General features: G+C 32.7%; 41 protein-coding genes (1 of these 41 only partly in view). 29 read left to right on the top strand and 12 right to left on the bottom strand.

Features of this window, described 5'->3' with window-relative positions:
* Positions 1–7: 7 nt before the first annotated feature.
* Positions 8–985, bottom strand: a complete 978-nt coding sequence (locus tag ACHRVL_RS19760; protein ID WP_129056963.1) for a peptidoglycan DD-metalloendopeptidase family protein — start codon at positions 983–985, stop codon at positions 8–10.
* A 272-nt stretch (positions 986–1,257) separates the two neighbouring features.
* Between ACHRVL_RS19760 and alaS the strand changes: the two genes are divergently transcribed.
* Positions 1,258–3,888, top strand: coding sequence for an alanine--tRNA ligase (gene alaS / locus ACHRVL_RS19765; RefSeq protein WP_395415059.1), 2,631 nt, complete (start codon positions 1,258–1,260; stop codon positions 3,886–3,888).
* Positions 3,889–4,176: 288 nt separating this feature from the next.
* Here the strand turns inward: alaS and ACHRVL_RS19770 are convergent, their stop codons facing one another.
* Positions 4,177–5,922 carry an ABC transporter ATP-binding protein gene (locus ACHRVL_RS19770; RefSeq protein WP_395415060.1) on the bottom strand — a complete coding sequence of 582 codons (1,746 nt, stop codon included), beginning with the start codon at positions 5,920–5,922 and terminating at the stop codon, positions 4,177–4,179.
* 220 nt (positions 5,923–6,142) lie between these two features.
* Here ACHRVL_RS19770 and ACHRVL_RS19775 point away from each other — a divergent pair, with 220 nt between their 5' ends.
* The 6 genes from ACHRVL_RS19775 to ACHRVL_RS19800 all read left to right on the top strand — a co-directional run bounded on the left by ACHRVL_RS19775 (position 6,143) and on the right by ACHRVL_RS19800 (position 17,485).
* Positions 6,143–6,940, top strand: coding sequence for a hypothetical protein (locus ACHRVL_RS19775; RefSeq protein WP_395415061.1), 798 nt, complete (start codon positions 6,143–6,145; stop codon positions 6,938–6,940).
* A gap of 232 nt (positions 6,941–7,172) precedes the next feature.
* Positions 7,173–7,970: a hypothetical protein gene (locus ACHRVL_RS19780; protein WP_395415062.1), complete on the top strand. Its 798-nt coding sequence runs from the start codon at positions 7,173–7,175 to the stop codon at positions 7,968–7,970.
* A 96-nt stretch (positions 7,971–8,066) separates the two neighbouring features.
* Positions 8,067–9,026 carry a GSCFA domain-containing protein gene (locus ACHRVL_RS19785; RefSeq protein WP_395415063.1) on the top strand — a complete coding sequence of 320 codons (960 nt, stop codon included), beginning with the start codon at positions 8,067–8,069 and terminating at the stop codon, positions 9,024–9,026.
* A 250-nt stretch (positions 9,027–9,276) separates the two neighbouring features.
* On the top strand, positions 9,277–14,367 hold the full coding sequence (locus ACHRVL_RS19790; protein ID WP_395415064.1) for a translocation/assembly module TamB domain-containing protein: 5,091 nt from the start codon (positions 9,277–9,279) through the stop codon (positions 14,365–14,367).
* Positions 14,351–16,669, top strand: coding sequence for a BamA/TamA family outer membrane protein (locus ACHRVL_RS19795; protein WP_395415065.1), 2,319 nt, complete (start codon positions 14,351–14,353; stop codon positions 16,667–16,669). The genes ACHRVL_RS19790 and ACHRVL_RS19795 overlap by 17 nt, the downstream gene beginning before the upstream one ends.
* A gap of 186 nt (positions 16,670–16,855) precedes the next feature.
* The gene (locus ACHRVL_RS19800) at positions 16,856–17,485 is read left to right on the top strand and encodes a DUF4230 domain-containing protein (protein ID WP_395415066.1); all 630 of its coding nucleotides are present in this window, start codon (positions 16,856–16,858) and stop codon (positions 17,483–17,485) included.
* 327 nt (positions 17,486–17,812) lie between these two features.
* Here ACHRVL_RS19800 and ACHRVL_RS19805 read toward each other — a convergent pair whose 3' ends face one another.
* From ACHRVL_RS19805 to ACHRVL_RS19830, 6 genes are all read right to left on the bottom strand, one after another.
* Positions 17,813–19,570 (bottom strand): aromatic amino acid hydroxylase, encoded by a 1,758-nt coding sequence (locus tag ACHRVL_RS19805; RefSeq protein WP_395415067.1) that lies wholly within the window; start codon positions 19,568–19,570, stop codon positions 17,813–17,815.
* Between the two features lie 207 nt (positions 19,571–19,777).
* Entirely contained in the window at positions 19,778–20,194 is a 417-nt protein-coding gene (locus ACHRVL_RS19810) for a group III truncated hemoglobin (RefSeq protein ID WP_395415068.1), read from the bottom strand.
* Positions 20,195–20,273: 79 nt separating this feature from the next.
* Positions 20,274–21,518 carry a threonine ammonia-lyase IlvA gene (gene ilvA, locus ACHRVL_RS19815; RefSeq protein ID WP_395415069.1) on the bottom strand — a complete coding sequence of 415 codons (1,245 nt, stop codon included), beginning with the start codon at positions 21,516–21,518 and terminating at the stop codon, positions 20,274–20,276.
* 275 nt (positions 21,519–21,793) lie between these two features.
* Positions 21,794–22,333, bottom strand: coding sequence for a DUF4136 domain-containing protein (locus ACHRVL_RS19820; RefSeq protein WP_395415070.1), 540 nt, complete (start codon positions 22,331–22,333; stop codon positions 21,794–21,796).
* A gap of 125 nt (positions 22,334–22,458) precedes the next feature.
* On the bottom strand, positions 22,459–24,435 hold the full coding sequence (locus tag ACHRVL_RS19825; protein WP_395415071.1) for a urocanate hydratase: 1,977 nt from the start codon (positions 24,433–24,435) through the stop codon (positions 22,459–22,461).
* A gap of 426 nt (positions 24,436–24,861) precedes the next feature.
* A complete protein-coding gene (locus ACHRVL_RS19830) occupies positions 24,862–25,047 on the bottom strand; it encodes a DUF5522 domain-containing protein (RefSeq protein ID WP_071636586.1) in 186 nt (61 codons plus the stop codon).
* Positions 25,048–25,163: 116 nt separating this feature from the next.
* Between ACHRVL_RS19830 and ACHRVL_RS19835 the strand changes: the two genes are divergently transcribed.
* The 5 genes from ACHRVL_RS19835 to ACHRVL_RS19855 all read left to right on the top strand — a co-directional run bounded on the left by ACHRVL_RS19835 (position 25,164) and on the right by ACHRVL_RS19855 (position 31,299).
* The gene (locus ACHRVL_RS19835) at positions 25,164–25,499 is read left to right on the top strand and encodes a hypothetical protein (protein ID WP_395415072.1); all 336 of its coding nucleotides are present in this window, start codon (positions 25,164–25,166) and stop codon (positions 25,497–25,499) included.
* A complete protein-coding gene (locus ACHRVL_RS19840; RefSeq protein WP_395415073.1) occupies positions 25,496–26,404 on the top strand; it encodes a 1-aminocyclopropane-1-carboxylate deaminase/D-cysteine desulfhydrase in 909 nt (302 codons plus the stop codon). The genes ACHRVL_RS19835 and ACHRVL_RS19840 overlap by 4 nt, the downstream gene beginning before the upstream one ends.
* Positions 26,397–27,299, top strand: coding sequence for a glucosaminidase domain-containing protein (locus ACHRVL_RS19845; protein ID WP_395415074.1), 903 nt, complete (start codon positions 26,397–26,399; stop codon positions 27,297–27,299). The genes ACHRVL_RS19840 and ACHRVL_RS19845 overlap by 8 nt, the downstream gene beginning before the upstream one ends.
* A gap of 59 nt (positions 27,300–27,358) precedes the next feature.
* Entirely contained in the window at positions 27,359–28,645 is a 1,287-nt protein-coding gene (hemL, locus tag ACHRVL_RS19850; protein ID WP_395415075.1) for a glutamate-1-semialdehyde 2,1-aminomutase, read from the top strand.
* A gap of 176 nt (positions 28,646–28,821) precedes the next feature.
* Positions 28,822–31,299, top strand: a complete 2,478-nt coding sequence (locus tag ACHRVL_RS19855; RefSeq protein ID WP_395415076.1) for a zinc-dependent metalloprotease — start codon at positions 28,822–28,824, stop codon at positions 31,297–31,299.
* Positions 31,300–31,339: 40 nt separating this feature from the next.
* Here ACHRVL_RS19855 and ACHRVL_RS19860 read toward each other — a convergent pair whose 3' ends face one another.
* The gene (locus ACHRVL_RS19860) at positions 31,340–31,777 is read right to left on the bottom strand and encodes a hypothetical protein (protein ID WP_395415077.1); all 438 of its coding nucleotides are present in this window, start codon (positions 31,775–31,777) and stop codon (positions 31,340–31,342) included.
* 193 nt (positions 31,778–31,970) lie between these two features.
* On the opposite strand from ACHRVL_RS19860, the gene ACHRVL_RS19865 reads away from it, so the two are divergent.
* Both ACHRVL_RS19865 and ACHRVL_RS19870 read left to right on the top strand, forming a co-directional pair.
* Positions 31,971–32,990, top strand: a complete 1,020-nt coding sequence (locus tag ACHRVL_RS19865) for a 2-hydroxyacid dehydrogenase (protein ID WP_395415078.1) — start codon at positions 31,971–31,973, stop codon at positions 32,988–32,990.
* Between the two features lie 42 nt (positions 32,991–33,032).
* On the top strand, positions 33,033–33,629 hold the full coding sequence (locus ACHRVL_RS19870) for a hypothetical protein (RefSeq protein ID WP_395415079.1): 597 nt from the start codon (positions 33,033–33,035) through the stop codon (positions 33,627–33,629).
* Between the two features lie 97 nt (positions 33,630–33,726).
* Here the strand turns inward: ACHRVL_RS19870 and lysS are convergent, their stop codons facing one another.
* Positions 33,727–35,427, bottom strand: coding sequence for a lysine--tRNA ligase (gene lysS, locus ACHRVL_RS19875; protein ID WP_395415080.1), 1,701 nt, complete (start codon positions 35,425–35,427; stop codon positions 33,727–33,729).
* Positions 35,428–35,652: 225 nt separating this feature from the next.
* Between lysS and ACHRVL_RS19880 the strand changes: the two genes are divergently transcribed.
* From ACHRVL_RS19880 to ACHRVL_RS19915, 8 genes are all read left to right on the top strand, one after another.
* Positions 35,653–36,369: a hypothetical protein gene (locus tag ACHRVL_RS19880; RefSeq protein ID WP_395415081.1), complete on the top strand. Its 717-nt coding sequence runs from the start codon at positions 35,653–35,655 to the stop codon at positions 36,367–36,369.
* A gap of 60 nt (positions 36,370–36,429) precedes the next feature.
* Positions 36,430–37,209 carry a hypothetical protein gene (locus ACHRVL_RS19885; RefSeq protein ID WP_395415082.1) on the top strand — a complete coding sequence of 260 codons (780 nt, stop codon included), beginning with the start codon at positions 36,430–36,432 and terminating at the stop codon, positions 37,207–37,209.
* Positions 37,210–37,277: 68 nt separating this feature from the next.
* The gene (locus ACHRVL_RS19890) at positions 37,278–38,027 is read left to right on the top strand and encodes a hypothetical protein (RefSeq protein WP_395415083.1); all 750 of its coding nucleotides are present in this window, start codon (positions 37,278–37,280) and stop codon (positions 38,025–38,027) included.
* Between the two features lie 5 nt (positions 38,028–38,032).
* Positions 38,033–38,746, top strand: a complete 714-nt coding sequence (lipB, locus tag ACHRVL_RS19895) for a lipoyl(octanoyl) transferase LipB (RefSeq protein ID WP_395415084.1) — start codon at positions 38,033–38,035, stop codon at positions 38,744–38,746.
* A 98-nt stretch (positions 38,747–38,844) separates the two neighbouring features.
* Positions 38,845–39,414, top strand: coding sequence for a Crp/Fnr family transcriptional regulator (locus ACHRVL_RS19900; RefSeq protein WP_395415085.1), 570 nt, complete (start codon positions 38,845–38,847; stop codon positions 39,412–39,414).
* Between the two features lie 63 nt (positions 39,415–39,477).
* Positions 39,478–40,218 carry an SDR family oxidoreductase gene (locus ACHRVL_RS19905; RefSeq protein WP_395415086.1) on the top strand — a complete coding sequence of 247 codons (741 nt, stop codon included), beginning with the start codon at positions 39,478–39,480 and terminating at the stop codon, positions 40,216–40,218.
* Between the two features lie 194 nt (positions 40,219–40,412).
* Positions 40,413–43,700, top strand: coding sequence for a SusC/RagA family TonB-linked outer membrane protein (locus ACHRVL_RS19910; RefSeq protein ID WP_395415087.1), 3,288 nt, complete (start codon positions 40,413–40,415; stop codon positions 43,698–43,700).
* A 3-nt stretch (positions 43,701–43,703) separates the two neighbouring features.
* Positions 43,704–45,203: a SusD/RagB family nutrient-binding outer membrane lipoprotein gene (locus ACHRVL_RS19915; protein ID WP_395415088.1), complete on the top strand. Its 1,500-nt coding sequence runs from the start codon at positions 43,704–43,706 to the stop codon at positions 45,201–45,203.
* A gap of 51 nt (positions 45,204–45,254) precedes the next feature.
* Here ACHRVL_RS19915 and ACHRVL_RS19920 read toward each other — a convergent pair whose 3' ends face one another.
* Positions 45,255–45,920, bottom strand: a complete 666-nt coding sequence (locus ACHRVL_RS19920; RefSeq protein WP_395415089.1) for a ribonuclease HII — start codon at positions 45,918–45,920, stop codon at positions 45,255–45,257.
* 694 nt (positions 45,921–46,614) lie between these two features.
* Between ACHRVL_RS19920 and ACHRVL_RS19925 the strand changes: the two genes are divergently transcribed.
* The 7 genes from ACHRVL_RS19925 to ACHRVL_RS19955 all read left to right on the top strand — a co-directional run bounded on the left by ACHRVL_RS19925 (position 46,615) and on the right by ACHRVL_RS19955 (position 57,142).
* Positions 46,615–49,758, top strand: coding sequence for a SusC/RagA family TonB-linked outer membrane protein (locus ACHRVL_RS19925; RefSeq protein ID WP_395415090.1), 3,144 nt, complete (start codon positions 46,615–46,617; stop codon positions 49,756–49,758).
* Positions 49,759–49,769: 11 nt separating this feature from the next.
* Positions 49,770–51,245: a RagB/SusD family nutrient uptake outer membrane protein gene (locus ACHRVL_RS19930; protein ID WP_395415091.1), complete on the top strand. Its 1,476-nt coding sequence runs from the start codon at positions 49,770–49,772 to the stop codon at positions 51,243–51,245.
* A gap of 281 nt (positions 51,246–51,526) precedes the next feature.
* Positions 51,527–53,494 carry a putative porin gene (locus ACHRVL_RS19935; RefSeq protein ID WP_395415092.1) on the top strand — a complete coding sequence of 656 codons (1,968 nt, stop codon included), beginning with the start codon at positions 51,527–51,529 and terminating at the stop codon, positions 53,492–53,494.
* Positions 53,495–53,541: 47 nt separating this feature from the next.
* Positions 53,542–54,903 carry a pyridoxal-phosphate dependent enzyme gene (locus ACHRVL_RS19940; protein WP_089053860.1) on the top strand — a complete coding sequence of 454 codons (1,362 nt, stop codon included), beginning with the start codon at positions 53,542–53,544 and terminating at the stop codon, positions 54,901–54,903.
* A gap of 84 nt (positions 54,904–54,987) precedes the next feature.
* On the top strand, positions 54,988–55,470 hold the full coding sequence (locus ACHRVL_RS19945) for a 3'-5' exonuclease (protein WP_395415093.1): 483 nt from the start codon (positions 54,988–54,990) through the stop codon (positions 55,468–55,470).
* A gap of 76 nt (positions 55,471–55,546) precedes the next feature.
* Positions 55,547–56,815: a DUF2851 family protein gene (locus tag ACHRVL_RS19950; RefSeq protein ID WP_395415094.1), complete on the top strand. Its 1,269-nt coding sequence runs from the start codon at positions 55,547–55,549 to the stop codon at positions 56,813–56,815.
* 99 nt (positions 56,816–56,914) lie between these two features.
* On the top strand, positions 56,915–57,142 hold the full coding sequence (locus tag ACHRVL_RS19955; protein ID WP_007810860.1) for a PspC family transcriptional regulator: 228 nt from the start codon (positions 56,915–56,917) through the stop codon (positions 57,140–57,142).
* A 76-nt stretch (positions 57,143–57,218) separates the two neighbouring features.
* Here ACHRVL_RS19955 and ACHRVL_RS19960 read toward each other — a convergent pair whose 3' ends face one another.
* Positions 57,219–57,671: the 3' portion of an amino acid permease gene (locus ACHRVL_RS19960; protein ID WP_395415095.1), read on the bottom strand. 999 nt of this gene lie beyond the right edge of the window; only the last 453 of its 1,452 coding nucleotides appear in the window; the start codon falls outside the window, past its right edge; the stop codon is at positions 57,219–57,221.

The raw sequence follows: 57,671 nt of genomic DNA on the forward strand, positions 1-57,671 counted from the left end.
TATACTATTAATCTAATGACTGATTTTCTTGGTTTGCCATTTGAGAAATCGCAACATATTCGACTGCAGAAATGTTTCCATAATAAAAATTCAGCGGATTTACGACTTTACCATCTTTATGAACCTCATAATGACAATGCGGTCCTTCAGATCTTCCGGTGCTTCCTACATAACCAATTATATCTCCTCTTTTTACTTTTTGTCCCGGTCGACAATTGTACTTGCTTAAATGAGCGTATAAACTTTCATAACCAAAACCATGCCTGATTACAACATGATTTCCAAATCCAGATGCAGCGGCGTCAGCTCTTTCGACAACACCATCTCCAGTGGCAAAAACAGGAGAGCCCGTGCTGGCGGTGAAATCCATTCCGTTGTGCATTTTTCTCACTTTCGTAAAAGGATCAATTCGATATCCAAAACCAGATGCAACTCTTTTTAGACTTTCATTTTGAACGGGCTGAATTGCCGGAATGGCTAATAATAAGTTTCCTTTTGTACTTGCCAATTTTAATATTTCATCTAATGATTTAGATTGAATAGCCAGCTCCTTTGAAAGTTTATCGATTCGTTTTGTGGTGTTTAGAACCAATTGCGAATTATTGTATCCTTCTAATCTTTTATATCTTTCAGGATCTCTAAACCCCGCTTTTCTAATAGAATCTGGAATTTCAGCTTTATTAAAATAAACCCTGTAAATATTATTGTCTCGCTCTTCTAGTGCTTCAGCAACAGCGTCAATTTCATCCATTTTTTTATTCAAAATAGAATAATGGAGTTTTAGATTTTCGATTTCACGTGCTTGTAAACGATCTTTTGGAGTTTCAAAATAGGGAGTGTTTAGCAGAAGTACAAAAACTAAAAAACCAAACAACGCCGAAGCCAATAAAAACAGCATAACATAGCCGAATTTAATCCTTTTTCTGGTTTTTATTTTTGTATAAGCCAGATTTTCTGAGTCGTAATAATATTTTACTTTCGCCATATTTTAAAATACCCTATTTTTGCAGCTTGTAAAAGTAGTTAGTCGAACAAAATTAGTAAATGTTTCAGTTGTTCGAGGCTTTTTTTCAAGAATTAAAACAATTAGGTAATGTGTCAATTTGAGAATTAGATAATACTTTAAAACGAAATTTATTGGTTTAAATTTTAAGTTTTTAATTGAATTTTTCTAATAATCACATTTTCAGATTGATTAAATTATCTTGTTGTCATAAATTATCACATTTTCAAATTGACACATTTTCTAATTTAAATATGAAATCACAAGACGTACGTAAACAATTTTTAGATTTTTTTGAGAGTAAAGGACATACAATTGTTCCTTCGGCTCCTATTGTACTTAAAGACGATCCAACCTTAATGTTCAATAACTCGGGAATGGCCCAGTTTAAAGAATTTTTCTTAGGTAACGGAACGCCAAAAAGTCCAAGAATCGCCGATACGCAAAAATGTCTTCGTGTTTCAGGAAAACATAATGATCTTGAAGAGGTTGGTATCGATACCTATCACCACACTATGTTTGAGATGTTAGGGAACTGGTCTTTTGGAGATTACTTTAAAAAAGAAGCAATCAATTGGGCTTGGGAACTATTGACAGAAGTGTATAAAATTCCAAAAGAAAATCTTTATGTTTCTGTTTTTGAAGGAAGTAAAGAAGATAATGTTCCTTTTGATCAGGAAGCTTGGGATATCTGGAAAACATTAATCGACGAAGACCGAATTATTCTTGGAAATAAAAAAGATAATTTCTGGGAAATGGGAGATCAGGGACCATGCGGACCTTGTTCTGAAATTCACGTTGATTTGCGTACTCCAGAAGAAAAAGCTGCAGTTTCAGGAAAAAGTTTAGTAAACAACGATCATCCGCAAGTTGTTGAAATCTGGAATAATGTATTCATGGAATTCAACCGTAAAGCTGACGGTTCTCTAGAAAAACTTCCTGCGCAACACGTTGATACCGGAATGGGATTTGAGCGTTTGTGTATGGCATTGCAAGGAAAAACATCAAATTATGATACTGATGTTTTCATGCCTTTAATTAGAGAAATTGAAACTATTACAGGAGCAAATTATACTGTTAAAGCTTCAAATGAGGCAGAAGATAAAGTAAATATCGCAATTCGTGTTGTGGCAGATCACGTTCGTGCTGTAGCTTTTGCTATTGCTGATGGACAATTGCCATCTAATACCGGAGCTGGATACGTAATTCGTAGAATTTTACGTCGTGCAATTCGTTACGGATTTACTTTCTTAAATACTAAAGAACCTTTTATTTATAAATTGGTTGAGACTTTGAGCGAGCAAATGGGTGATTCTTTCCCAGAAATTAGAACGCAAAAAGCACTTTGTTCGAATGTTATCCGTGAAGAAGAAAATTCTTTCTTACGTACTTTAGATCAAGGTTTGATTCTTTTAGACGCTGTAATTTTAAATAATCAAGGAGATACAATCGATGGTAAAAAAGCATTCGAATTGTATGATACTTATGGTTTTCCAATCGATTTAACGGCTTTGATTCTTTCTGAAAAAGGATTGAAATTGGACGAAGCTGGATTTCAGGAACAATTGCAATTACAAAAAGAAAGATCTCGTGCTGCATCAAAGGTGACGGCTGGAGACTGGAATGTAATTGTTGAAGATGATATTCAGGAATTTATTGGATATGATAGATTATCGCATCAAGTAAAAATCACTAAATACCGTAGAGTAGACAGTGTAAAAGATGGTGAAATTTACCAATTAGTTTTCAATGCAACTCCATTTTATGGAGAAAGTGGAGGACAAACGGGGGATAAAGGATATTTAGAATCTCAAAACGGAGATATTATTTATATCATTGATACTAAAAAAGAGAATAACCAAACGATACACTTGGCAAAATCGCTGCCTGAAAATATTACAGGGACTTTTAATGCTGTTGTTGATGCTACACAAAGAGCTAAAACTTCATCAAATCACTCGGCTACACATTTATTGCACCAAGGTTTGAGAAAAATTTTAGGAACTCATATTGAGCAAAAAGGTTCGATGGTTCGTAATTCTTCATTACGTTTTGACTTTTCACATTTTTCTAAAGTTAGTGACGAGGAATTAGCAGAAGTAGAGAATTTTGTAAATGCTAGGATTCGTGAAAGTCTGCCATTAATCGAGAAAAGAGCTATCCCAAAAGATCAAGCTCTTGAAGAAGGCGCAATTGCTTTATTTGGAGAGAAATACGGCGATTTAGTTCGTATGATTAAATTTGGTGATTCGGTTGAATTATGCGGAGGAACACACGTTGCAAATACATCTGATATCTGGCATTTTAAAATTGTTTCTGAAGGAGCAGTTGCATCAGGAATTAGAAGAATTGAAGCAATTACAAGTGAAGCTGCAAAAGAGTATTTTGAGTCTCAAGCTGTTTCTTTTAGTGAAATTAAAGAAGCGCTTAAAAATGCTCAAGATCCTGTAAAAGCGATTCAGGCATTACAAGACGAAAACGCTCAATTGAAAAAACAATTGGAAGTTTTATTGAAAGATAAAGCTAAAAACATGAAGGCAGATTTAGCTAAAGAATTACAAGAAATCAACGGAGTTCAGTTCTTAGCTAAACAAGTAGATTTAAATCCAGAAGGAGCAAAAGATTTAGCTTATGAATTAGGTAATTCTTATAATAACCTATTTGTAGTTTTTGCTACAGCTCACGAAGGAAAACCAATGTTAACGTGTTATATTTCTAAAGAAGTTGTTGCTGCCAAAAACTTAAACGCAGGACAAGTTGTTCGCGAATTAGGAAAATATATCCAAGGTGGAGGAGGCGGTCAGCCTTTCTTTGCAACTGCAGGAGGTAAAAATGTTGACGGAATTACTGAGGCTTTGGCTAAAGCGGTTGATTTTGTTAAATAAAGGTACTAAGATGCTAAGGGACTAAGGTTCTGAGGTTTTTATAATATTCAAAAGAAAAGCCGAGAGATTGTTAGAATCTCTCGGCTTTTGTATTTTATAGTTTTTTATCATTTTCTGTCATTTCGACGAAGGAAAAATCACACTTGGAAATCCGCAAGGGAAAGCAGCTGATCTTTGTCTATATACTAGTGCGATTTCTCCTTCGTCGAAATAACAAATAGTACGTGTATTGATTATTAAAAAAACTTAGAGCCTTAGCATCTTAGTACCTCAGAACCTTTAGAAAACCTACTTACGCTCGCCAATCTGTTGTCGCCACATTGCATAATACAACCCTTTCTCTACAATCAAATCCTCATGTTTGCCTTGCTCGATTATTTTACCTTGCTCTAGAACAAATATTCTGTCAGCATGCATTACAGTTGATAAACGGTGCGCGATTAAAACAGTAATTCTATTTTTATCCGAAATATTTCTGATTGTTGCATTAATTTCTTCTTCTGTAATCGAATCTAAAGCCGAAGTAGCTTCATCAAAAATCAATAAATTTGGATTTCTCAGAATTGCTCTGGCAATCGATAAACGTTGTTTTTCTCCGCCAGAAACTTTTATTCCGCCTTCGCCAATTGTAGTGTTTAAACCATCTTCAGCACGTTTAAGAAGTTTATCGCAGCTTGCTCTTTTTAAAGCGTCGTATAAATCTTCATCAGTTGCATTTGGTTTTACAAACAGTAAGTTTTCACGAATAGTTCCAGAGAATAACTGCGCATCTTGCGTTACAAAACCTAACTGTTTTCGTAAATCAAGTAAATCAATTTCGGTTGACTCTATATCGTTATACAAAACCTGACCTTCAGCTGGTGTATACAAACCTACCAATAATTTTACTAAAGTGGTTTTTCCTGAGCCCGATGGCCCAACAAAAGCAACAGTCTGTCCTTGTTTAATTTCAAAATTAATATTTTCGACTGCTTTGAATTTTGCCGTTTTATGCTGAAAACTTACATTAGAGAATAATAAAGACTGAATTGCACCAACATGTTTTGGTGTTTTTGGGCGGAATTCTTTCGGAGCGCTTAACAAAGTTTTAAAATTTTCCATTGAAACTTTAGTTTCATTAACTGCAATAATGAAATTTCCAAGTTCCTGAAGTGGGCCAAAAATGAAAAAAGTAAAAAAGACCATTGTCAGCAAATCTCCCACAATAATTTTATTTCCAAATAAGAAATAGTATAAAGTAAAAACCACACAAGTTCTTAAAAAGTGAACTGTCGTTCCTTGAATAAAACTTAAGCTTCTAATATAGCGGACTTTCTCTAATTCAAGATGCAAAATTTTAAAAGTATTTAAGTTCAAACGTTTTTCTTCCTGATACGTTAAACCAAGACTTTTAACAAGTTCAATATTTCGCAAACTCTCAGTTGTAGAACCCGCTAAAGCATTAGTTTGATTTACGATTTTTTTAGAAACAACTTTAATCTTTTTTCCTAAATAGGAACTTACTAAGGCAATAATTGGCGCTGTGATTAGAAATATAAGTGAAATTCTAAAATCGATTCGAGCAACATAAACAATTACAAATATGAATCCGATTATGGTTTGAAAAATCAATGAAATAGAAAGCGTAATTAATTTTTCAGAATCAGAACGTACTTTGGTCAATTTGCTTAAAGTTTCACCGCTTCGTTGATCCTCAAATTCAGCATAAGGTAGATCAAGTGATTTTTTAATCCCGTCCGTATACATTTGAGCGCCGGTTCTTTGAATTACGACATTGGTAAAATAATCCTGAAAGTTTTTGGTAATCCTGGAAATCATCGCCGCAGCAAGCGAAAGTCCAAGCCAGAAGGATAACGATTTTATAAAAGCCATTTCGTTTCCTTTGTATTTTGCCAGTCCAACACCGCAGTCCTGCATTAATTTACCCGTAATAATAGAGTCTGATAAACTGAAACAAATGTTGATAGAAGCCATAATCAAAGCAAAAAATAAGAGCATTTTATGTTTGATTATATAAGAATATAATAATTTCATAGATGTTTTTTAGAAAAGTGGAAGATGCAAAAGTAAGGAATTGTTTTAGTTTGTGAAGTTGGTTTTTGTTATTAAAAATGTAAATTTTGTTTACCGTTATAATCTAATTATCAAAGTATATGTTGTCTTATTTTGATACTTAAAAGACGTATGGTTCTTATTTTCAGATTTATGTGTAGTTAATTTTGCAAAAAAATATAAACTATAAAACTTATTGATTATGAAAAAAACTTTATGCTTCTTTGGTGCTTTGATTTTAACAATTACATCTTGTTCTTCAAATGATGATGATTCAGGAAAAACAAAAACTGCAATTTTGCCTAGAACGGTAAAATATACTAATCCTGCTTATCCGGATGAAAATAATACTGCAACATTTACTTACGACGGAAATAAAATTGTGAGTATTGTCAGTAATAATAGCAAAACTGAATATACTTATGACGGAAATAAAATTATAAAAGAATCTGATTATGATATTGTAGATGGTAAAGCTGCAAAAACGTATGAAGTAGTCTATAGTTACAACTTAGAAAAGTTAACAAGCGTTGCTTATGCTGAAAATTTTACTTCACAATTTCCAACTGGTCAATACAAAGGCAGATCAGTTTACACTTATAATACTGATGGTACAATTAATAAAGAATCATACAGTACAAACGCTACAACAGGAATAGAAACAAAAAATTCTTATCTTGAAGTTTTGACATTCCAAAATGGTAATTTGATAAAAAAGGTAGATTCTCAAACAGCTTCAGAGCCAGTGTATGTTATTACAAGACTTTATGAGTACGATACAAATAACAGTCCAACTAAGAATATTTTAGGATTTAGTTTATTGCTTGATCAGGATGAGGCAGATGTTAATAATCTTCTTAAACATACTGATACATCTACTTCTGGTACTTCTGTTTATAAAACAACTTATGAATATAATTCAGATGGATTTCCAACTAAGAAAACTGAATTTAGAACTGATGGCACGACAATCGATTCTACAACAGAATATACTTATTAAGTATAAATAATTTTATGTTGACAAAAAACCAAATACTTTCTGTATTTTGTTTTTTTACTTTGTTTCATTTTTTGATGCTTTTTTTACTAAGGAATTACTTATCTATATTGTTTGCCATTAGTATATTACGCAGCATATAAAGCTTATTTGTATTTTTTAATGTGGAATCCCGTAAGGTTTTAATATTTGGTTATACTACGTTTGCACCATTAAGAATTTTAACCAAATCAAAATGAAAAAATTATTATGCCTTTTTGGTGCTTTAGCACTAGTTTTAACATCTTGTTCAAGTGATGATAATCAAGAAGGAAATGTTATTTTACCAAAAACAATTAAATATTCTAGTGTAGGATATCCTTCAGAAAATTCTACTTATGTAGCAACTTACAATGGTACTAAAATTGTAAGCATGAAAGATGAAACAGGAAGAACTGATTATACTTACGATGGTAACCTTATGGTAAAAGAAACTAATTATGATACTGAAAGCGGTAAAGATATTATTAGCGACGTAACAACGTATAAATATACAAACGGAAAACTTACAGAGTATGTATATGCAGAAGGTTTTTCGACAGCATTTCCTAATGGTGAATACAATAGCAGAATAGTATTTACGCATAACGCAGATGGAACAGTAAAAAGAGAACGCTACAATATTAATGGTGCTGTAGAAAAAAAGAGTATTTATTCTGAAGTGTTAACTTTTGCAAACGGAAATCTAGTTAAAAGTGTACAAACAGATTCAGAAACAGGTACTGTATTTACAGCTCAATATGAATATGACAATAAAAACAGTCCATATAAAAACATTGCAGGATTCAATTTGCTAATAGATCATAGTGAAGGTGAAGGTTCTGTGTATAGTTCTGTGAACAATATTGTTAAGTATACAGCATCTTATTCAAATGAAACACCAAATGTATACAAAAGCGAAATCGTATATGATGCAAATAATTTCCTTTCAAAAGTTACTAATTTCAAAAGAGACGGAATCACACCTGCTGAATCTTATGAGTTTACTTATTAATTAAAAGCATACTTTATTATTATAGAAACCAAATACTTTTGTATTTGGTTTTTTTATTGGCGAAAATTGGTGAAATTCGTGTTTAAATAAAAAGCCATGCAATTCAGAACCCAAATTCCAATTTCAAAAAGTAATCATCCAATCGATTATAATTCGAGAGTACTTTCTATTGGTTCTTGTTTTGCAGAAAATATGGCGGATAAATTTGATTATTTTAAATTTCAGAATGAGACAAATCCGTTTGGAATTATATTCAATCCAGTTTCAATTGAAAAAATAGTTGAAAGAGTTTGCAAGCAAGATTTATTTACAGAGAAAGATGTTTTTTTTCATAACGAACGCTGGCATAGTTTTGAAGTCCATTCTGATTTAAGCAATTCAGACAGACAAGAATTACTCGAAACACTTAATAGAGCTGTTACAGAAACGCACATAAAAATTAAAGAAGCTACTCACATTATTATCACTTTTGGAACTTCGTGGATTTATAGAAATATTGAAAGTAATGAAGTCGTTGCCAATTGTCATAAAGTGCCTCAAAAGCAATTTTCAAAAGAGTTATTATCAGTCGATGTAATTCAGAAAAGTATTCAAAATACAATCGATTTAATTAGCGCTTTAAATCCTAATATAAACTTCATTTTTACGATCTCTCCAGTACGTCATATAAAAGATGGATTTGTCGAAAATCAATTAAGTAAATCACATTTATTTACGGCGCTTCACCAAGTTCTAAGTACTCATAACTCACAATTCATAACTCATAACTATTTTCCTTCTTATGAAATTATGATGGACGAACTTCGCGATTATCGTTTTTACGCCGAAGATATGCTGCATCCTAACCAAATAGCGATCGATTATATTTGGAAACTTTTTAGTGAGAATTGTATTTCACAAGAAAACTTTTCAGCAATGCAGGAAGTAGATGAAATTCAAAAAAGCTTACGCCATCGCAGTTTTAATCCAGAATCAGAGCAGCATCAAAAATTCTTAGTAAAACTTCAGAAGAAAATAGATCTTTTAGGAGAAAAATTACCGCATATTAAGTTCTAATTTTGAGAACTATATTGTTGTTTGATTAGTATTAGACAATAGATTTTTGCTAAATGTATTCTAAAAAATCAGCAAATTAGTGTCTTCACGGCTGAACAAAAAAAGTAAGAAAACAATTATTTACCCATAAAATTTGGAATAATTGCATGTAATTGTGTAAATTGTTAAGAATTAAAATTTACAAATTTGTAAACAGCAGCGATGCCGTTTTATACAAAATGCAACTATAATCTAATTGTGTTAGCAGCGCATGAATAAGAAAACCATTCATTATATAAAAAAAACATTACGTGTACTATTATGGTGCTTGGTTTCTGTAATTACCCTTTTATTACTTCTTATTATCCTAATTCAGATTCCGTCAGTTCAGAATTATGTAAAAGACAAAGCAGTTACTTATCTTCAAGATAAAATTAAAACTAAAGTTTCCTTAGACCATATTTCAATTAAATTTCCAAAAGACATAGTTCTGGAAGGATTTTATTTTGAAGATCAAAAAAAAGATACGCTGCTGGCGGGGAAACGTTTAGAATTGGATGTTGATCTTTTTAAAATCGTTAGCAGTGAACTAGAGATTAACTCTGTTTCATTAGAAAATGTAAAAGCCAATATTTCGCGAAACAAAAAAGGTGTTTTTAATTTCGATTATATCATCAAAGCCTTTGAATCTAAAGAGCCAAAAGTAGAAGATCCAGATAGTAAACCCTTTAAAATATCGGTTGTAAAAATAAATCTCGATAACGTTAATTTCAACTTTAAAGATGATTATTCGAAGAACGATGTTCGCGTAAAACTGACACATTTTGATACCAAATTCAAGGAATTCGATTTGGATAAAATGAATTTTAATATTCCGAATATTAATCTTGAGGGATTAAAATTAGTTTTGAATCAGGACGTTGTCGAAAAAATTGCCGAAGTTTCAGTAAAAACTGCTGATACAATTTCGCAGCGAACGGACTTCAATTTAAAACTGGGTAAAATCAGTTTGTCAAAAATTGATATTGCTTATGATAACAAAGATTCAAAATTAGATTCAGGAATAAAACTAGGAAGTTTAAAATTATCATTCAATGAAATTAATTTAAACAAACAGCTTGTTGATCTTAATGCTTTTGAACTTAAAGATTTAAGCGGAAACCTGAGATTAGGAATAAAAGACAAACAAATTCAAACTCCAAATTTAGATACAACAGCAATCAAACAAGCCGGCTGGAAAGCGAAACTAAATAAAATCGACATAGAAAATGTTGCTTTTAAGTTTGACGATATGCAGTCAAAATCAACTTTAAAAGGTTTAGATTACAGTCATTTAGATTTAAGCAAAATCAATTTTCAAGCAGAGAAAATATATTATGGTAATGATACTATTTCAGGAAATATAAAATTATTAACCGTAAATGAAAAAAGCGGTTTAGCGATTCAGACTTTAAGAACAGATTTCTTTTACGGACCCAAAAATGCCTATTTGGATAATCTGTATTTAAAAACACCGCAAACACTTGTAAAAGATAAAATAAAAGCTTCATACAAATCGCTTGCTGCGCTTCAAAAAGACATTGCAAATCTTTCTATTGAAGCTGATTTTAAAGAATCAAAAATAGGCTTTAAAGATATTTTATTATTTGTGCCTGATTTACAGAAAACAAACCCTTTTAAAAGCAATCCAAATGCAATTTTATATGTGAACAGTCGTGTAAGCGGAAAGGTAAAAGATTTAAATATTCCGAAGTTTGAAATGAGCGGAATTGGAACTACAAAAGTTTCTCTTTCGGGAAAAATTACAGGACTTCCTGACGCTGCGAAAGCTTATTATGATTTAGACATTAAAAAACTGTCGAGCACTTCAAAAGATATCAATTCTTTTGTGCCCGCAGGAACAATTCCGAAAAATATTCAATTGCCGTCTCAGCTCAATCTAAGCGGAAAGTTTAAAGGTTCGGCTCAGAATTTTAAAACCAATCTGACTTTAAACAGTAGTTTTGGAAATGCAAAAGTGGACGCTTTATTTGATCAACGCATTAAAAAAAGAGAGAAATACGATGCGACCGTTTATTTGCTTGATTTTGATTTAGGCAGATTGATTAAAAATGACTCAATTGGAAAAATTACGCTTAAAGCGAAAGTAAAAGGAAACGGTTTAGATCCGAAAACGGCAAATGCAGCAATTGACGGATTGGTTAAGAAAGCGGTTTTTAATCGTTATACCTACAAAGATTTAGCTTTAAAAGGAAATATAGCAAACGGTTCTTTTGCTGTGAAATCAGGAATGCAGGATCCGAACTTGAATTTTAATTTAACAGCAAGCAGTGATACGAAGGATAAATTTCCAACCGTAAAACTTAAATTAAACCTAGATATTGCCGATTTAGAAAAATTGAATCTGCATGCGGGACCAATGAAACTTCGTGGAAATGTCGACGCTGATATCACGAATAGTAATCCAGATTTTTTGAACGGAAAAGTGTTTCTTTCGAATATTCAGATTTTGCAAGATACTGAGCCAATTGTTTTAGATTCAGTGCGCGTAATTGCTTTTTCTGATAATACTAGAAATAATATTAAAATATCTTCTCAGTTTTTAAAAGCTGAAGTAGATGGAAAATACAAATTGACAACTTTGGCAGCAGCCATTAAAAAATCATTGTCAAAATATATCGATTTAAAAAATCCGAAAGTAAACGGAGAATCTGATGAGCAAAGATTAGCTTTTACCTTGACCGTAAATAATGATCCAATTTTGTTTAAACTGATTCCAAAACTTACCAGTTTAGAACCCATTAAAATCTCTGGAAAATATAACAATATAACCGATTCCTTGGAAGTAAAAGGAACAATTCCAAGAATTGTATATGGAGATAATACAATTGCTGATGGAAAAATTAATATCGAAGCTAAAGAAAATGCTTTAGAATATTCAGTTTCAATTGCAACAATTGATAGCGGTTCGTTAAAAATTCCATTTACCAGTTTGTCTGGAAAAGTTGAAAATAATGTATTGAATTATGCGCTTGAAGTGAAAGATGCAAAAGATAAGCAACAGTATTTTATTGCAGGGGAATTTAAAGCAGAAGATTCGAAAAATATATTTAAAATAGATGCTGAGAACTTTATTCTAAATTATGATAAATGGAATATTGATTCAGAGAATGCAATTGAATTTGGAGACAAACGTTTGTATGTCAGTAAATTTTATTTGGATAATAACGGAAATGAATTAAAAGTTCAATCGCAGGGAACACAGAATAATGCGCCGCTTCAAGTTGATTTTGTGAACTTCAAAATCGAAACCATTATGAATATGGTTAAAAAAGACGAACTGCTGATGCAAGGTTTGATTAACGGTTCTGCTTTGGTTGAAAATGTAATGACAAATCCAATTTTTACTTCAAATTTAAAAATTGATGATTTTACTTTTAAAGGTGAAAAAGTAGGCGATTTAGAAGTAAAAGTAGACAACAAAGCAGCAAATCTTCTGGCAGCAAATGTGACTTTGAGTGATGAAGGGAATGATGTTAATTTGAATGGAACCTACACAATTGATGCAGGAAATTTCGATTTTGACGTTGCCATAAATAAACTGAATATTAAAAGTATTCAAGGCTTTAGTATGGGAAATATTACTGAAGGAACCGGATATTTATCTGGTAACTTTAAGATTCTAGGTAATGCAGCTGCTCCCAAAATAAACGGAGAACTTAATTTTAATGATGCCGGTTTTAGAGTAACACAGTTAAACTCTTATTTTAAAACTGGAAATGAAACAATCGCTTTTAGTAATGAAACCATTTTATTTGATAAATTCTCTCTTTCTGATGAAAATCAAAATGAATTAGAAGTAAATGGAACTATAAAATCGACAGATTTTAGAGATTATAATTTTGATTTAGCTGTTACTGCAGACGATTTTAGAGCAATACATTCTAAAGAAGTTGATAATGATTTATTCTATGGAGATTTATTTTTAGACACTAAACTTACTATCAAAGGGAATCTTGAAAGTCCTGTGGTTGGCGGAACAATCAAAATCAATAAAGAAACTAAGTTTACGGTCGTAATGCCGCAGTCAGATCCTTCAATAGCAGATCGTGAAGGAATTGTAGAGTTTGTTGATGAAGATAATATGTATTTAAAACAAACTGTCGATTTACAAAACAAACTGGATCAATCGCAAGTAAAAGGAATGGATGTAAATGTTGCGATTTCAATTGATAAAGAAGCAGAACTTACTTTGTTGATTGATAAAGCAAATGGGGATTATTTAAAATTAAAAGGAGAAGCAGAATTAGTCGGAGGAATTGACCAGTCGGGAAAAACAACTTTAACAGGGAAATATGAATTTTCGGATGGTGCTTATGAAATGAATTTTAACGGAATTAAAAGAAAATTCGATATTCAAAAAGGAAGTTACATCACTTGGAATGGTGAGCCTACAATGGCAAATTTAAATATTACAGCAATTTATAAAGTAAGTGCTGCGCCGATTGATTTGTTAGGAAATCAGCTGAAAAGTGACACGCAGGCAATACAAAATACTTACAAACAAAAACTTCCTTTTCAGACTTTGTTGAAAATGAATGGAGAATTAATGAAACCAGATATTTCTTTTGGAATTAATCTTCCTGATGGGAATTACGATGTTTCTTCTGATGTTGTAACGAAAACGAAAGCTAAACTGAAGCAGTTAGAACAAGATCCTGCAGAATTAAATAAACAGGTTTTTGCGCTTTTATTATTGAATAGATTTGTGGGCGAAAATCCGTTTGCGAGCGAGGGCGGAGGTACAAGTGCAGAATCTTTGGCAAGACAAAGTGTGAGTAAAATTCTTTCGCAGCAATTAAATAATCTGGCAGGGGAATTAATTACTGGATTTGAAGTTAATTTTGATTTAGAATCATCAGAAGATTACACTTCTGGAACCATGCAGAACAGAACCGATTTGAATGTTGCAGTTTCTAAAAAACTCCTTGATGATCGTTTGAAAGTAACTGTTGGAAGCAGTTTTGGTGTTGAAGGCGCAGAACGTGCCAACGAAGAAAGCACCAATATTGCCGGTGATGTTGCCTTAGATTATCAAATTACAAAAGACGGTCGATATATGGTTCGTGCTTACAGAAAAAACCAATATCAGGTTGCGGTAGAAGGGCAGGTTGTAGAAACTGGAGTTGCTTTTATTATTACGATGAGTTACAATAAGTTTAGAGAACTTTTTCATCGTTCAGAGCAAGAAAAGCAAATGATTAAGGAAGAGAAAATTCGCAAAGAAAAAAGAAAGCAAAAAGAGAAAGAAGAGCAAGAGCTAAAAGAAAATCAAATAAGAGGTAATGAGCAAAAAACATAATCATATAGAAAATCGATATGTAAAGTATTTTGTACTGTTCAGCCTTTTTTTTGTTTTAGGCTGCAGTAATACAAAATATCTGCCAGAGGGCGATTTACTTTATACAGGAGCGTCTGTAACGGTGAAAGACTCGATCATGAAAAAGAAAGATAGAAAAGCTCTCGAAACAGAATTAGAAGGCTTATTGCGTCCAAAACCCAACAAACAGATTTTTGGTCTGCGTCCTAAATTATGGATTTATAATCTTGCCGGTGAACCTAAAAAACAAAAAGGAACTAGATATTGGCTGCGAAATAAAGTAGGCGAAGCGCCTGTACTTTTTAGTAAAGTCGATTTAGATTATAATGCCGCAGTTTTGCGAAATTTTACTGAAAACCGTGGTTATTTTAAAACGCAGGTAAGTGCAGATTCTACCGTTAGAAGTAAACGTGCTACGGCAGAATATACTGTTATACCTAAAAAACAGTATATAATAAAAAGTGTAACTTTTCCTGATGATTCTCTGGCAATGTCCAGAATAATTGGAAGATCAAGCCGAAGAAGTTTGCTGAAAGTGGGAAAACCATACGATTTAGACGTTATAAAAGCAGAAAGAGAGCGTATTGATGCAAGACTAAAAGAGAAAGGTTATTTTTATTTTAATCCCGATTATCTTTTAGCTAGAGTAGACAGCAGTAAAGGCGATCATGAGGTAAAAATCAAAATAATAATAAAACCTGATACGCCGCCTAAAGCATTAACCTCATATAAAATTAATAACATATTTGTTTACCCAAATTATTCTTTGACAAACGACAGTGCAGTTTACAGAAAAAAGAATATCACACAATACAAGGATTTTACAATTATTGACACGACAGAGACTTTTAAACCAAGGGTTTTTGACAGAACAATATATTTTAAAAAAGGAGATTTGTATAATAGAAAAGATCATAATCTTACTTTGAATCGCTTTGTGAATCTAGGAACTTTTAGTTTTGTAAAAAATGAATTCAAACCTTCAGACAGCATAAAAAATGCTTTAGATTCTTATTATTATTTAACGCTTCTGCCTAAAAAGTTTATACGAGTTGAAGTTTTAGGAAAAACAAATTCAGCGAGTTATACGGGAACAGAAATTAATTTGAATTGGAATAACCGAAATTTACTTAAAGGTGCCGAATTGCTGACTGCTTCTATTTTTGGCGGAGCCGATTATCAGCTTGGAGGTGTAAATAAAGGGAAAAATATTTATAAGCTTGGAGCCGAAACAAGTTTGACCTGGCCAAGATTTGTTACCCCTTTTAATATTGAAGGAAGCAGCGAATTTGTGCCAAGAACAAAAGTCACTCTTCGATATGAATTTCAAAAAAGAACACAGTTATATGCCTTAAATTCTTTTAATACATCATTTGGTTACTTATGGAAAGAAAACATTCGTAAAGAACATCAATTCAATATTATAGATGTAACTTATGTAAGTCCAAATCATGTTACACAAGAGTATTTAGAAGATATTGAAGATGATGCAGCTCTAGGAAAAGTAATTGAAAAGCAGTTGATTTTTGGCCCGACCTACAGTTATACGTATACCAATACAATGCAAAAGCGTCGAAAAAATACGATCTATTTTAATGGAGAAATAGATTTGGCAGGAAACCTTACAGGTTTGGTTACAGGAGCCAATATCAAGAAGAATGACACGATAAAGATACTCGACGTTCCGTTTAGTCAGTATGTAAAAATAAGATCTGACTTTAGACATTATTTAAAATTAGGAAAAGAAAGCGAATTAGCAAGCAGACTGATTGTAGGCGCAGGATTTGCTTACGGAAATTCGAATACACTGCCAGCTTCAAAGCAGTTTGTAGTTGGAGGAACAAATAGTATTCGTGCCTTTAGAGCAAGAACTTTAGGGCCGGGAAGTTATGTAATTCCCCCAACCATAAATGATAATTATACACCAGATCAATCAGCAGATATAAAGTTAGAGTTTAATACAGAATACAGAGCAAAACTTTTTAGCATTGTAAGAGGAGCAGTATTTCTCGATGCTGGAAATATCTGGCTTTTAAATGCTGACCCGAATAAACCTGGAGCGGAAATTTCAAAAGATTTTATGAAACAAATTGCAATAGGCGCCGGAGCTGGATTACGCTTTGATTTATCGTTCCTGATTCTAAGAACAGATTTGGCTTTTCCACTTCGAAATCCTGCATTACCAGACGGACAACGCTGGGTTATTGATGATATTAATTTTGGAAGCAGTACATGGCGAAAAGATAACCTGATTTTGAATATTGCTATTGGTTATCCATTTTAAAGGATTTTTGTTTCGTTTTTTAGTCGTTTTTTTTTTTGCCACGAATTTCACAAATTTTCGCTAATTCTATGCTTTGTGTTTATTCCTTAATTTAAAAAGTACATGCTGAAAAATTAGCATAATTAGTGAAATTCGTGGCGAAAAAAACTAAAAAAAGAAGTAAATTCGTCTAAACATTTTATCAGAATGCAAAACATAGTAAAAAGAATTATTGGCGTTGGTGTTATTATTTTAGTCATCGTTTTGGCTTTTAAATATTGCGAGTTCAAAAAAGATGACGATTCAACAATTGATTATAATACCAATTTAATTCAAGAGAAAATACTTAATGTTGGAAAATTGGTTGTTACCGAAGGACATTTCTCTGAGGTGATCACTTATAAAAATCAGCAGAAGTATTTGATGGATATGATTTCATTTGAGAAAAAAGCACTTATTGTGGTAAATGCAAATGTTACTGTTGCTTATGATTTGCACAAAATGAAATACGACATCGATGAAAAAAATAAAACCATCACGATTTTAAATATTCCAAAAGAAGAGATTACTATAAATCCTGATATTCAGTTTTACGATGTTGAACAAAGCAAGCTGAATCCCTTTACAGGCGACGATTATAATAAAATCAACAAATCGGTAAAAGCCAATCTGGCAAAGAAAATCGAAAAATCTTCATTGAAAAGTAACGCTCAAAATCGTTTAATAAGCGAGTTGTCTAAAATTTTAATCCTAACCAATTCAATGGGCTGGAAACTGCAATACAATGGAAAAACGATTGAATCTGATGCAGATTTAAGCGAGGATTTGAAATTGTGATTTATGGTTAAAAGGCTTAGGCAGGCAAAGTTACAAAGATTTTTAGCCACAGATTAAAGGATTAAAATGATTTATTAAATTGTCTCCCGCTAAAGCAGGAGGCAATTCGTCAAAGGTTTTTCACAATCTTGTCATTTCGACCGAAGGGAGAAATCTTCGCAAGTAACTCGACAAAGATTCATTCTCAGTACGGAGCTGCTTGTGGAGATTTGCTTCGCCTGTTCGCTATCGCTCGAGTCTCCTTACGTCGAAATCACATAAAATGAGGAAAAAAACTCTGAATCTTTGAGCCTCTGCACCTTTGAACCTCTTTCCGAAAAAAAAAACTTAAACAGTTTCTTTATCAAAAATCAAATCCAATCCGCCAGAAATCAAATGTGCAATTTCAGGACGTTTTTCTTTCAATTGATCAAGATGTACTAATACTTCCTGCAAAAGCTGTTTTTCGTCAGAATCTTTCAAAAGTTCTGTAATTTCAACATTCAGCAGCCAATCATTTGAATGATTGTTTTTTAGATTTTCAAAAACAGATTTCAGCTCTGTTTTAGAACCATTATTTTTTCTAATATCTCTAACTTTAGCATATAAACTTTCTAAATCATCACGTTCTTCAGAATGTTTTGCTTTAATAGTTTTTGTTGTCGGAACTATATTGATTAAGTCAAAACTATTTACATCAGCAGGACCAGAAAATGCCGAAACTACTTTTTTACCAATTGCCATATCGTAATTTCCCCAATCTGGCTGAAACAAAATAGTTTCGCCATGCGTTACCGTACAGTTTCTAAAACTGATCAGAATAATTTCTCCATGTAAGTTTCTTGATCCTGTAATAATTTCGCCTTCAACAATAATATTGCCTTCAAATTCCAGTTTTACCGTTTCGTTTTCTACAATACTGTAAGCCTGTAAATCTTTCGGACTCATATCTTCAATAGCAAGATTAAAGCCTTTTAGTTTTCCAATCGGACTTCCAAAGCCATGTGGATGCGTTAACGTTCCGTGACCGACTAATTCTTTTTCTCGGTAAGCCAAAGCTGTTTTCCCAGTTGTTTGTATGTAAACCGGTTTTCCTTCATCTTCAATAACATTGGTAAAAACTCCCGAAATTTGTAAACCGGTACTCAGCTCAATTGTTCCTAAAGCATTTGAATGAATTAGTTTTTTAATTCCAGAAAGACCGCCGGTACGCAATGCCATTTTATTAGCAAACTCTTCCAAAATTAAACTTAAATAAGAAAAATTTGGGGTTACATAAAGCTGTGGTTGTAACTGTGTAATATCAAAATTCTGATTGGCAGCCGAAATATCATAAGGGATTTTTTTTACATTATCTGTCATGCACCAAGCGCTTTCTCCAATCGAAGAGAGTAATCCGGCACCGTAAATTTTCGGATTTTCGACAGTTCCAATCAAACCATATTCAACCGTCCACCAATGCAGGTTTCGAATTTGAGCCATTTCAGACAATTCACCCATATCGTTTTGCAAATCGGCAACCGCTTTTTCAGCCTCGTCAATTTTTTCCTGCGGCGTATCTTCGGCTTCTTTCAAAATAGAAAGCAAACGAATCGCTTCATACATCTGATAATCTTTATGAGAAGAAATCGCTTTACAGCCAATTTCGCCAAAACGTCTTAAATATTCTGCATATTCTGGATTGGCAATAATAGGAGCGTGGCCGGCACCTTCGTGAATAATGTCTGGAGCGGGAGTATATTCAATATGTTCTAATTGTCGAATATCCGATGCAATAACCAAAACATTGTAGGCTTGAAACTCCATAAATGCATTTGGCGGAATAAATCCGTCAACAGCAACTGCAGCCCAGCCAATTTCAGTAAGAATACGGTTCATTCCGTACATACTTGGGATAGAATCTATTTCGATTCCTGTTTTGCGTAAACCTTCTAAATACGAATGATGTGCAACTTTTGAAAGATAATCTACATTTTTGCGCATAACGTATCGCCAAACCGCCTGATTAATTGGTGTATAATCACTATAATCTTGAGGTTTAATAAATTGCTTTAAATGTTTTGGCAATCTCTCTAAAAGCGGATTGGTTTCTATAGATGCATTCATTTCGAAAACGTTGTAGATTAGAATGTAAAATTACGAATTTAGGTCGCTAATTTTTGCTATTCATTACAATTTTTTTGTTCGAAATTAAGTTTTATTGCGTTTTTGTAGGTTTTAAAGGAAGTTTGCAGACGAAGGATATTCTATGATTTTGATTTAAATTCAATCACGTTTATTTAATAAAAAAGGTATTTCGATTGAATTATAGGATTACTTTTGAGATTTATTAAGTGCATTTTTTAATTCATTTTCAACATTTCTAAAATGTTCGATTTTATGATTGAACATATAAGCCATGTTCGTTGCACGCATTTTTGCTTCTTCGGTAATTTCTCCAGCAAACTGCGCATCGATTGTAGTATTGAAAATTTGAATCCAGCGGTCAAAATGAGTTCTATCTACAGGTAATTGTTTGTGAGGCGGGAATGGCGTACCTGAATAAGCACGAACATCAAATAATATAGTTTGCCAAAAACCGTACATTTTTTGTAAATGCGGTTCCCAGCGATCCTGCAGTTTATCATTGAAAATAGGACCAATAAGATCGTCTTTTCTAACATTATCATAAAAGCTGTTAACCATTTGTTTTATGTCTTCTATGTTTGAAATGTCTTTAAGCGTTTCCATGTTTTTTTAAATAAAATTGATTGGCAAAAATACGTTATAACTTCTTCTTTATTTGCTGATATTTATCAGTCTCGAATAATTACCCAATTAATTGTGTAAACAAATCCTGATTGTCGTTTAAATATTGAAATTCAAAACCATATTGCGTCATTTTCATTTTAATAGGCATTATGTCTTTTTTCTTTTTCAACTCTAAACCTACCACTACAGAACCTACTTCTCGACTATTCTTTTTAGCAAATTGAAAATAAGTAATATCATCATCTGGTCCTAAAATGTTATTTACAAACTCCTTTAAAGCTCCCGGACGCTGCGGAAATTGAATCATAAAATAATGCATTAAACCTTCATAAAGCAGCGAACGCTCTTTTATTTCAGCGGTTCTTTCAATATCATTATGACTTCCGCTGACAACGCAAACCACAGTTTTTCCTTTTATTTTATCTTTATAAAAATCCAGCGCAGCAATTGTTAATGCACCCGCAGGTTCTACAACCATTGCTTCTTCATTGTACAAACGTAAAATAGTTGTGCATACTTTTCCTTCTGGAACCAGAATAATATCTTCAAGATTATAACGACAGATTTCAAAAGTTTTATCGCCAACTTGTTTTACAGCAGCGCCATCGACAAATTTATCAATTGTTTTTAAGGCTGTGTTTTTGTTTTCTTCGATTGAAGTTTTCATAGAAGGGGCGCCTTTTGGTTCAACTCCGATGATTTTGGTACTTGGACTTAAATGTTTGAAAACTTCAGATAATCCAGAAGCCAGCCCGCCGCCGCCAATGGGTACAAAAACATAATCTATGGGTTCTTTATAACTTTCGAGAATTTCTAAACCTACAGTTCCCTGTCCGGCAATTACTTTTTCATCATCAAAAGGATGGATAAATGTTTTGTGGTTCTTGATAGCATCTGCCGTTGCTGAAGCATAAGCGTCATCAAAAGTATCTCCGGTTAAAACAATTTCTACAAACGATTTCCCGAACAATTGCACTTGTTTTACTTTTTGTTTCGGAGTGGTTTTTGGCATATAAATTTTGCCTTTTATTTGCAGAAGATTACAAGAATAGGCAACACCTTGAGCATGATTTCCTGCACTGGCACAAACTATTCCGTTTGTTTTTTCTTTTTCAGTTAAGGAAGAAATCTTATTATAAGCGCCTCTAATTTTATAAGAACGTACGATTTGCAAATCTTCTCTTTTTAGTAAAATGGTCGATTTAAATTCGTCTGAAAGATTTAAATTTTGGGTAAGAGGCGTTGCAGCAACTACATTTTCAAGCTGTTTTTTTGCGTTAAGTACTTCGTTAAATAAACTCATGTTGTTTTGTTTTTTGCCACGAATTACGCGAATTGACACTAATTTTATTCTCTAAGAGAAAAAATAATTCGTAAAAATTTGTGTAATTCGTGGCTATTTTAAATTGTTTTTAGAATAAAAAACCTCCCGATGTGGGAGGTTCTTATAAACTATATTTTACATACTTATATAACACCTCGCCATTATTGCTGAATTGCAATAATGCTGATAATAGCGATAATAATGTTGTTAAAGTTTGTCATTTTTTATACTAATTGAATAGCAAAAGTAAATAATTATTTTTTTACGGGAGGATATTGAGCTAAAATTTTGCCTACAAATTCTGCAATTCGCTCATCTTTTTTATCTATGTTTCTAGTTAAAACACCAATTCCCTCACCTTGCCAGATCATTTCTTTCTTTTTTGCATCAATAAGATCGATGTATAAAGTTCCTTCAGTTGAAGTAGAAACAGTAGTTTGGTTTCCGCCGTACATCATATAAGGATTCCATCCCCATCCCCAGCCATAACCCCATCCGGCGCTAAATTGATTTACATCAACCTGCTCTCTGGATTTGGTAAAAATATTTACCAATAAGTCTGGATTATCACTTTTTGTAAATCCTTTTGCTTGCATTTGTTGATCAATTGCGCGAAGAATACGTCTTTTATCCAAATCAGAAATTTCGACTTTATCAATTCCAGGTTTAAAGAAAGCATACGTTTTATAAGGCGCAAAATCGACATTTTTGTCGTAATCAGAATATACAGTAACACTGCTGCATGACGATAAGATCATTAGCAGAAAAATCGGAACTAATTTGAATGTTTTCATAGTTATTAAAGATTTAATGTTCTCTTTTGTATTTGTCAGGCTGAGCGAAGTAGAAGCCCTTTTGTTATTATAAGCCTTCAACTTCGCTCAGGATGACATTTGTTTAAAAAATAAACCCCTTTTAATTAAAGCAGACTTTCGTCAACAATATTAGGCAGAGTAACTTTTAATAATGGCTCGACTTGCATTGCTCTTTTTATGGCAAAAATGGCTTCATCATTTCGAGCCCAGCTTCTTCTTGAAATTCCGTTGTTAACATCCCAAAAAAGCATTGATGCTAAACGTTTCGAAGCTTCTTTAGAACCATCAAGAACCATACCAAAACCGCCGTTTATAACCTCTCCCCAGCCAACTCCGCCGCCATTATGAATAGATACCCAGGTTGCTCCTCTAAAGCTGTCGCCAATCACGTTATGAATTGCCATATCGGCTGTAAAGCGTGATCCGTCGTAGATATTTGAAGTTTCTCTGTAAGGAGAATCAGTTCCAGAAACGTCATGATGATCTCGTCCTAAAACAACTGTGCCAATTTCGCCTTTTGCAATTGCTTGGTTAAAAGCTTCGGCAATTTTAATTCTTCCTTCAGCATCAGCATATAGAATTCGGGCTTGAGAACCTACAACAAGTTTGTTCTCCTGCGCACCTTTTATCCATTTGATATTATCCTGCATTTGCTGTTGAATTTCATTTGGAGCTGTTTTTGCCATTTCCTCTAAAACTTGACTTGCAATCGCATCTGTTTTTTGTAAATCTTCAGGTTTTCCTGAGGTACAAACCCATCTAAAAGGACCAAATCCGTAATCAAAACACATTGGCCCCATAATATCCTGAACGTAGCTTGGATATTTAAAATCGATGTTATTTTCGGCCATTACATCTGCGCCTGCACGTGAAGCTTCTAATAAAAAGGCATTACCGTAATCAAAAAAGTAAGTTCCTTTTGCGGTGTGTTTGTTAATTGCTGCGGCATGACGTCGCAATGTTTTCTGAACTTTTTCTTTGAACAATTCTGGATCGTTGGCCATCAAATCATTTGCCTCTTCAAAAGAAATTCCAACCGGATAATAACCTCCAGCCCACGGATTATGAAGAGAAGTTTGGTCTGAGCCTAAATCAATTTTGATGTTTTCCTGATCAAAACGTTCCCAAACGTCAACCACATTTCCTAGATAAGCAATTGAAACTGTTTCTTTATTGGCTTTCGCCAAAGCAACTCTCACTACCAATTCATCTGTAGAAGTTACTACTTCATTAATCCATCCTTGCTCATGGCGAATTTTAGTGATTTTTGGATTTACTTCGGCACAAACCGTAATGCAGCCCGCAATATTTCCAGCTTTTGGCTGAGCACCAGACATTCCGCCAAGACCTGAAGTTACGAATAAACTTCCTTCGGGACTTTGTTTTATTTTTCTAAAGCCGTTTAAAACTGTAATCGTTGTTCCGTGCACAATTCCCTGAGGGCCGATGTACATATAACTTCCCGCTGTCATTTGTCCGTATTGCGAAACGCCTAAAGCATTCATTTTTTCCCAGTCATCAGGTTTCGAATAATTTGGTATAACCATTCCGTTTGTAACTACAACTCTCGGCGCTTCTTTATGCGAAGGGAATAATCCCATCGGATGTCCAGAATACATTGTTAAAGTCTGCTCATCTGTCATTTCAGACAAATATTGCATTGTCAATAAATACTGTGCCCAGTTTTGAAAAACAGCTCCATTTCCGCCATACGTAATCAATTCGTGCGGATGCTGTGCTACAGCATAATCCAGATTATTCTGAATCATATGCATAATTGCTTTTGCTTGCAGTGATTTTCCTGGATACTCGTCAATTGGTCTTGCGTACATTCTATAATCTGGACGAAGACGATACATATAAATACGTCCGTATTTTTCTAGTTCTTCTGAAAATTCAGGAATTAGTTCAGCATGATGTTTGGGTTCAAAATAACGTAATGCATTTTTTAAAGCCAGTTTTTTCTCTTCTGCCGAAAGAATTTCTTTTCTTTTTGGAGCGTGATTAATAGCTGGATCGTACGCTGCTTTTGCAGGTAATATTGAAGGAATTCCTTGTTGTATTTGTTCTTTGAAAGTCATTTTTTTTAAGATACTGAGTTGCTAAGTTATTCTAACTAGATTAACAACAGATTAATTTTTCGTTTTTTAGATTATGCCGCCCCGCTGAGGCTCAAATGTGACAGATGGTTAATTGTTTCTATAAATATGCCGCTCCTCACGGAGCTTTGTGAAATGTAAAATTTACCAAATCCAAAAGCCTTGGAAAGGTGTAATATTTATAGGATATAATAATCGCCTAATATAAAAGATCCAGTGGATCAGAATATTGTGAAATTATCTAATTGTCACATTTTCTAATTAGAAAAACTAGGGATAACGGATATCCGCCCGATGATAGGATTTGTGGATTTTAATCCTAAATTTTCTTGATTGGATATCCATATATTATTTTAGATTGTTGATTTTAGATTTTTGAATTATCTAATTGACACATTTTCAAATTGGCTAATTAGTTTTCTTTCTTATTTCTCCAGTTCGTTTATCAAAACCGTACGGACAATGGCGGCACCCGCTTTTACAGCAATAACCACGTTTTAAATGATGTTTTTCAGTAAAGCATTTATAACCTTCGGGTGTATAGTAAAAATCTTCACCTTCGATTAATTTATTTTCATTACTTTGCTCTTTCATAAATCTGCTTCGCGTTCAGTTTTAATAAATATAAAAATCAAAAATAGAAATAATTGATTATGATTTTAATGAAAATGAACAATTTTATAGCTACAAATTTATAAATTTTATAGCCAATGTTTCTGATTGTTAGCAAATATTTAATTCCAAAAGGATATCGCGGAATGGCTGTATTTCCGTTTGTTTTGATGAAATATGATTTTGATAAAACAAATGGTGTTTTTGTTAATCATGAAAAAATTCATTTAAGACAGCAGTTAGAGCTTTTAATAATTCCGTTTTTTATTTGGTACGCTTTCGAATTTCTGTTTCGTCTAATTCAGTATAAAAACAAAGATCTGGCATATCGAAATATTAGTTTTGAAAGAGAAGCTTACCGTAATGAAACGAACTTAAATTATTTAAAAAACAGATCATTTTTTCAGTTTTTAAATTACATCAAATTAAAATGAATCCAGTTTTCAATCAGTCTATTAATATTAGTTTTCCAGACGATATCTCTTTGACTATAAAGCGAGAAGATTTAATTCATCCGTTTGTTTCTGGGAATAAATTTCGGAAATTAAAATACAATTTACTTCAAGCGAAAGCCGAAAAACAAAAGACTTTATTGGCTTTTGGCGGAGCATTTTCTAATCATATTGCTGCGGTTGCGTATGCAGGAAAAGAGCAGGGTTTTAAAACGATTGGAATTATTCGCGGCGATGAGCTTGGGGATAAAATCGAAGAAAATCCAACTTTGAAATTTGCTCAAGAAAACGGAATGCAGTTAGAGTTTGTTTCGCGAGAAGATTATCGTTTAAAAAGTGAAAAATCTTTTATAGAAAAGTTAAAAAACAAGTTTGGTGATTTTTATTTAGTCCCTGAAGGCGGTACAAATGAGCTTGCTGTAAAAGGCTGTGAAGAAATTTTAACAGAGGAAGATGTTGCTTTTAATTATGTTTGCTGTGCTGTTGGAACTGGAGGAACTATTTCGGGATTAATAAATAGTTCAGCTGAAAATCAGAAAATTTTGGGTTTTCCAGCGTTAAAAGGTGACTTTTTACAAGATGAAATTCGTATTTTTGCCAAACAAGATAACTGGAATTTAATTTCTGACTATCATTTTGGAGGTTATGGCAAGATAAATTTAGAATTAATCGAATTTATAAATGCATTTTTTGAAAAAACAAAAGTGCCCTTAGATCCAATTTATACAGGAAAAATGGTTTTTGGCGTTATAGATTTAATAGGCAAAAAATATTTTCCTGCGCATTCAAAAATTTTACTTATTCACACAGGTGGATTACAGGGAGTTGATGGAATGAATATGAAGTTGATGCAGAAAAAATTACCAATACTTAAAACGAATGATTAAAAAAATTGTACTGTTATTTACGATATTGGTCTTGGCAAGCTGTTCTTCTAGTAAGCCAGCTATTGCCACGACAAAAAAAGCAGCTGCGGTCCAGAAACCGCGAGTAGCGACGACTAAAAAAACTACTCCTGCTAAACCAATAGGTAAAAATTATCCTTCTACAAATAATACAACTGAGGTTATTCATTCTACTTCAAAAACAGTTGTAACCAATGATCTAATTAATAATTATGTTTTGCAGTATAAAGATATTGCAATTGGAAACATGAAAACATACGGAATTCCGGCTAGTATAATTTTGGCGCAGGGAATTTTAGAATCAGGTGCAGGAAGAGGTGATCTGGCGCTTGAAGCAAATAATCATTTCGGAATTAAATGCCATAAAGATTGGCTGGGAGAAAGCGTTCGTCATGACGATGATTCGGCTCAGGAATGTTTTAGAAAATACCCAGAACCGGCAGAATCTTATAGAGATCATGCTTTATTTTTGGTTGGAAAAAAGAGATACGAGTCTTTGTTTACTTATGAAAAAGACGATTACAAAGCTTGGGCAAAAGGACTTAGGGCTTGTGGCTACGCAACAGATCCGAAATATCCAGATAAGTTAATCAGTTATATTGAGCGCTATAATTTACATCAATATGATTGTCAGGTTACAGGAAGAAACTATGTGCCAATAAACACTTCGAACCCACCAAAAAAATCATCTTATGATGTAGCTTCTGATCCAAAGATCAATATGAATCAATACGATCCAAATTTGTATGAGGTTCAAAAAGGAGATACACTATATTCAATTTCAAAGAAATTCAATTTATTGGTTGAAGATTTAAAAAGAAAAAATAATCTGACTGATAATGCAATTTCGATTGGGCAGAGGCTTAAGGTTAAGTAATTAAGTGTTCAATCTGTTTCAAATAATCTAAAATCTAATATCAGAAATCTAATATTATAATGTTATATAAAAGAAGTAGTCAGCTTTTTGCTGAAGCAGAAAAAGTAATTCCAGGAGGTGTAAATTCACCAGTAAGAGCGTTTAAAGCAGTTGGAGGAACTCCAATTTTTGTCAAAAGTGCCAAAGGTGCTTATTTATATGATGAAGACGGAAACAAATTAATAGATTATATTAACTCTTGGGGGCCAATGGTTTTAGGGCATGCTTATCAACCGGTTGTTGATGCAGTGATCGAAAAAGCAAAATTGGGAACTTCATTTGGAATGCCGACTGAATTGGAAACAGAAATTGCAGCTTTGGCTGTTTCTATGGTTCCAAATATTGATAAAATTAGATTTGTAAATTCAGGAACAGAAGCTTGTATGAGCGCAATTCGTTTGGCTCGCGGATTTACAAAAAGAGATAAAATCATCAAATTTGCTGGATGCTATCACGGACATTCTGATTCGTTTTTGATTCAGGCAGGAAGCGGTGCTGTAACTTTTGGATCTCCAAATAGTCCAGGTGTTACAGAAGGAACTGCAAAAGATACTTTGTTAGCTAAATACAATGATTTAGAGAATGTAAAAACTTTAATCGAAGCTAATAAAGGTGAAATTGCTGCTATTATAATTGAAGCAGTTGCGGGAAATATGGGTTGCATTCCGCCTCAAAAAGGATTTTTGCAAGGTTTGAGAGATTTATGTACTGCAAATGGAATCTTATTGATTTTTGACGAAGTTATGACAGGTTTCCGTTTGGCTCGCGGCGGTGTTCAGGAATTGTACAATATCAATGCTGATATCGTAACTTTCGGGAAAGTTATTGGCGGAGGATTACCAGTTGGAGCTTTTGCTGCACGCGAAGAAATCATGAATTATTTAGCGCCTCTAGGACCAGTTTATCAAGCAGGAACATTATCTGGAAATCCGTTAGCAATGGCTGCCGGCTATGCAATGTTGAAAGCGTTAGATAATGATCGTGAAATTTTTACTCGTTTAGAAGAAAAAACTGCTTATTTAGAAGCTGGAATTGACAGGGTTTTAAAAGCAAATAATGTTGTTTTTACAATCAATAGAGTAGGTTCGATGATTTCTGTTCATTTTGATGCAAATCCTGTTGTAGATTTTCAAACTGCAGCAAAAGGAGATAACGAAACGTTTAAAAAATTCTTCCACGGTTTATTGCAGGAAGGTGTTTATATTGCGCCATCAGCTTATGAAACATGGTTTATAACGGATGCTTTGACGTATGAAGATTTAGATTTTACAATTAATGCGATCGATAAAGTTTCGAAAACATTTTAATTTATAGTAACTATTTGTTTTAAAAGGTTTGACTTTACAAAAAGTCAAACCTTTTTTATTGTTGTAAACTTTAATTTATATTTAGTTAATAAAAAGTTAATGACAAGTAAAATACTTGTATAATTGCATTCAAAAATTATTTTTGTTTAACAAATAACCATTAAAACCTATAATAAATGAAGAAAATTTTCATTTTTACTGCAATGGCAGTTTTTATGTTATTTCCTGAAAGTCAGTTTGCCCAATCGACGAAAAAGAAATCCAAAAAAGAAGAGAGTGCTGGAGCGCCAGTAGAAAAAAAATCTGAATCTTCTATCAAAGAGTACAGTAAAGTAATTACTAAAGATGCCGTTTCTGACGAAGGTCTTTTTACGGTTCATAAAGTTGATAAAAAGTTCTACTTCGAAATTCCTAATAAATATCTAAACAAAGATATGCTTTTGGTAAGCAGATTGTCTAAACTGCCTTCTAATCTTGGGGGAGGTTATGTAAATGCTGGTTCTGAAACAAATGAACAATTGATTGTTTGGCAGCGTTTTCAGGATAAAATTCTAATCAAATCAAAATCATATAATGCGGTAGCAAATGATACTTTGCCAATAAGTATTTCGGTTAAATCAAATAATTACGATCCAACATTATTTGCTTTTGATATTGTTGCTTTTAGTAAAGATTCTGCAAATACAGTTATCGATGTTACTAAATTTTACAGTACAGATGTAAAAGCAATCAGCGGGATTTCTGGTCAAATGAGAGAAACGTATAAAGTAAAAGGACTTGATGATTCAAGAAGTTTTATCAATACGATTAAAAGTTTTCCTATGAATATTGAAGTGATTCAGGATATGACTTATAATGCTTCAAAGCCGTCAATGTTGGAAGAAACAGAGTCAATTAGTATTCAGATGAATCAGTCTATGGTTTTACTGCCAGAAGTACCAATGAAACCTAGATTGGCAGATCCACGTGTAGGATGGTTTACCATAAGCCAATACGATTATGGAAGCAATGAATTGAAATCGGATCTTAAAACGTATATCAGAAGATGGAGATTAGAGCCTAAAGATCCTGAAGCTTATGCAAGGGGAGAATTAGTTGAACCAATAAAACCAATTGTATATTATTTGGATCCAGCTACGCCGGAAAAACTTAGAAAATATATTAAACAAGGAATTGAAGAATGGCAAAAACCCTTTGAAACTGCTGGTTTTAAAAATGCTATTATCGCCAAAGATGCTCCAACAAAAGAGGAAGATCCTGATTTTAGCCCAGAAGATGTTCGTTATTCTGTAATTCGTTATGTTGCCAGTACAACAAGAAATGCTGTTGGGCCTAGTGTTTCTGATCCTAGAACTGGAGAAATTATAGAAAGTGATGTTATCTGGTATCACAATCATTTACGTTCATACAGGAATCGTTATTTGTTAGAAACGGGAGCAGCAAATCCATCAGCTAGAACATTGCAGACTAGTGAGGAAGAAATGGGAGAAATGATGCGAATGGTAATTGCGCATGAAGTGGGGCATGCATTAGGTTTTCCTCATAATATGGGAGCGAGTTGTGCTTTTGATACAGAAAGTTACAGAAATGGTGATTTTACACAGCAAAATGGTATTGCAGCAAGTATAATGGACTATGCGAGATACAATTATATTGCACAGCCAGGAGATAAAAATGTTCGTTTTATTCGTAAAATGGGAGCTTACGATCATTACGCTTTAAATTGGGGTTACAGAGTAATTCCAAATTCGAAATCTCCTCAAGACGAAACGCCAACGTTAGACAAGTGGATTTTGGATAAGGCAGGAAATCCGGTTTATAAATATGGTAAACAAAGCAGTACTTTCGATCCTTCTTCTCAAACAGAAGATATTGGAAATAACTCGATGAAAGCGAGTTCTTATGGACTTAAAAATCTTGAATTTGTTGCCAATCATTTAAATGAATGGACGAGTAATGTTACCAACAACTATGAAGATTTAGATGAATTGTATAAGGAATTATTGGATGTTTGGAGCCGTTATGTAGGTCACGTTGTAACAAATGTTGGCGGAGTGTATGAAAACCTTAAAAATCCAAATCAGGCAGGAAATGTATACGAAGTTGTTCCAAAGGCAAAGCAAATTGAAGCAATGAATTGGTTACAGACAAATGCTTTTGCATCTCCAACGTGGATTGTAAACTTAAATACTTTAAAGAATACTGATTATGCTGGTTATACTGAAAGATTTAGAAATTTACAAGTTAGACATCTAAATAACTTATTAAGTTTAGGACGCATTGGCAGATTAATGGATAATGAAATTTTGGGTGCTGATACTTATAAAGCTTTAGATTTCTTTAAAGATATGCGAAAAGGAATTTGGAAAGAGGCTGGCAGCGCCGCAAATGTTACAATTTACCGTCGAAACTTGCAGCGTGCTTATATCGACAGAATGGGAACTTTGATGACAGAAGAGATGAAACCAACAGAAAGATCATCGGGTTATTACAATGTTTCTCAGTCTGATCTTAGAGCTTTAGTACGTGGAGAATTAAATGCATTAAAAAAATCACTTACGGCTGCAAAAGCATTAGGAACAAATCCAGAAACAAAATATCACTATGAAGATTGTATTAAAAGAATTGATTTAATTCTAAATCCTAAGTTGTAGATTTATACAAAACAAAAAAGAGGCTTTCGAGCCTCTTTTTTTATTCTTGATCTTTTCGTTCTTTCATTTTATCTCTCATCTTGTTTTGATTTTCTTTCTGAATGTTTTTCCATTTGCTGTATTGGTCCGCATTCAAAATTGCTTTCATTTTTGCATCATTTGCCTCTTTTTCGTCCATCATTTGTTTTTTGAAAGCATCTTTTTCAGCAGTTGTTGGTTTTGCATTGCTGTCTTTTTTGTCTTTTCTGGCTTCTTTAAATTTTTCAGCTTTAGCATTACGATCTGCTAAAAGTTGTTTTACTTGTGTTTGTTGATTGGCATCTAAATTTAACTCAGAAGTTAGTTTTTTCAACTGCTTTTCACTGCGCTGTTCTGGAGTTAATCTTTCTTTATGCTCACGCATGGGTTTTTGGTCGGCTTCTTGTGCAAAACTTGCTATTCCAACAAATAGCATAGCTGCGATAAATAATTTTTTCATGATGTAAGTTTTTTTAATTGTTTTATATTGATTAGACAATGTTAAAATCAATAGGTTTAATTAGCTAATTAGAATTGTACTTTATTTAACAAATTGAAACGTGAAATTTTAAAGCTTTATTTTAAAAGAAGCATCTAGAATTATTTTTGTATTTTTAAGGTATAAACAAATTAAAATCCAAGAACAATTCATTATGAGTTTAGTTACTACAATCAGCGGAAATAAAATCGCCTTTTTTTCAACACAGCCTTACGATAAAGCTTTTTTTAATCAGTATAATGATGGTTTTGAATTGGAATTTTTCGAAACGCAGCTTAATCCTCAGACTGTTATTTTAATTGAAAATACCGCTGTTGTTTGTGTTTTTGTAAACGACATAGTAAATGAAGCGGTAATTAAACAGCTGGCAGAAAAAGGAGTGAAAATTATTGCACTGCGTTGTGCAGGTTTTAACAATGTTGATTTAGAAGCAGCTAAGAAATATAATTTAAAAGTTTGCCGCGTTCCTGCTTATTCTCCACAAGCTGTTGCAGAACATGCAATGGCAATGATTTTGACTTTAAACAGAAAAACGCATAAAGCGTACAATCGTGTTCGCGAACAAAATTTTTCTCTAAACGGATTGTTAGGTTTTGATTTGTTTGGAAAAACGGTTGGGATTATTGGAACTGGAAATATAGGAAAAGCTTTTGCTAAAATTGCTTTAGGTTTTGGTTGTAAAGTACTGGCTTATGATATTGTTACGAATGATGAAATGATAAAGGACAGTGTCGAGTTTGTATCGCTGGAAACGATTTTTAAATCAAGTGATATTATCTCGCTCCATTGTCCGTTAAATGCTCAAACAAAGCACGTTATTAATAAAGAATCAATTGCATCTATGAAAGATAATGTGATGATTATTAATACAAGTCGAGGCGGATTGATTGAAACGGCTTCGGTTATTGAAGGTTTGAAAGAAGGTAAAATAGGTTATTTAGGAATTGATGTTTACGAACAGGAAGAAAAATTGTTTTTCAGAGATTTATCTGCAGATATTATTCAGGATGATGCTATTCAAAGGTTAATGAGTTTTCCGAATGTTTTGGTAACGGCGCATCAGGCATTTTTTACGAATGAAGCTTTAACGCAGATTGCGTTGGTTACTTTTAATAATATTAAAGCATTGCTGACTGAAAATGATATTGAAAACAAAGCAGCTTTGCTTGTCTAGAAATGATTATAAGGGTGTGTATAAAATTAAAAACAACAAATTATGAAAAGTAAAATCGTAATTGCAATTGCAATTTTGGCATTGTATTCATGTCAAAATAAATCGGAATCAAAAAATATTGTAAAAACTATTGTGCAGGATACTTTGTCTAAAACATTGGGAGGAACGGCAAATCTTAGCGAAGCGCCTCCAAGAGATGATAAAGCAGTCGAATTGATTAGGAAGCAATTAAGTGTTTTGTTGAAGAAAGATATTCCAGCTATGACAAAAGACGATCGTTATTTTTATTATCAAGAATTTGATTTGAATAATGATAAGAAAAACGAATATTTTGTTGGTTTTTCAAATTCTTATTTCTGCGGAAGCGGAGGCTGTTCTGGATATATTTTAAACAACGATGGAAGTGTAATCAATCGTTTTTCAGTAACTGATTTTCCAATTTATGTAACGACTTCATCAACTGAAAAGTTTTATGATCTAATATTTGAAAGCGGAGGTAAATTTCATCTTTTAAAAATGAAAGGCGGAAAATATCCTTCAAATCCATCTGTTCAGGAAGTTATAAAAGGTAATGTTCCTAAAGAAAGTACAAAAATCTTAGATATTAATTCTAAGAAATCGGAAAAGTTTTCATTTTAAAGAAAAAATAAAACCCGACAGATTTTAAAGACCTGTCGGGTTTGAATATTAGTTAATTTCAGAATTTGGAATTTCCAAAAATTGAGATTTTAATAATTTATCCTACCAATTCCACGAATTTAAATTCACCTTCAACGGCAACTTTAGTCAAACCATGTTTTGATAAATTTTTCATAGCTGCATCCCATTTTTTACCGCTTAAATTAGCCGTAACTTTTAGTTGCGAAAGATCCATTTTGTTTTCATTCTCTTTAAGGAAGTGAATAATTGCTTTCTCTTCGTCAGATAATTCAATTAATTGTTTTTTCTCCGGACGCATTTGCGGGAACAATAAAACTTCCTGAATAGAAGCATTATTAGTTAAATACATAATCAAACGATCCATTCCAATTCCCATTCCAGAAGTTGGAGGCATTCCGTATTCAAGTGCTCTTAAGAAATCTTCGTCGATAATTCCGTTTGCTTCGTCATCACCTTTTGCTGCCAAACGCATTTGATCTTCAAAACGCTCTCTTTGGTCAATTGGATCATTCAATTCAGAATACGCATTTGCGATTTCTTTTCCGCAAACCATTAATTCAAAACGTTCCGTCAAGTCTGGATTATCACGGTGCTCTTTACAAAGCGGAGACATTTCTTTTGGATAATCAGTAATGAAAGTTGGCTGAATATAGTTTCCTTCGCATTTTGCTCCAAAAATCTCATCAATCAATTTTCCTTTACCCATTGTTTTGTCCACTTCAATTCCCATTCCTCTTGCCGCTTCAAACAATTCTTCTTCCGTTTTTCCAGAAATGTCAAAACCAGTAAAATGTTTGATAGAATCGGTCATTGTTACACGAGCGTAAGGCGCTTTAAAGTTAATTTGGTGTTCGCCAAAAGTAACTTCGCTAGTTCCGTTTACGGCAATTGCACAATGCTCTAATAAACCTTCAGCAAATTCCATCATCCAGTTGTAGTCTTTGTAAGCTACATATATTTCCATTGCAGTAAATTCAGGATTATGCGTTCTGTCCATACCTTCGTTACGGAAGTTTCTAGAAAACTCATAAACACCTTCGAATCCACCAACAATTAATCTTTTTAAGTATAATTCATTCGCAATACGCATATAAAGCGGAATGTCAAGCGAATTATGATGCGTTATAAAAGGTCTAGCCGAAGCACCACCAGGTATTGACTGCAAAACTGGAGTGTCAACTTCAAGATATCCTGCATCGTTAAAATAACCACGCATTGCTGTAAATAGCTTTGTACGTTTGATGAAAGTTTCTTTAACTTGTGGATTTACAGTTAAATCTACATAACGCATTCTGTAACGTAACTCAGCATCATTAAATGCATCGTGAACGTTTCCTTCTTCGTCAACTTTTGGCAACGGAAGCGGGCGTAATGTTTTACTCAAGAATGTAAAACCGCTTACACGAATACATTTTGCACCAACTTGTGTAGTAAACAATTCACCTTCGATACCAATAAAGTCACCTAAATCAGTTAATTTTTTAAATACTTGGTTGTATAAAGTTTTATCGTCGCCTTCGCACAAAACATCACGATTCACGTACAATTGAATACGTCCTTCGCTATCCTGCAATTCAGCAAAACAAGCTTTACCTTGATCACGAACACTCATCAAACGACCCGCAACGATAACCTTCTTACCTTCTTCAAACGACTCCTTTATTTGCTTCGAAGTATGATTTACAGGAAAAAGATTAGCTGGATAAGGATTGATTCCTAAGCTGCGTAAGTTTTGAAGTTTTTCTCTTCTGATGATTTCTTGTTCTGATAATGCCATTTTTGTGCTTTTTTTAAGAGTGCAAAGATAAAGAAAAGAATGTAGATTTTAGAATGCGTATTTTAGAATTTTTGCAGCAGCAATTTATTGTATTTCAATCCCCTTTTGCCCCGTATAGATTGGTGTGGGGACTATGTATTGTTTTAAAATAAAATAGTTTTGTAAGAAATTGAATCAGAATCTAGTTATCTTAGCGACTCATAAAAACTCAGAATCTTCTAAAAAATGAAATTTATATCAGTCTTTTTATTATTAATTCTGCTCACAAGCTGCACTATAACCGAAACGATAATAATAAACCCAGACGGAACTGGCAATATTGAAGTTTACAGTCTTCGGGATGAAAATAGTGTTATGCAGTTACGAAAAAACAGTCCTTCTTCAGAGAAATTTATTGATACGATATTTGTTTTTCAAGATTACATCACTAAGTATCAAGAAACTTTTGTGCGATTTAGTAAATCAGATCAAGCATTATTTCAGGAACATTCTAATGTGAAAATGCATGTAAAGACGGATCCAATTCAGATGGAGAATTTTAATATTGTTTCATGTGATTTTAAAAAGATAGAAGAAGTTCCTAATGTTTATGAAAGTCTTAGTTTAGCGAGTTGTTTAAAAGAAAATTATACGATAGTTAAGCCGTTTTATAAAATAAAATACAGTTTTGACGGTGTTACATTTAGAAGAAATTTGGTAATCACTGATCAAGAAAAATTTGATGAGAGAAGGAAAGAAGTAGAGGACAAAAAAAAAATATTTTCTAACTATAAATTAAAACAATCTTATGTCTTAAACTACTATTTTCCAAGAAAGATAAAATCGATTTCAAATGAAAAAGCGGTTATAAGTGCCGATAGAAAATCATTAAGTTTAGAATTTCAGCTTTCAGACTGCCTGCAAAATCCTGAATTGACAAATTTGGAAGTGATTTTAGAATAAAACTTAAATTATTATCAAAAGAAAGTATCTTCGCGGCTTACTAACCAAAAAATTAAAATCATGAAAAAAGGACTGTTTTATATCCTTGCAGTATTATGTATGTCAAGTTGTACTATTAAAGAAAAAGTGGTTATAAATGAAGATGGCTCAGGATCTTTTTCATATGGATTTGACATGGCGGGAATGTATAAAATGGGAATGAAAAGTTCGGATTCTTTAAAGGATAAAAAGGTTATTGATACTACATTTAATTTTAAAGAATTATTTGATAAAGCAAAAGATAGTATAGCAAAACTGCCGGCAGCAGAGAAAGAAATGCTTAAGGTGCTTGAGAATTTTAAAATCAGCTTAAAAGTGAACGAAGAGCAAAAGCAAATGGAGTATAATATGATATTTGATTTTCCTGATTTAAACAGTATTCAGAAAATGGCATCTCCAACTCAGGCGATGGAAAAATTAGCTCTTTCGGATAAAAAGCGACTTGGAGCTTTAAGTGCAGCACCAAAATCAGAGGATAATAACTCTACTTTGTTTCTTTATGATGGAAAGAGTTTTACTAAAGTGATTTCGAGTACAGAGGATAATAAAAAAGAAGTTTCAAAACCTAAAAAGAAAAAAGGAAAAGAGGAAGATGATCCTTTTTCTAAGAAAATGGACGATATGATGAAGGAATGTAAATATTCTATGGAATATCATTTTCCTAAAAAGATAAAAACGGTTTCTTTAAAAAATGCTGTGATTGCTGCTGATAGAAAGAGTTTTATTTATGATGTTCCTTTAGAGAATATGCAGGATAACAGCAATATGAATATTGGGTTTAAGGTAATATTCGAAGATTAATAAGCAGGTTTACAAAGTAATATTCTTTTGAATAGAGTTCGTATATTTGATAAAAAAATTACACAACGATGAAATTATTAAAATTATTAAGTTTTTCTTTTTTACTAGCCTTTTTAACAAGTTGTACTTTTACTGAAAGTATTTACATCAATGATAACGGAACTGGGAAATTTTCTGTAGATATGGATGGTTCTGCTTTGATGGAAATGGCAGGCGATCAAATTGGAAATCAAATGGGAGCCGATGCCAAAAAAGATATTGATTCTAGTTTTACTTTCAAGCAATTGTTTGAAGAGAAAAAAGACAGTATTGCTAAGTTGTCTCCAGAAGTTCAAAAAGAGTTGAAGAAACTGGAAAGTTTTGCTGTTCATACCAAAATGAGCAGTGAGAAAAAGCAATTTTTAATGACTTTATCGACTGATTTTAAAAATGTAAATGAACTGCAGGATATTTTACAAACTGCTAATGTACTTCAAAAACTTGAAGGAGGAGCGGGAGCAAGTCCTTTAGGAAGTGGTTTTGGGAACAATAATAGTGTGCTGACCTATACTTATGACACTAAAAAGTTTACTAGAAAGGCAATAATTGATCCTAAAAAAGTTGCCGAAATGGTCAAAGATTCTGCAGGAATGTCAAAAATGATGTTTGCATCTTCAACTTACGTTGTGAGCTATCATTTTCCGAAAAAAATCAAAAAAGTATCAAATCCGAATGCGTTATTCAGTGACGATCGAAAATCAATTACAATTCAATACCCTTTTACGGATTATATGGAGAATCCTGACAAACTCAACTTTGAAGTAGAGTTTGAAAAATAATTAAGATGAATAAAAAAATTCAACTTCAAGATCTAGGAAACAGAGATTATAAATCGACGTGGGAATATCAGGAAGAGCTTTTTAAAGCTATAGTTGATTTAAAAATCAAAAATAGAAGGGAAGAACTCAATTTACCAACTCCCAATTATTTATTGTTTGTTGAGCATCCGCATGTTTATACTTTAGGCAAAAGTGGTGATTTAGAAAACTTGTTATTAAACGAGAAACAGCTTGAAGCCAAAGGAGCAACATTTTACAAAATTAACCGTGGAGGAGATATTACTTACCACGGACCGGGACAAGTTGTGGGTTATCCAATTCTAGATTTAGAAAACTTCTTTACAGATATTCATAAATATTTGCGTTTCTTAGAAGAAGCAATTATTATGACTTTGGCAGAATACGGATTAGAGTCGGGCAGGAGTGAAGGTGAGACTGGAGTTTGGCTTGGTGTTGGTACGCCATTTGCCCGTAAAATATGTGCAATGGGCGTTCGTGCTTCGCGTTGGGTTACTATGCACGGATTTGCATTAAATGTAAATGTAGATTTAGGATATTTTGACAATATAATTCCATGCGGTATTCGTGGTAAAGGCGTTACCTCTTTAAACGTTGAACTTGGTGTTGAACGAGTTGATGAGGAAGAAGTAAAGTCTAAAATCAACAAACATTTGGCTCATTTATTTGAAGCTGAATTTATTACAGAAAAGTCGAACTAAAACTAGTTTTAGTTTTTGAATATTTAGTTTATACCTATTGAATATAATTGCTTTTATAGAAATTATATTCAACGGGTTTTTCTGTTTTAGGTATGGATATGATCGATAAAAAAGCAATTTTAAATAGTTTAAGACTTCCTGAAAAAGAGTTGGAGGAATTATCGAATATATGTGAGCATAAAATAATGGACAAGGGAGATTATTTTATTGCGGCAGGTCAAATCCCTCGTAAGATGGCTTTTGTTTTTAAAGGATTGTTTCGATACGTTTATAGTAACGAAAATGGTAACGAGTTTACAAAAAGCATCATTACCGAAAACAATTTTATAAGTTCCTATTCAGCAATGATTCATAATAGTGCTTCTTATTTTTCTGTTGAAGTTTTGGAAGAAGCAGAAATTTTGGAAATTGATTATTTGAGATGGCTGGAAATGAAGGAGAAAAACTCTTTTTGGAGTGTCTTTTTGCTTCAAATATTAGAAAAAGCTTTTTGTGTTAAAGAGAAACGAGAGCGGGAATTACTGCTTTTAGATGCAGAAAAACGATATGAAATTTTTGTTGCAGAATTTCCAGATTTAGAAAACAGAGTTTCGCAGCAGATTATAGCTTCATATTTGGGTATTCAACCCGAATCACTCAGTAGAATCAGAAGAAAATTTAAGACTTAACATAGATCAATGCATAGTTTTGTGACGATGGGTATTTTTAATGCTTAATTTAAATATTGAGTTATGAAAATCACGAATAGTACTATCGTTATTACTGGAGGAAGTTCAGGTATAGGATTTGAAATGTGTAAGCAGTTTTTAAAACAAGGTAATACAGTAATTACTTGTTCACGTTCTGTTGAGAAACTTAAAGAAGCACAAAAAATACTGCCGGATTTAATTATTTATCCTTGTAATATTACAAATGAGCATGAATGTGAAGTATTTGCAAAATGGGTTGAGACTTCTTACCCTCAAATGAACATTTTGATCAATAATGCTGCGATTGTTCATAGAACAGCTTTTATAGAAGATGATTTGATTTTGCAAAAAATGAATGATGAAGTTTCAACCAATTTTGAAGCTCCAGTTCGTTTGATAAAATTGTTGTATCCTGTTTTAATCAAAAATAAAAATTCGAAAGTTATAAATATTACAACTGGTTTGGTGTATGTGCCAAGAGGTGTTTATACTTTTTATAATGCTGTAAAATCAGCCTTGCACTCCTTTACCCAAGTCTTAAGGTATCAGCTTAAAAATGAACCAATACAGATTATTGAGGTGTTATTTCCAGTTGTAAATACACCTTGGCATAATGGCAGACCTCCTAAAATTGCTATATCTTCAGAAAAGGCTGTTACAGAAATGTTTAAAGAACTTGCTAAGAACAAATTGGAAATAAGAATTTCGAAGGTGAAATTATTATACCTGCTTTTTAGAATTGCTCCGCATTTTGCATTCAAAAAAATAAATGGTTTAAGCTGATTTTTTTATTGTTTATGTAAACGGAATCCATTTTGCTTGTAGTAAATTTTGGCTTTGTTTCTGTTTTATTTATAGTACTAAAGTTAAAATTCCGTCAATAAAAGTAAGAAAAAGATTTAAATTTAACATTTATTTATTGTTTCTATAGGAAAATAATTTCATTTTTGCTGACTAATAACCAAAACTAAGCAAAAATGAAATTACAGTTTAAATGTATTTTAATGTTATTTATGATGTTAATTATACAAATTTCTTTCTCTCAGGAAAGAGTTGTTTCTGGAAAAGTTTCCGATGAAAGCGGATTTCCTCTTCCGGGAGTTAGTATTCTTGTTAAAGGAACTAAAAAAGGATCTCAAACAGATATTGATGGAAAGTATGCTATAAAAGCATCTTCAGGAGAGATTTTGATTTTTAGTTACATGGGAATGAAAACTCAGGAATTATCTGCAGCAACAGCTGTTGTGAATGTAAAATTATCAAGTGTTTCTAATGAACTTGATGGTGTTGTTGTAACGGCATTAGGAATTAAAAGAGAAAAGAAATCTCTTGGTTATGCCTCACAGGAAATAAAGGGTGCTGATTTGAATTCGGGTGTTGCCAGTGGAAATTTCCTAAATGAAATTTCAGGAAAAGCAGCCGGTGTATATGTTAGAAAAAACACCAATTTTGGAGGATCTACTAACGTTGTATCGAGAGGAGTTAAAAACCTTACGGGTGATAATCAGATGCTTATTGTTATAGATGGTATGCCTATTAACAATAGTAATATTAATTCAAATTCGGCAAAACAAACTGAGGGAGTTCGAAATACTTACGATTATGGTAATGCTGGTATGGATATTAATCCAGACGATATTGAATCTCTTAATATATTGAAAGGAGCTGCAGCTGCGGCCTTGTACGGCTGGCAGGCTGGTAATGGCGTAATCATGATTACCACTAAAAAAGGGAAGGCAAAAAAGGGGATGGGTATAACTGTTTCGAGTGAAGTTACAATTGGGTCACTTGATAAAAACACTTTCCCTGCTTATCAAAATAAATATGGCCAAGATTATGGACCAACTTATGATGATAAAGGTAATCCTAAAGGTATTCCTGTAGGGCCTACTGGAGCTTTTTTTGTAATTGATAAAAACGGTAATCAAGTTGCGACCACATTTGATGACGCGTCTTATGGTGTGGCTTTTGATCCAAATCTATCTGTTTATCAGTGGAATGCTTATACGCCTTATTCTTCAAATTATGGTAAAAAAATACCTTGGATGGCTGCGCCAAATGGCCCTGTTACTTTTTTTCAAACAGCACAAATTTTCAATAATTCTATCTCTTTTGAAGATGGAAATGAAAAGACCAATATTGTTATCAACTACAATAATTACAAAGAAAATGGAATATTGCCAAACAGTGAACTTAAGAAAAATAATTTAAGCCTTAAGTTAAATCATAAATTTACAGATAAACTTACAGCAAATGTTTTTGCAAATTATTTGGCTCAATCTACGGTTGGAAGAAACTCTACGGGATACAGTGGAGATAATGTAGCAAGTAGTTTTAGACAATGGTGGCCTTTAAATGTTGATTTAAAAGAGCTGAAAACTGTTTTTGAAAATTCGGGAGGACAGAACGTAACATGGAATATGAAAGATCCCGCAAATGGTGATATATCTTCTAAATCTGCCAACAATCCCTATTTTACGAGATATAAAAATTTTCAATCTGATGAAAGAAACCGTTTTATTGGTTATGTGCAATTAGATTATAAATTAACAGACTGGTTATCTGCTACAGGAAAAGCAAGTACCGATAGTTATTCTGAACTGCGTGAAGAAAGAAGAGCCGATGGTGCAAGCAGTGCTGTATTTGGTGTAAGCAGAGCATCAGTACCTTCTGGTTACCAAAGATATAATGGAATGTTTTCTGAACAGAATTATCAATTCACATTGAATTTTAATAGAAAGCTAACGGATAATTTTTCTTTAAATGGTCTGGTTGGTGTAAATGGCTTAAGAACACGTCGTACTTCAATATTAGCTTCTACAGAGGGAGGATTAATAATTCCTGGAATTTATTCATTGACAAACTCTAAATCAGCAGCACCATTTCCTATTGAAAAAGAAGAAAATTCGGGAGTTAATAGTATTTATGCTTCGGCTTCATTAGGATATAAGGATTTCTTATTTTTAGAAGGAACGGTGCGTAATGATGCATTTTCGACTTTGCCAAAAGGGAACAATGCGGTTAATACTTTTTCTACATCAGCAAGTTATGTGTTTACCAAACATGTTCATCAAGATTGGCTTTCGTTTGGAAAACTTAGAGTAAGTTATGCCGAAAATCCACAAGGAAATATTGATTTATATGCATTGCAGGATACTTTTGATAAGTTCGACAATTTTGGTTCAAATCCTCTTTATTCAAAACCAAGTATTGCTGCTAATTCAAATTTGCGTCCTGTAAAAACAGCTTCTCAAGAAGTTGGTTTAGAGATGCAGTTTTTTAATAGAAGACTTGGATTTGATACTAGTATTTATAAAAGTTTGAGCTCTGATCAAATTTTTCCTGTTGATTATTCTACAGGAACAGGATATTCTTCAAAATATGTAAATGCAGGTTCGGTAGAGAACAAAGGGATAGAAGTCCAGCTTAATATGACTCCAGTAAAAATGAAAGATTTTCAATGGGATATTTTTGTAAACTGGTCTAAAAATAAAAATACTGTTGTTGAATTGACAGAAGGTATTGAAATATTGACATTAGGAACTTTTCAAGGCGGGGTAAGTATTGTTGCGAAAAAAGGACAGCCATATGGCGATATCATTGGCGCTGATTATGTGTATGCAAAAGATGGACAAAAAATAACGAATAATGGAACTTATGCAATCACATCAACGACTACAAATGTTATTGGAAATGTTACTCCTGATTGGCTAGGAGGAATTAGAAATAAATTTACTTACAAACAAGTTTCATTCGGGTTCTTGATTGATATGCAAAAAGGTGGAGATATTTTTTCATTAGATCAATACTACGGGCAAAATTCAGGTTTATATGAGTCAACTGCTGGTTATAATGAGTTAGGAAATCCGGTTCGAAATACATTAGCAAATGGTGGTGGAGTTATACTTCCAGGAGTTAATACTGATGGAACACCAAATACTACAAGAACTCCAGCTCCAGAAGTAGCAGGAGGGATCTATGGCTATACAAAAAATCCACAAAAAGCATTTATATACGATGCAAGTTACATCAAATTAAGAGAAGCAAGTATTACTTATAGTTTTCCTTCGGAGGTTGTATCTAGAATGAAATTGACAGGTTTGAAATTGTCATTAGTTGGGTCTAATTTATGGATTATTCATAAAAATCTTCCAGATGCAGATCCAGAAAGCGGACTAAGTTCAGGTAACTTATCAGCAGGATATTCAAGTGGTTCATTACCTACTACAAGAAACATAGGATGTAATATAACATTAAAATTTTAAATCATGAAAAAAATACTTTTACTGATATCTTTTATTGGCATCATGACTTCATGCAGTGATGATCTTACAGATAAAAATGTTGATCCTAAAAAGCCAACCATTACTAAGGCGGAATATTTGTTTACCAATGCTCAGAAAAAAATAGTAGACCAAATGGTAAGCACAAGCGTTAATAATAATGTTTTTAGATTGTTTGCTCAACAATGGGCAGAAACTACTTATCCTAACGAAAGTCAATATGATTTAACGGGACGAAAAATACCAGATAATCATTTTAATGCTTTCTACAGAGATGTATTGTCTGATTTATTTGAATCTAAATCAATGATTGAATCTCAGTCTGCTATGACAGATTCTGAAGCTGTAATAAAAGAAAATAAACTGGCACTTATTGATGTGCTTGAAGTTTACTCCTACAGCATATTGGTTGATACTTTTGGAAACATTCCTTATTCACAAGCCGGAGATATTATAAAATATCCTTTACCTGTTTATGATGATGCTAAAACAATTTATAAGGATCTTATAGCTAGATTGATAAAAGATGAAGCTGTGTTTAAAAAAAATGCTGCGAGCCCTAATTTTGGAAATGCTGATATCATTTACTCAGGAAATGCAGCAAGTAATTTGAAATGGGCAAAATTTGTTAATTCGTTAATTGTAAGATTGTCTGTAAATATTTCGGATGTTGAACCTGATTATGCAGCAGTTCAGCTTCAGGCTGCACTTACAAATGGTGTGCTTTCAAGTAATGCAGATAATACAAAATTGGTTTATTTAACTACTACAGGTAATCAAAATCCGTTGTACACGGATTTAGTTGCCAGTAACAGAACAGATTTTGTTCCTGCCGAGCCTTTTGTTGCAGCGATGGATGCTGTTGGAGATCCTCGAATGGTTAAATACTTTGTTAATGATACACCAATACCTGTTCTTCCAGCGGGGAGAACTTTTATTGGGGGGACTTATGGAGAAGCAAATGTATACAGTAGTTCTTCGCACCTAACGAAAACTTTTAATAGTCAAACATATCCAGGCACTTTGTTTGACTATGCGGAGTTGCAGTTTTTACTGGCAGAAGCAGTAGAGAAGAACTTAATTCCTGGAGGATCTGCTCAAGCAAAAAAATATTATGATGCTGGAATTACAGCATCAATGCTAGACTGGGGATTAACAGCGGCAGATGCGACCGCTTATCTGGCAAAACCTAAAGTTGATTATAACAATGTTCAAAGTGGTGCAACTTGGAAGGAAAAAATTGGAACCCAAGCTTGGTTTGCACTTTACAATAGAGGGTTTGAGGCTTGGACATCTTATAGGAGATTAGATTTTCCTGTTCTAAAAGCACCAACCTCTGCCATTAATAAAAATATTTTGACAGTCCCTGTTCGATATACTTATTCAGGAAAAGAGCAGTCCGTAAATGGAACTAACTATACAAAAGCGGCTAGTGATATTGGCGGAGATAAAATGAATACTAAATTGTTTTGGGATAAATACTAAAGCAATCTGATGATTAAAAAAAAGACTTATCATTTTTGATAAGTCTTTTTTTTAATCGAAAAAATCAAGTTCCAGTTGATCAGGTAAAAGTCTGAAGCTCATTCGGTGATATTTTGTTGTACCATATTTTCTAATAGCATCCCGATGTTCCTTGGTTGGATATCCCTTGTTTTTTTTCCAATTATACATTGGAAATTCTTCGTGAATTTGATCCATGTATTCATCTCGATAAGTTTTTGCTAATACTGATGCCGCAGCAATGCTTAGAAATTTGGCATCGCCTTTTATAATACTTTTATTTGGGATAGATTTCAATAATTCTATTTCGGCAGGAGAAAACTGTTTTCCAACTGTGTTTTTTAATCCTAGTTTTGCATTCAAAGCACGGTTTCCATCTACAATAATGTATTCAGGAACTTGACTTAATTTTAAGATGCATTCCTGCATTCCCTTCATTGATGCATTTAAAATATTTATTTCATCAATCTCATCAGGAAATAAATGTGTTACTGAAAAACAAAGCGATTGCTCTTCGATAATTGGTTTTAATAGTGCACGCGTTTTTTCAGACAATTGTTTACTGTCATTTAAAATTGTATTCTCAAAATCTTTTGGAAGAATTATAGCCGCCGCCGTAACAGGTCCTGCTAGACAACCACGCCCTGCTTCATCTGTTCCTGTCTCTAATGTAAATCCTGAATAATTAAGCTGCAGCATCTGGTTCTTTTTTGAAGTGCAAATATTGTATTTTTTTTTCAAAATTTATTAAAAAGGCAGATTGATCAATAATGGTAGAAAGTATGTTTTTTTTTTGAATTTTATTTAGATGGATAAGGTGCAGTTCGATAAAATAATTCAAAACGCAAATTGTATTTCGTGCCAAGATTTTGATTTGTTTTTGATGCATGTTTTTTAATACTGTTAAAATTGAAGGTTACTTTCATTTAGTTAAGATATATTCTAAGTTGTAACCGGATCATCTAAATAGTGTTTTTTTCTCAGTTGCATCTGTTATGTTAAAAAAAAATAAAAATTGTTGAGTTGAAAATGAGGTAATTTTCGGGCTATCAATTGTAAATAATGAACTTAAATAACTAGTTAAGTGTGGAAATGTGTCTTTTGCTATTTTTTTTGTTAGGATAATTGTTACATTTTAAACAAAATACACTCCATTTTAAGGGTTTTGTTACAGTTTAAAATGTTAATATTGTGTTAAAATTATAAAGTTAGATATATTGTAGATAGAGCTGTATTGTTATATATAATAGGGTTTTAGCTAAAAAATGTTGATTTACTGCGTTTTAGTGTTATTGCGCTATTAAAGTAATGTTGGTGTTCTGTTAAAAAGGTTCTTGTTATTTTAAGAAATAATTAAGATGTTTGTCGCATACTAATTCAAATATATACCAAAATGAAATTAAAATTACAATGGATCTATTCGCTATTGATAGCGCTTTCTATTCAGTTTTCTTATGCTCAAGAGAGGACTGTTACAGGTATCGTTTCGGGTGATACAGGAGTTATTCCAGGGGTTAATGTTATTGTTAAAGGAACAAAAGTTAGTACACAAACAGATTTTGATGGAGGTTTCTCTATTAAAGTTAAAACTGGTGATGTACTTCTTTTTTCTTATGTTGGGATGGATCAGGTTACAGCTGTTGTAGGACCTTCTTCAACAGTAAGTGTTAAAATGAAAGATTCAGGGAAATCTTTGGACGAAGTTGTTGTTGTTGCCTATGGTAAAGCAAAAAAGAGTTCTTACACAGGTTCAGCAGTTTCAATTAAAGGAGAAGATTTTGCTAATAGAGCAGTAACAAACGTCTTGTCTACAATTGAAGGAGCTTCTTCAGGTGTTCAAATTCAAAGTGCGTCTGGACAGCCAGGTGCTGCTCCAGCAATTAGAATCCGTGGATTTAGTTCTATCAATGGATCAAATGCTCCACTTTATGTTGTTGATGGAGTTCCATTTGCAGGAGATATTAGTACTTTAAATTCTGCTGATATTGAAAGCTTAACAGTTTTAAAAGATGCATCTTCAACATCTCTTTATGGATCGAAAGCGGCAAATGGTGTAATTATCATTACTACAAAAACTGGTAAATCATCAAAAGATAAGTTTTCATTAAATGTAAGTCAAGGTTTGACTTCAAGATTGATTAAAGAATACGACAGAGTTAATGCTTTTGATTACTACCCTTTAGAGTGGGAAGCAATTAGAAACAGCCGCCCAATGGGAACACCTGCTCAAGTAGATGCAGCTAATATATATGCATCTGGTAGAGTTCCAATCGAATTGGTTACAAACCCATTTAATGTTCCAAACGGACAAATCGTTGGTACAGATGGTAAATTAAATCCAAATGCTAAACTTTTATATCCAGATGATTTAGATTGGACAAAAGAGTTGGAGAGAGCTGGTACAAGACAAAATGCTGACTTTTCTTATCAAGGAAAAAGTGATAAATCAAACTATTTTGCTTCTTTAGGATATCTTAATGAAGAAGGATATGTTCAAAAATCTGATTATGAGAGAATTTCTGCTCGTTTGAATCTTAATACTTCTTTAAAAGAGTGGTTCAAAACTGGAGTTAATTTAGCAGGAACAACTACAGATTCTAATATGGCAGTAAACGGAGTTGATAATACAAGTTCTTTTAACAATCCATTTAGAGCAACTAGATATATGGGGCCTATTTACCCTGTTTATGACCATGCACCAAACGGAGATTATTTATTAGATCCAGTTACAGGTGAAAAAATTTACTCAACTCGTAGAGGTAGTGGTGCTGCACCAGGTAGAAATATTGTTTATGAAACACTAAACAATACTGATAATCAAAAAGGATTAGCTTTATCTGCAAGAACATATGTTGAAATTAAGTTTTTAAAAGATTTTAAATTTACTGCAAACGCAGCATTGGATAAAACATACTTAAACAGAACATATACTTACAATACAGAAATTGGAGACGGTGCACCTACAGGATTGATAGCTAAAGAAAATAGAGTTCTAACTGGTGTAACTTACAATCAATTATTAAACTATGATAAGAAAATTGGAGATCATACAATTTCAGTTTTAGTTGGACACGAAAGTTTTGATTATGAAAGAGAATGGCTTAATGGTACTAAAACAGGTCAGGTTTCTCCAGATAATCCAGAGTTTATTAATTATGCTACTGTAACTGACTTAACTTCTTATACAAGAAATTATGCTACTGAGTCTTACCTTTCAAGAGTTGGATATGACTATAAAGACAAATATATTGTTTCAGGATCATTTAGAAGAGATGGATCTTCAAAATTTACAAAAGACAATCGTTGGGGTAATTTCTGGTCAGTTGGAGGTGCTTGGGTACTTACAAAAGAAAGTTTCTTAGAAAATAGTTCTTGGATTAATGATTTGAAATTAAGAGCTTCTATTGGAGAAGTTGGTAATGATTCTCATATAAATCACGATGATTTAAGTTTTTATGCAGGTCAACCAACATTTAGTTTAGGTTATGATAATGGTAGTGAAGGTGGAGCTATTACAAGTGCTGCGGGAGCTGCAAATTTAAAGTGGGAAAAAAATACACAGAAAGATATTGCTGTTGAGTTTGGATTGTTTAAAAACAGACTTAGAGGTAGTGTTGAGTATTATAACAGAAGTACAGATGATTTGATATTTTCAGTGCCAAACCCATTATCTACAGGACTTGATAATAGAATCGAAAATATTGGTTCTATGTTTAACAGAGGTTTCGAAGTTTCTTTAGATGGAATTGTTGTAAAAACAAATGATTTCTCATGGGGATTGAATGTAAATGCATCAACAATTCATAATGAAATTACAAAGCTTCCACAAAAAGAGATTATTAACGGAACTAAAAAGTTAATGGTTGGACAGTCTATGTATGACTATTGGTTGAGAGCTTGGTATGGTGTAGATCCAACAGATGGATATGCTTTGTACGTGTCAGATCCAGCTTTAATTGTTGCGGGAGATGCTACTCAAAGAGTTGTTAATGGTGTTAATGTAACGACAGATCAAAATAAAGCGTTATACCACTATGCTGATTCAGCAATTCCAGATTTATATGGAAGTTTTGGAACTAACTTTGAGTACAAAGGTTTAAGATTAGAAGTTTTGTTTGCTTACCAAATAGGTGGAAAAATGTATGATTCTAATTATGCTGCGCTTATGCATACTGGAAATAATTACGGATCTGCTTTAAGTGTAGATGCTCTTAACAGATGGCAAAAACCTGGAGATATTACTGATGTTCCTAGAATGGATGTAAGTAGAAATACACAGTCTACAGCTGCTTCTGACAGATGGTTGATAGGATCAGATTATTTATCTTTAAGACAAGTTAATTTATCTTATAAAATGCCTTCAGAGCTAATCACTAAATTAGGAGTAGATAATGCTACCTTGTATATAAATGGTGAAAATTTATTGTTATTCACTAAACGTCAAGGGATGGATCCAAGTCAAACTTTTAATGGAACAACTCAAAATAGATATATGCCATCTAGAGCTATTACATTAGGTTTAAACTTAAACTTTTAAAAAATAATATTATGAAATCAAATTATATAAAACAGATATTTTTTGCAATATCGTTATTAGCACTCACTTCATGTTCAGAAGATTTTTTAGATAAAAAGCCTACGGAATTTGTTGATTACGATGGTGTTACAAAAACGACAGATAATTTAATGACGCTTTTAAATGGTATACACAGATCATTGTATATTAGATACGAAAGTAATCAGAATGAGAATGGATTAGGAGGAATGATGCAGCAAGTTGATATTGCTGGAGATGACTTAGTTTTTCCAGCTACTAACGGATGGTTTTTACAAGTTTACAACTGGAATGGTGTGGCAAATGAAAATTCTCAGGATGTTAGATTTCCATACCGTACTTATTATAGAATAGTTAGAAACGCTAACACTATTCTAGGTGCTGTAGATGCGTCAACAGGTCCAGACGCTGACAAAAAGGTGTTAAAAGGTCAGGCTTTACTTTATAGAGCATTTTCTCATTACCAATTGGTTCAGTTATTTGCTAAAAGATATGTTAATGGAGTTGATAATTCACAAATGGGAATACCTCTTGTTTTAACTGTTAGTGATGAACCTTTGGCTCGTGCAACTGTTGAACAAGTTTATGCACAAATCAATAAAGATTTAGATGAAGCAAATACGTTATTAGTAGGTTACACAAAACCAAATAATTCTCATTTAGGTTTAAGTGTAGCACAAGGTTTAAAAGCTAGGGTAGCATTAACTCAAGGAAACTGGGCTATTGCTGCAGATTATGCTGCTAAAGCTAAAGCTGGTATTGCATTAATGAGTGCTGAGGATTATGTAAAAGGATTCAATGACTTTAATGGTAAAGAATGGATGTGGGGAAGCCATATTAATGAAGTTCAAACAGATTACTTTGGTAATTTTGGAGCTTACATGTCTAGAAATTATAATTCAACTGTTATTCGTACTAGTCCAAAAGCAATTAACAGCAAACTTTATAATTTGATTCCTACAACAGATGTACGTTCAAAATTATTTGATAAAACTGGAGCGCATACTTCGTTAAATCTTGCTTCAAATTATACTAAATATCCTTATACAAGTCAAAAATTCTTGTCTATAAGTACTGGTGATAGTAGATGTGATGTTCCTTATATGCGTGTTGCTGAGATGTACCTTATCGAGGCAGAAGCAAAAGCAAAATTAGGACAAGCTGATGCAGCTGCGGTATTATTTGCTTTAGTAAAAACTAGAGATACTGGATATACTTTGTCTACAAAAACCGGACAAGCATTAGTAGATGAAATCTGGTTTCAAAGAAGAATTGAATTGTGGGGTGAAGGTTTTAGATTTTATGACTTAAAGAGAACAAATTCTCCTCTTGATAGATCTGGTGCTAATCATAATTCAACAATTACAAACGGAGTAATCAATGTTCCTGCAACAGACAAAAGATGGCAATGGTTGATCCCTAGAGCAGAGATCAATGCTAATCCATTACTTAAGCAGAACGAATTATAGTAAATTGTAAATTTAGTTTAATGGGGTTTCTAATTTTTGAAAGATTTTACGATTATTAGAAAATTAAAGTGATTGCTCAGATTAAGTTTGCTTTACAATAAACAATAAATATTTTGATTTTTCTTGAAAACCCCGTTTACGTTTGTAAACGGGGTTTTCATTTTAGAAGCGGTTATAAAAATGCAGGTATACTAACATTTTGTTTTTTTTCGTTTATACGTTTTTATCTTTTACCTTTGCTCGACAAATTTTGCCGAAATAATTTTATATAACATTATCAAATGAGAATATTCATTTTTCTATATCTATTAATTATACCAATCTTATTGTTTTCTCAAGAAAAGACTACTTCAAAAAGTAGTTTAGATATGAATTCAAAATATTCAAGTATAACAGACACTGTTAAAAAGAAGAAGGCTAAAATTGCTAAAATAGATCAATATCAGATTATTACTCTAGAGCATGATACTACTTATGTAGATACATCATTGACAATAAAAAGTGCATACAAACAAAACCATCTGCGAAAAGATCTTTTTGGACTGCTGGAGTTCTCAAATATTGGACAGCCTTTAAATGTTTTACAATACAGTTTAACTAGTTTTTCTCCTTATCCAGAAATTGGATTTTCGGCAATGCACTATAATTATTTGCAAGCAGATGATATTAGATACTATTCGGCAGCGACGCCTTTAACAGAGTTGTTTTTTAATACCACAATTAATAAAGGACAAAATGTAGACTCGTTTATTACTTTAAATACATCAAAAAATCTTAATTTTTCTATTGCTTATAGAGGTTTGCGTTCAGAAGGAGATTATATAAATCAGTTGGTAAGCTCAGGAAATTTTAGATTTACTACAAGTTATGCAACAACAGATAGAAGATATGCTTTAAATGCGCACTTTACTTTTCAAGATAATTCAAACGAAGAAAATGGAGGTATTACCACACCAGAGGATTTTGAAAGTGACAATCCAGATTTTAAAAACCGTCAGCGATTACAAGTTTACTTGACAGATGCAAAATCTTTTTTGAAAGGGAAAAGGTTATTTTTTGACCACGCTTTCAGGGTGAATCCAAAGAGCGGAAATAATAATTTGTATATAAATCATCAGTTTAACTTCGAAAATAAATTTTTCGAATACAATCAACCTACCGTACTTTCTACTGTAGATGGACAACAAGTGCAGCGTTTTGGAGCTTCATATACTACAAGTGGTATAAATGATCAAACTCATTTTGAAAGATTGTACAATAAAGTTGGATTGGCTTATGAAAATTCTTTATTGGGGAAGTTTAATTTTTTTGTAGATGATTACAGATCAAATTACAAATACGATCGAATTTTAGTTGATAAATCAGGAGGAGTTGTTCCAGATAATTTGTTTCTTCAGATCAATAATGTAGGTGGGCAATATGAATATCAAAAGAATAAATGGAATGGTCGTTTTTTATATACAAGATCCATCACTAACCAGTCACTTTCTGATCTTGACGCAAAATTAAGATATAACTTAAATGAGAGAATCCAGTTCGATTTTAAGTATAGAAACGTAAATAAACTGCCAAACAATAATTACAATTTATATCAAAGCAGTTATGTACAATACAACTGGTCGAATGATTTTAAAAACGAAAAAATTAATACGCTTGGAGCCAGCGTGTATACACCTTGGCTAAATGCCGAGGTTCAGTATACAGTTTTAAACGATCATTTGTATTTTAAAGATGTTTCAACTCCGGCTCAAGTATTAGCACAAACACAAATTGTAAGACCGGAGCAGTACGGAAACGCTATTAATTATTTAGAAATTAAAGCAAGCAGAGAATTTAAATTTGGGAAATTTGCATTAGATAATACTCTTCTGTATCAGAAAGTAGATCAATCTGATTTAATTTTAAATGTACCAGATTTTGTAACAAGAAACACATTCTATTATTCAAATCACTTTTTTAAGAAAGCATTATTTGCACAAGCAGGTGTTGTCTTTAATTATTTTACAAAATATTATGGTAATGGATATAATCCAGTTGTTGGAGAGTTTTTTGTTCAAAATAATAAAGAGATTGGAAATTATCCACTTTTTGATCTTTTTATAAATGCAAGAATTCGCCAGACACGTTTTTATCTAAAAGCTGAACATATAAATGCTCTTTTTGCAAAAAGCGATTATTATTCGGCACCTAATAATCCTTATCGTGATTTTGTATTGCGATTTGGTTTAGTTTGGAATTTCTTCCAATAAAACAATACAATTTATTTTAAAATACCACATATTAAAACTTAAACAAAATGGACTTTTCAAAAAATATTTTAGAAACAATTGGTAATACACCATTAGTAAAACTCAACAAGATTGTTGCTGAAATTGATGCATTAGTATTGGCAAAAGTCGAGACCTTTAATCCAGGAAATTCTGTAAAAGACAGAATGGCTGTAAAAATGATTGAAGATGCAGAGGCAGATGGAAGATTAAAACCAGGCGGAACTATTATTGAAGGTACTTCCGGAAATACAGGGATGGGATTAGCACTTGTTGCAATTATTAAAGGATATAAATTAATCTGTGTAATATCAGATAAGCAGTCTAAAGAAAAAATGGATATTCTTCGTGCTGTTGGTGCAAAAGTTGTAGTTTGTCCTACAGATGTTGAGCCAACAGATCCTCGTTCGTACTATTCAGTTTCAAAACGTTTAGCCGAAGAAACACCAAATTCTTGGTATGTAAATCAATACGATAATTTATCAAATTCATTAGCACATTATGAGCAGACTGGACCTGAAATTTGGAAGCAAACCGAAGGTAAAATCACTCATTTTGTTGTTGGAGTAGGAACAGGAGGAACAATTTCTGGAGTGGGAAAATATTTAAAAGAACAAAATCCAAATATTAAAATTTGGGGAATTGATACTTATGGTTCTGTTTTTAAAAAATATCACGAAACTGGAATTTTTGATGAAAACGAAATTTACTCTTATATAACTGAGGGAATTGGAGAAGATATTTTGCCTAAAAATGTTGATTTTTCATTGATAGATGGATTTACAAAAGTGACCGATAAAGATGCAGCAGTTTATACTAGAAAAATTGCACTAGAAGAAGCGATTTTTGTTGGAAATTCAGCTGGAGCCTGCATAAAAGGCTTGCTGCAGTTAAAAGAGCATTTTAAACCAGATGATGTTGTAGTTGTCCTGTTTCATGATTCAGGAAGCCGTTATGTAGGTAAAATGTTTAATGATGACTGGATGCGCGAGCGTGGATTCTTGGAAGAAAACGTTACCAAAGCTGAAGATGTTATTAAAGATCATATCGATAAAGAATTGATCGTTGTTCGTACAGAAGAATTAGTTTCTCATGCTATTGAGCGTATGCGTAAGTATAAAATTTCGCAGATTCCAGTAGTTGATATAAATGGTTTTGTTGGTTCTGTTGATGAAACAGACTTGTTTAGAAGTTATGTTGCAGATAAAAACGTAGCTGAAAAACCAATTAAAGACGTCATGGGAAAACCATTTCCAATTGTAAAATTAGGAACTCCAATCGAAGAAGTTTCTAAACTTTTTACAAAAGAAAATGATGCTGTTTTGATTGATTTAGGAAATGGAAATCATCACATCATCACTAAATATGACATTATTGGATCTATTAAATAGAACAAATTAATACTTTTACAAATCCATAAATCTACTTGTTAAAGACAGATTTATGGATTTTTTTATCCTATAAAATTTTTTAGAATGAACTTTACTGCAATTGATTTTGAAACTGCAACTGGTTATCATCCATGTTCTGTGGGAATTGTTACTGTCGAAAATGGAATTATTGTAGATGAATTTGTTACTTTAATAAAACCGCCAAATAACGAGTATAATCCATTTACGATTCGAGTACATGGTATTTATCCAAAAGATACCGTTAATTCAAAATCATTTTTACAGATTTATCCAGAGATCGAAAAAAGATTAAAAAATAGAGTAGTTGTGGCTCATAACGAAAGTTTTGATCGCAATGTTTTGGTGAAATCTATGTTACTTTGCGGGTTAAATTATGAAGATTTAAATATCGCTTCTAAGTGGGAATGTACAGTTAAGATTTATAAAGCAAAAGGTTTGAAGCCTACAAAATTGAGTGATTGCTGCAGGGAAATGAAAATACAACTTAATCATCATGAGGCGCTGTCAGATGCACGTGCTTGTGCAAAATTGTATATGCTTCGATAAAAATACTGTATAAATTTGTAAGAATAATAGTAAAAAATGTTTATTTTTAGTTTTTAATTTCACTTAAAATCTAAAAATGAAAGAAGATTTTCTTCATTATCTCTGGAAATTCAAGAAGTTTGATACTCTGAATTTAAAAACAGTTCAAGGTGAATTGGTTACGATTATTAAAACTGGCGACTATTTGCAACGCTCTGGGCCTGATTTTTTTAACACTCATATTAAAATTGGTGATCAAAAATGGGCAGGAAACGTAGAAATTCATTTAAAATCATCAGACTGGTATTTACATAATCATGAGAATGATTCAGCTTATGAAAATGTCATTTTGCACGTAGTTTGGGAGAATGATACTGCCATTTTCAGAAAAAATAACACTGAAATACCAGTTTTGGTCCTTAAAGATTATGTGAAAGCAGAAATAATTGCAAATTATCAAAACTTGCTTTCTACTAAAACTTGGATTCCGTGCGAAAAGCAAATAAGTGAAATTGATGAGTTTGTTTTAAAAAATTGGCAGGAAAGATTGTTTTTTGAGCGATTAGAGCGTAAATCAGAACTTGTTTGTAAGCTTTTAGAAGAATTTAATCAAGATTGGGAGGCAGTTTTATTCTGCCTATTGGCTAAGAATTTCGGCTTAAATACAAATGGTACTTCTTTTTTGCAAATAGCCAAATCAGTTCCTTTTTCGATTATTAGAAAAGAAAGTTTCGAGGCAGAAAATTTAGAGTCACTATTTTTTGGAACAGCCAATTTATTAAGTGAAGAGAAAGAAGATGAGTATTTTAAAGATTTAAAATTTAGATTTTTTTACCTCTTACATAAATACCAATTAGAGAGATCTTATATTGAACCTCTTCAATTTTTTAAGCATAGACCAGACAATTTTCCAACAATCAGGCTGTCGCAGTTGGCTATGCTATACCATAAACGACAGAACTTATTTTCGAAGATTATTAGATTGAAATCAGTTAAAAGTGTTTACGAAACTCTGAGCGTTTCTACTAGTTCTTACTGGAAAGGACATTTTCAGTTCGATAAAGAAAGTCCAAAGAAAGAAAAAACACTATCAAAGTCATTCCTTGATTTAGTAATCATTAATACTATTATTCCAATTCAGTTTGCATATTCAACAACGATTGGAGAATCTATTTCCGAAGACTTAATTAATTTTATGAATGAAGTCGCTCCAGAAAAGAACTCAATAATAGAAAAGTTTACTTCTTTTGGTGTCAAATCAATAAATGCGTTCGAAACTCAGACTTTATTGGAGCTTAAGAATGAGTATTGTAATAAAAAAGCTTGCTTGAAATGTGCAGTTGGAATGGAGCTTTTGAAAAAATAATTATATGATTAGAAAATGTGATAATGAGATAATTTGTACTTTTGTTATCCAGAGTATGTAGAAGGAGTCTAAAGTCTTAAGTATAAATCAAAAATCAAGATGTCAGCTATTTTAAAATTAAAATTCTTTTTCGAAAAATATGGTTTTCATGTATCGTCAAGATTAGCAGACAAACTAGGTATGCGTGTAACAAGTGTGAGGTTGTTTTTTATTTATATCTCTTTTGTAACGGCTGGTTTGGGTTTTGGGGTTTATTTAACCTTAGCTTTTTGGATTCGATTAAAGGATTTAATACGTGCTAAAAGAACTTCAGTTTTTGATTTGTAACTTATAAATAAGCATAAAAAAAAGGATCTTAAAGTGGTTAAAACTCTAAGATCCTTTTTTGTTTATATACCCAAAATTATTTTTCTGGATTATTTAATTTACTGTTTTTCTTACCATACATAAAGTATATTAAGACACCTAAAGCCATCCAAATAACAAGTCGTGCCCAGCTTTCGTTTGGTAAAGAATACATTAAAGCTAAACAAATTAAGATTCCTGCAATAGGTACAAAAGGAACTAAAGGAGTTCTAAATGATCTTGGCGCGTCAGGCATTTTATAACGCATTACCATAACTCCAATACATACAAGAACAAACGCTAACAGAGTTCCAATACTTACCATATGTCCTAAGTCACTTACAGGAACTAGTCCAGCAAATAAACTTACGAATATTAAAAAGAAAACATTGGTTTTCCAAGGTGTGCGGAATTTTGAATGTATTTCACTAAAGAATGGAGGTAACAAACCATCTTTACTCATAGTATAAAACACACGGCTTTGTCCCATAAGCATTACTAGAATTACCGA

Source organism: Flavobacterium sp. FlaQc-28, from assembly GCF_044007415.1.
Taxonomy (GTDB): domain Bacteria; phylum Bacteroidota; class Bacteroidia; order Flavobacteriales; family Flavobacteriaceae; genus Flavobacterium.

Excerpts from the sequence above, each read along its gene's own strand:
- ACHRVL_RS19760 (WP_129056963.1), bottom strand. The coding sequence starts at position 985 with ATGGCGAAAGTAAAATATTATTACGACTCAGAAAATCTGGCTTATACA.
- alaS (WP_395415059.1), top strand. The coding sequence starts at position 1,258 with ATGAAATCACAAGACGTACGTAAACAATTTTTAGATTTTTTTGAGAGT.
- ACHRVL_RS19770 (WP_395415060.1), bottom strand. The coding sequence starts at position 5,922 with ATGAAATTATTATATTCTTATATAATCAAACATAAAATGCTCTTATTT.
- ACHRVL_RS19775 (WP_395415061.1), top strand. The coding sequence starts at position 6,143 with ATGAAAAAAACTTTATGCTTCTTTGGTGCTTTGATTTTAACAATTACA.
- ACHRVL_RS19780 (WP_395415062.1), top strand. The coding sequence starts at position 7,173 with ATGAAAAAATTATTATGCCTTTTTGGTGCTTTAGCACTAGTTTTAACA.
- ACHRVL_RS19785 (WP_395415063.1), top strand. The coding sequence starts at position 8,067 with ATGCAATTCAGAACCCAAATTCCAATTTCAAAAAGTAATCATCCAATC.
- ACHRVL_RS19790 (WP_395415064.1), top strand. The coding sequence starts at position 9,277 with ATGAATAAGAAAACCATTCATTATATAAAAAAAACATTACGTGTACTA.
- ACHRVL_RS19795 (WP_395415065.1), top strand. The coding sequence starts at position 14,351 with ATGAGCAAAAAACATAATCATATAGAAAATCGATATGTAAAGTATTTT.
- ACHRVL_RS19800 (WP_395415066.1), top strand. The coding sequence starts at position 16,856 with ATGCAAAACATAGTAAAAAGAATTATTGGCGTTGGTGTTATTATTTTA.
- ACHRVL_RS19805 (WP_395415067.1), bottom strand. The coding sequence starts at position 19,570 with ATGAATGCATCTATAGAAACCAATCCGCTTTTAGAGAGATTGCCAAAA.
- ACHRVL_RS19810 (WP_395415068.1), bottom strand. The coding sequence starts at position 20,194 with ATGGAAACGCTTAAAGACATTTCAAACATAGAAGACATAAAACAAATG.
- ilvA (WP_395415069.1), bottom strand. The coding sequence starts at position 21,518 with ATGAGTTTATTTAACGAAGTACTTAACGCAAAAAAACAGCTTGAAAAT.
- ACHRVL_RS19820 (WP_395415070.1), bottom strand. The coding sequence starts at position 22,333 with ATGAAAACATTCAAATTAGTTCCGATTTTTCTGCTAATGATCTTATCG.
- ACHRVL_RS19825 (WP_395415071.1), bottom strand. The coding sequence starts at position 24,435 with ATGACTTTCAAAGAACAAATACAACAAGGAATTCCTTCAATATTACCT.
- ACHRVL_RS19830 (WP_071636586.1), bottom strand. The coding sequence starts at position 25,047 with ATGAAAGAGCAAAGTAATGAAAATAAATTAATCGAAGGTGAAGATTTT.
- ACHRVL_RS19835 (WP_395415072.1), top strand. The coding sequence starts at position 25,164 with ATGTTTCTGATTGTTAGCAAATATTTAATTCCAAAAGGATATCGCGGA.
- ACHRVL_RS19840 (WP_395415073.1), top strand. The coding sequence starts at position 25,496 with ATGAATCCAGTTTTCAATCAGTCTATTAATATTAGTTTTCCAGACGAT.
- ACHRVL_RS19845 (WP_395415074.1), top strand. The coding sequence starts at position 26,397 with ATGATTAAAAAAATTGTACTGTTATTTACGATATTGGTCTTGGCAAGC.
- hemL (WP_395415075.1), top strand. The coding sequence starts at position 27,359 with ATGTTATATAAAAGAAGTAGTCAGCTTTTTGCTGAAGCAGAAAAAGTA.
- ACHRVL_RS19855 (WP_395415076.1), top strand. The coding sequence starts at position 28,822 with ATGAAGAAAATTTTCATTTTTACTGCAATGGCAGTTTTTATGTTATTT.
- ACHRVL_RS19860 (WP_395415077.1), bottom strand. The coding sequence starts at position 31,777 with ATGAAAAAATTATTTATCGCAGCTATGCTATTTGTTGGAATAGCAAGT.
- ACHRVL_RS19865 (WP_395415078.1), top strand. The coding sequence starts at position 31,971 with ATGAGTTTAGTTACTACAATCAGCGGAAATAAAATCGCCTTTTTTTCA.
- ACHRVL_RS19870 (WP_395415079.1), top strand. The coding sequence starts at position 33,033 with ATGAAAAGTAAAATCGTAATTGCAATTGCAATTTTGGCATTGTATTCA.
- lysS (WP_395415080.1), bottom strand. The coding sequence starts at position 35,427 with ATGGCATTATCAGAACAAGAAATCATCAGAAGAGAAAAACTTCAAAAC.
- ACHRVL_RS19880 (WP_395415081.1), top strand. The coding sequence starts at position 35,653 with ATGAAATTTATATCAGTCTTTTTATTATTAATTCTGCTCACAAGCTGC.
- ACHRVL_RS19885 (WP_395415082.1), top strand. The coding sequence starts at position 36,430 with ATGAAAAAAGGACTGTTTTATATCCTTGCAGTATTATGTATGTCAAGT.
- ACHRVL_RS19890 (WP_395415083.1), top strand. The coding sequence starts at position 37,278 with ATGAAATTATTAAAATTATTAAGTTTTTCTTTTTTACTAGCCTTTTTA.
- lipB (WP_395415084.1), top strand. The coding sequence starts at position 38,033 with ATGAATAAAAAAATTCAACTTCAAGATCTAGGAAACAGAGATTATAAA.
- ACHRVL_RS19900 (WP_395415085.1), top strand. The coding sequence starts at position 38,845 with ATGATCGATAAAAAAGCAATTTTAAATAGTTTAAGACTTCCTGAAAAA.
- ACHRVL_RS19905 (WP_395415086.1), top strand. The coding sequence starts at position 39,478 with ATGAAAATCACGAATAGTACTATCGTTATTACTGGAGGAAGTTCAGGT.
- ACHRVL_RS19910 (WP_395415087.1), top strand. The coding sequence starts at position 40,413 with ATGAAATTACAGTTTAAATGTATTTTAATGTTATTTATGATGTTAATT.
- ACHRVL_RS19915 (WP_395415088.1), top strand. The coding sequence starts at position 43,704 with ATGAAAAAAATACTTTTACTGATATCTTTTATTGGCATCATGACTTCA.
- ACHRVL_RS19920 (WP_395415089.1), bottom strand. The coding sequence starts at position 45,920 with ATGCTGCAGCTTAATTATTCAGGATTTACATTAGAGACAGGAACAGAT.
- ACHRVL_RS19925 (WP_395415090.1), top strand. The coding sequence starts at position 46,615 with ATGAAATTAAAATTACAATGGATCTATTCGCTATTGATAGCGCTTTCT.
- ACHRVL_RS19930 (WP_395415091.1), top strand. The coding sequence starts at position 49,770 with ATGAAATCAAATTATATAAAACAGATATTTTTTGCAATATCGTTATTA.
- ACHRVL_RS19935 (WP_395415092.1), top strand. The coding sequence starts at position 51,527 with ATGAGAATATTCATTTTTCTATATCTATTAATTATACCAATCTTATTG.
- ACHRVL_RS19940 (WP_089053860.1), top strand. The coding sequence starts at position 53,542 with ATGGACTTTTCAAAAAATATTTTAGAAACAATTGGTAATACACCATTA.
- ACHRVL_RS19945 (WP_395415093.1), top strand. The coding sequence starts at position 54,988 with ATGAACTTTACTGCAATTGATTTTGAAACTGCAACTGGTTATCATCCA.
- ACHRVL_RS19950 (WP_395415094.1), top strand. The coding sequence starts at position 55,547 with ATGAAAGAAGATTTTCTTCATTATCTCTGGAAATTCAAGAAGTTTGAT.
- ACHRVL_RS19955 (WP_007810860.1), top strand. The coding sequence starts at position 56,915 with ATGTCAGCTATTTTAAAATTAAAATTCTTTTTCGAAAAATATGGTTTT.